Source organism: Carboxylicivirga litoralis (genome assembly GCF_025499605.1).
GTDB lineage: Bacteria > Bacteroidota > Bacteroidia > Bacteroidales > Marinilabiliaceae > Carboxylicivirga > Carboxylicivirga litoralis.
Genome location: NZ_JAFMVC010000006.1, coordinates 1 through 57,671, shown reverse-complemented (window position 1 = coordinate 57,671; position 57,671 = coordinate 1). Strand labels below are relative to the sequence as shown.

The window sequence follows — 57,671 nt, the reverse complement described above, 5'->3', positions numbered from 1 at the left end:
GCTATCCCATCCCTGTCAAATGCTACTGACCAGTTTTGACTGGCAGCCTTGTATTCTGTTTTTTCAAAATTGACCAACTCAACAGCTTCTGTTGAAAAGCCATTAATTGTAAAGATAAGCAGGTATAGTGCTTTTATAAAAAGCGAAGTATGCTGATAAGTTCTTTTTGACTGCATTTTAATTTGAACAATCTTGAATAAATCAAGGTGTTTTAAAAATGTAAAAAACATTTAATGTTAGTTGACTAAAGTTAGTGATTTTTCATTGTACGATTAAAATGAATACAAATGTAGCCTGTTTTTGTTAGTCCATTGCCTCACTAATCGAGTAAATACTACAGAAAGTATAAATAGTAAATGTGAAAAATATAAATTAGTAAAAAGCACAAAAACAGCATTATAGATATTTGTTCTAGGTAAGAGATGAGGTAATTATGAAGGCCACATTTTGCATTTTTTAACAAAGAGAGTTAGTAGTGTGGTAATTTTCTTTACAAACTGCTATGGGTCGGCCTAATTTTGCCGAGTAAACAACTTAAATGTAAGCGTTATGAAAAAAACTCTTTTTGTTATTACCATGTTATTGGTATCAACACTCCTTTTTGCACAGCAGATGCTGACTGTAAAAGGAAAAGTGACTGATGCAAGTAATGTGGGTCTTCCAGGGGTTACAGTTGCCATACAAGGAAGTGCTCAGGGAACCATAACTGATATAGACGGAAATTATATACTACAGGTGTCTTCTGATGCTGTATTAGTCTATAGTTTTATCGGATTTGAAAAACAAGAAATACCGGTCAATAATCAGACGGATATTAATGTGGTTCTTCAGGAATCCATGAAATTAGTGGATGAAGTGGTGGTTGTTGGATACGGTGAAATGAAGGTGAAAGATCTGACATCTTCCATTACCACTGTTAAATCCGACGACCTGGCTAAAACACCATCTGGTCAGCCCATGCAAGCTTTGCAGGGAAAAGTATCTGGTATGCAAATAGTGAGTAGCGGTGCACCCGGTGAAGCACCAACGGTGCGTGTACGTGGTATCGGTTCCTACCCTGGCATTGGTGATACCAATCCTTTATACGTGGTTGACGGGATGTTCTTTGATGATATTACGTTCCTTAATCCATCTGATATTGCTTCCATATCGGTATTAAAAGATGCTTCGGCAGCAGCAATTTATGGTGTTAGAGCAGCCAATGGGGTGATATTGATTGAGACAAAGTCGGGAAGCAAAAATCAAAAAGCTATTATAAGTTATGACGGTTATTATGGTACCCAGGTGGCGCAGAATGTGGTAAAAATGGCTAATGCTGAACAATTTACAGCTATGGCCTATGAATCGGGTTCCGACCCTGATGTTAGCTACATTGAGAATGCCATGCAGCGTTACGGCAGAAGTCGTGTGAATCCCAATGTGCCGGATGTAAACACCGACTGGTATGATGCGATTTTAAGACACGGACAAGTTCAGAACCACAGTATCAATGTTGCAGGAGGTGGTGAGTCAGCTACTTATTCGATTGGTGCCAGCTACTTCGAAGAGCAAGGTATTCTGGATATGAAAAATGAGTTTGAACGATTTAACCTCCGTTCAAAATTGGACTATGAAGCCAACGACTGGTTTACCATCGGAGGTAACGTGTTATTTAGTAACTCAACCAGGTATGCCCCTGATAACTCAGCATGGAGCCGTGCCTACTGGGCTGTGCCGATAATGCCTGTCATTGATGAATTGAATGTGGATGCCTGGCCAACGCCTTATTCGGATGCCACAGTGTTGGGTTACCGTGGTCCTCAAAACCCATTCACAAGTATGGATTTTAGTAATGACCGCACGAAGAACCGAAAAACACTGGCTAACTTCTATGCAAAAATTGATATTCTACCTTCTAAGTTATCGTTTAAAACAACGTATAATGCTAGCATAGAGAGTCAGCTAATCCGCAATGTTAGACTTCCCTACTATATTACTGATAACTATAGAAGAGATGAGGAAGATGCTTCAGTCACTTCAAGAACTAATACCTACTTTAACCAGATTTGGGATAATGTTGTGACTTATACAGATAGTTTTGGCGATCATAATTTAACGGTTATGCTTGGTTCAGAATACCGTGATGAGGCTTATGACCGATTAAATGCACAGGGGCTTGGGTTCCCTTATCAAAATGAAGAATCGTGGTACGTAGGCCAGTCAAGTAATATACCAGTTGAACAGGTTTATGACGAAGCCAGTCGTTATTATGGTCTATCTTATTTCGGACGTATATCCTATAATTTCAAAAACCGCTATTTATTGTATGGAACATACCGTGCCGATGGTACATCTAAGTATCAGGAAAAATGGGGTTATTTTCCAACCGTTGGTGCCGGATGGGTACTGAGCGAAGAAGGTTTTATGCAGGATATTGATTTTCTGGATTATCTGAAGTTAAGAGCCAGCTGGGGACAGTTGGGTAACAACAGTGTGCCAGCCAGCGATGGTGCCAGTACAACAGATAATGTTTACCTGGCCATTGATGATATTTATGAATATGGAACACAGACATCCAGTACATTTGACTATTTAAAGTGGGAAGTAACCGAAGAAACAAACTTTGGTGTGACAACCAATTGGTTAAATAATCGACTTTCAGCTGAGGCAGATTATTACATTCGCGATACTAAAAATGCAGTGATTCCAATCCAGGTGCCATTCGTAGGTGGTAGTGTACGTCGTAACCTTGGAGAGATTCGAAATTCAGGTTTTGAATTGGCTTTAAACTGGAGCGACAAAATTAATAGCGACCTGAGTTATAGTGTTGGCTTTAATATGTCAACATTGAAAAATGAAGTGCGTGATTTATATGGACAGGAATATATTGATGGTGGAAGTGCAGAATTTCGTCAGAGAAGTATTGTTGGTGAATCTATCTTAGCATTCTACGGCTGGGAAACTGATGGAGTGTATAGTTCATGGGATGAAGTAAACAACGATCCAATAGCTGTAGCTAACAACCTGGAACCTGGTGATTATAAATATAAGGACCAGCAGGCCGAAGGTGAAGAAGGGTATGGTGTTATTGATGGTGAAGACCGTGTGGTACTTGGATCATATCTGCCTTCTTTTATGTATGGCGGTAACTTAGGTCTTCAATACAAGAATTTCGAGTTCTCAGCCAGTTTCTATGGACAAACAGGTAATAAAATTCTTAACCGCAAACGCGGTCAGGTTATCTGGACACCTGATTTGAACATGGATGCTGATTTGGCGACCAACCGCACACAGATTTCATTGGATGAAAACAACAATGTAGTTGATGTTGTAAAAGTTGGTAAGTATCCTTCATCTAAAGGATTGCGCAAAGGATGGAACCAGAAAATGAGTGATTATTTTGTGGAAGACGGCGCCTTCTTCAGAATCCAGAACGTTCAATTGGCCTATAACCTCAAAGGACAGGAATGGTTTGGTACGGCTATGCCAAACATGAGAATTTCACTAACTGCCGAAAGACCATTAACGGTATTTAATTACAATGGTTTTAATCCTGAGGTTAGCAATGGTGTCGATTTACAGACTTATCCTATTCCGGCTGTTTATACAATCGGCTTAAACGTTAAATTCTAATTCAAAGAGGCATGACAATGAAGACAATATATAAATTTATAATAGTAGCAAATGTAATCTTTGCACTGGTGATGGTGAGTTCATGTTCTGACAAACTGGATGAGTTACCATTGAATACATCTTTCACAGAAGATGTCGATTACACCATCTCAGAAAACATGATTTTGCCACTGAAAGGCGCTTATGAAGCTGTTTACACCAGAGGATGGGAAGAGTTTCCGCTTATCTCTGTCAGGGGCGATGATGTGAACCACGGTGGTTTAGGTGATCAGCAGGATTATGCTGAAACCGACAAATACAACTACAACAAAGATTTCTGGATGTATAATTCACTATGGCAGGTGTCTTACAATGATATTTTCATGTGTCACTCAGCTATGGAGCAAATTGAAAAATACCAGGAGTTTGCCAGTAATCCGGCGTTGGGCGATCAATATATAGCAGAAGCTAAAGTGTTGCGTGCATTTTTATTGTTCCAGGTGACACGTGTATGGGGCGATGTTTTTATTCCAACCAATTCAGTGCCGACTGACCTTGTAGGTGTTATGCCGACAACCAAGGATGAAATGATGCAACACTTGTCAGATCAAATGGATGAAGCAATTCCTTACTTATTGGATATACACCCTAACAAACGTTCTGATATCAGGGGTGGTGTAACAAAATATACGGCATTGGCTATTCAAGCATTGGCTAACCTTGAGTTGAAAAACTACCAGGGGGTAGCTGATGCCACATCAGAAATCATCAACTCCGGTGAATTTAAATTATCCGGTGATTTTTATAATCTGTTTAAGATTCCGGGTAAACTGGATGATGAGAATATTTTTGAATATCAATACTCTGACTTCGGACAAGCATCAGGAGACCGTACATCATACCTATTTGCCTTTTTTGGTCCACAAGGGGCATTCTATAATCCTAAAGTTGAAGGAGCCGGTGGTGGCTGGGGATTTTACGAGCCAAGTATCAAATGGATTAAGTTCATGTTGGATCGAGGTGAAACTACCCGCCTGCAAACCAGTGTTTTATTTACCCCACGGGGGATAGCTGAGATACAGAAGGATGCGGCTTATGCGACTTTGCCCGAATGGATTTCTAATGTAACACCATCTGGCGATGAAGTGTTGGATTATCCGCGCGCCATGTTTTCAAGTGGTAAGCACTATTTACCATCCGACCAGTTAATCCCGGGTCGTAATGATTATGGTTCAAACAACAATTTCCGTTGCATCCGCTATGCCGAAGTATTATTGATGCATGCTGAGGCATTGACGCGTGGAGCCAGCAGCTCCGTGATGACTGCCGACGAAGCAGTGAATGAGGTACGAGGAAGAGCGGGGTTAACAGATTTAAGTGGTGTAACCAGCGAACAGGTGATGGATGAGAAATTTGCGGAGTTAGCCATGGAATGGGGCACACGTTTTTACGACATGGTTCGCCTGGGGAATTATGCTGAACTAAGTTATGAAGGACGGACATTCACTGAAGACAAGATTTATTTGCCTTATCCGCAAAATCAAGTGGATCAGTTGCCTGTGTTAAAAGATTATCAACGTTAACCAGTATCTTAAATTAAAGAACATGAAGATGATAAAATATTTTTTGATCGGAATTATTAGCGTTGCATTCTTTGCTTCTTGCAACGTTGGCATTGACCCTATTTCACCTGTTGATCCGGGGGCCGATGAATCAGCGCCACAGATAACAGTAAATTTCCCGCCTGAAGGCTATGAGCTTCAGACTAATGAAGCAATTGCATCAATTACCATTGATTTTGAAGTGAGGGATGATATCGAAATAGGTACTGTTAGCCTAAAAGTTGACGGTGCCGAAATAAGCAGCTATTCTGAGTTTATTGATTATCGTGTCTTTCTTGAGAAATATGACTATGATAATGTAACAACCGGCAACCATGTGTTAACGGTGGAAGCAACAGATCTTGATGGAAAAAGCTCAACAGTTAGTGTCAATTTTGTTAAAGCACCTCCTTATGTGCCGGAATACGAAGGTGAAATATTCTATATGCCTTTTAATAATGAGTTCCGAGAAATGAACAGCTTGACATTAGCTAGCAGCTTTGGTACTCCTGGTTTTGGTGATGGTATTCAGGGAGGAACAGCTTATGTAGGGGCAACGGATTCTTATCTTACTTTCCCTTCATCTATTTTGGATGGTGCTGCCGCTGTTAGTGCTACCTTCTGGATGAAGATTGATGATTCAATGGATCGTGCCGGAATATTAACAGTTGCTCCGCCGGCTGATGATAACAATGACCGTACTAAAGGCTTCCGATTCTTCCGTGAGGCTAGTAATGGCGGTGCCACACAGCGCTTTAAGTTAAATGCTGGTGACGGCACTGCAGACTCGTGGTTCGATGGAGCAGAAGCCGCTGATGTGACACCAAATACAGGCGAATGGGTGCACTTTGCTTTCACCATTTCAGATACTGAAGGCGTTGTATATATCAATGGAGAAGTTGTGAAACAAGGAGCCTTTGAGGGCATCGACTGGACGGATTGTAATGTGATATCCATTATGTCTGGTGCGCCTAACTGGACCGGCTGGAGTCACCTTTCAGATGGCAGTTCTATGGATGAACTACGACTCTTCAATACAGCTTTGACTCAGGAAGAGATTCAGACCATTATGCTAAAAGAAAAATCGACACTTTATATGGGTTTCGATGGTAATTATAAAGATGCCATTACAGCTACAAAAGCGACGGTTGTTGGTTCGCCTGTTTTCGATTATGGAAGGGGCGTTGTCCGCGATGCTTATAAAGGAGCTGCAGACACGTATCTTACATTCTCTACCGAAAATGTTGATATTCAAAATGATGAATTCAGTGCCAGCTTTTGGTTAAATATCAATGACGCAACAGATCGGGCAGGTATCCTGGTTATGGGGCCTGAAGATACTGCTAATCCGGATGCTCAGAATGATCGAACAAGCGGTTTTCGATTCTTCCGTGAAGCTAGTAATGATGGCGCCACACAACGTTTTAAACTGAACGTTGGTGATGGTTCTGCTGATACCTGGTTCGATGGTGGTGAGGCAGCTGATGCGGATCCTTCTACAGGTGAGTGGGTGCATTTTGCTTTTACTATTGGTGCAACTGAAGCAAGAGTTTACATTGATGGTGTAGAAGTAAAACAAGGTACGTTTAATGGTATTGATTGGACAGGCTGTGATATTCTTTCAATTATGTCAGGCGCTCCACGATTTACTGGATGGGGGCACAGTTCTGACTTAAGTATGATGGATGAATTATATCTATTTAAAAAGGCTTTAACAGCTGAAGAGGTAATGTTATTAAAAAATGACGGTCTTTAAACTAAGTTGATGGTTTATTGAGTGGATGCTCCCCTGTATTTGACAGGGGAGCATTACTTCAATTTTTTCATAGTTCATATAACAGTATTGTTTCCCATGAATAGTAAATTTATATCCTTACTTCTCACGAGTATCGTTCTCCTTTTGTTAGCATCATCATGTAAAAAAGACACAGATGAAAAGCAAGCGGCAACTTTAAGTGTCACCTATGTTTATGTCGGCGATACAGAATTGTCAATTTCGGGCACCAATCGATCAGTGCCTCTGGATGAGGTCATTCAAATACGATTTGATGCAGCTGTTAACCAGGAATCAGCCCGAGAAAACATCATGCTTTACGATGTTGATAAGCAGTTAGTTCAATTGACTTTTTCTTTTTTTAACGATAATAAACTGATTAAGATAGCGCATCCCTCACTATCTGAAGGAGGCAATTACCAGCTCGTTCTGAAACAGGAATTGAGAGGTGAAAACAATGAGGTATTTGAAGAAAAGAGCTATGAATTTACTACGCTTATTCAGCCACTGTTAGTTGAAACGATAAAATTTGATGGCATTGAGGTTGAGCCTGTCACAAGGATTATGGATATTGACAGAGAAGCGGAATTACAAATTCGCTTTAATGTGGATGTTAAAGCCAGTGATGTACAGGATTATTCATCTCTTCGATTATATGGTAATTCAGAGGATTTTATCATTGCACAAGTGGATAATCAAACGATTTCAATTTCGGCCAATCAAACATATGCAGGGTGGAGCAACTATTTATTCAGCATTTCATCAGATATTGAGAACAAGGTAGGAAGACCTTTCGATGGCCTGGAATTGAATTATTATACAGAGCTTGATTCGACGTTGAAATTTTCTGAGATTAGTGATGAGGCTCTGTTAACTAAAATACAGGAACAAACCTTCAAATACTTTTGGGATTTTGGTCACCCCGTTAGTGGTATGGCTCGAGAACGTAACACATCAGGTGAGACAGTCACTTCTGGTGGTTCAGGATTTGGCGTGATGGCGATCATTGTTGGCATTGAACGTGGATTTATTACACGCCAACAAGGAGTTGAACGATTGACAACAATTGTTGATTTCCTTGCAGAGGCCGATCGTTTTCATGGTGCCTGGTCGCATTGGTTAAATGGTACCACCGGTCAGGCAAAGCCTTTTAGTACCAAAGATAACGGTGGTGATTTGGTTGAGACATCCTTTATGGCAGCTGGCTTGTTAGCTGCGCGCCAATATTTAGATGCATCAAATACTGATGAGATCATATTAATAGAAAAAATCAATAACCTATGGGAAGGTATTGAGTGGGATTGGTACACACAGGGCGGACAAAATGTTTTGTACTGGCACTGGTCGCCTGATTATAATTGGGAAATGAATATGAAAATACAGGGCTACAACGAAGCCCTGATCACCTATATCATGGCCGCTTCATCACCAAGCCATAGCATCCCTGCTGATGTTTATCACCAGGGATGGGCCAAAAATGGGGCGATAGTCAATGGTTCAGAATACTATGGAATAGAACTTCCGGTTGGATACAGTTATGGAGGACCATTGTTTTTCGCACACTATACTTTTTTAGGCATTAATCCTGAAAATCTGTCGGATACCTATGCTGACTATTGGAAACAGAATAGAAATCATTCATTAATCAATCAGGCTCATTGTATTAAAAACCAGAATCATTTTGTTGGTTACAGTGCCGATTGCTGGGGTTTGACGGCCAGCGATAACCACCAAGGCTATTCTGCCCATTCACCAACGAACGATTTAGGGGTGGTTACCCCAACAGCTGCTATCTCATCGCTACCATATACTCCAGAAGAATCAATGAAGGCCATTCGCTTCTTTTATTACATGTTGGGCGATCGTCTTTGGGGTGAATATGGTTTTTACGATGCCTTTAACGCTACAGAAGACTGGACTGCCGATTCATATATTGCCATTGATCAGGGGCCCATCATTATTATGATTGAAAATTATCGTACCGGATTAATATGGGATTTGCTGATGTCATGCCCCGAAGTGCAGGCTGGTTTAACAAAACTTGGATTTACTTATGAATAACATGAAGAATAAAATATTACCGATAGCAATTGCTGTCATAGTTGGAGTGTTTGTGATGGTCGGGTGTCAAACCAAAACCAGACAAACATCAAATGTACCAGAACCAAATAATCAACTTCAGGAAGATTCGCTTCTCAATCTGGTTCAATACCAGACGTTTCAATATTTCTGGGATGGCGCTGAAGCTAATTCGGGAATGGCCTGTGAACGGATTCACCTCGATGGGAAATATCCCCAAAATGATGAACATATTGTAACCCTTGGAGGCTCCGGATTTGGTGTGATGGCGTTATTAGTTGGGATAGAAAGAGGTTTTGTTTCTCGAAGTGAGGTGTTGGCCCGAATGCAGCAGATTGTTGACTTTCTGGGCAAAGCCGATCGTTTTCATGGTGCCTGGCCACATTGGCTCGATGGACAAACAGGAAAAGTCAGGCCTTTCGGTAAAAAGGATAACGGTGGCGACCTGGTAGAAACAGCGTTTATGATACAAGGATTGCTGACAGTAGCTGAATATTTCGAGGGAGGTAATGAAGCCGAACAGCAATTGGTAAAAGACATCCATCAACTTTGGGAAGAAGTTGAGTGGGATTGGTACACCAAAGGAGGTGAAGATGTATTGTACTGGCATTGGTCACCAGAATACGAGTGGGACATGAATTTCCCGGTTGGTGGTTATAACGAATGTTTGATTATGTACGTTTTAGCAGCGTCATCGCCAACACACGGTATTAAGCCCGCTGTATACGATAAAGGATGGGCTAAAAGTGGCGCTATTGCAAATGATACTGTTTATTATGGCCTGTCAACCGTGTTAAACTACTATGAGCATAATAATGATCCTATAGGACCTCTTTTCTGGGCGCACTATTCATACTTGGGTCTTAACCCTAAAGGTTTGAAAGATAAGTATGCCGATTATTGGCAATTAACGACTAACCATGCGCTGATTCATTATAAGTATTGTGTGGATAATCCATACGGATACAAAGGTTATGGTTCGGATCAATGGGGATTAACCTCCAGTTATTCGATGCGTGGCTATGCCGGACATCATCCCGGTAAATCCGATTTGGGCGTCATCTCACCAACTGCAGCCTTATCATCATTTCCCTATACACCTAAAGAATCGATGCAATTCTTGAAATACCTGTATACCGAAGCTGATTCATTAGTAGGTAAATATGGGCCGTACGATGCCTACAGCCATACCGACAACTGGTATTTGCCACGCTATTTGGCAATTGATCAAGGCCCAATTCCTGTCATGATTGAGAACTATCGCTCAGGTCTATTATGGAATTTGTTCATGAAAAATGCAGATGTACAAAAAGGGCTTAAGAAACTTGGGTTTACGATTTCTAAATAGTAATTGAAAAGCACGCCATACAATGAAAAAACACCAGGTATTACTAATACTGTTCTTTCTTGGAGTGAATTTGTTTGCTCAGAAGAGCATAAATGTCGCAACATATAACCTGCGATTAAAAACAGAAAGCGATGGCATAAACCAGTGGCAATTCAGGGTTGACCATTTAAAGTCCTTAATTGAATACCACGAGTTTGATATTTTCGGAACTCAGGAAGGTTTTAAAGAGCAATTGGATGACATTGCTGAAATAGAAGGGCTCAACTATTTTGGTAAAGGTCGTGACGATGGAAAGGAAGCAGGTGAACATGCAGCCATATTTTACCGCTCAGATAAGTTCAAACTACTCGACTCTGGTAATTTCTGGTTAAGTGAAACGCCCGATGTGCCCTCCTTAGGCTGGGATGCTGATTACAAGCGTATTTGTACCTGGGGAAAATTCAAGTCGATAAAAACAAAGGCAAAGTTTTATGTATTTAATGTGCATTTTGATCATCGTGGCAAAATAGCTCAAGTGGAATCTGCACGATTAATATTTAAGAAGATTGGTGAGATTGCAGGGCAATCAATGGTCATATTATGTGGGGATTTTAATCTTGAGCCTGACTCAGAGGGCATAGCTATTATTAAAAAAGAAATGATAGATAGCAGAGAAGTATCTTCAAAAGCACCTTATGGACCTGTTGGAACTTTTAGTGGATTCAACATAAATAGTAAACTAAACCGGAGAATCGATTACATATTCGTTTCAAAGGGAATAGCTGTCAGAAAATATGCTGCCTTAAGCGACATTAAGGATAACAGGTTCCCATCTGATCATCTGCCGGTAGTTGCTAAAGTTGAGTTTGACCGAAAATAGGAAATTAATAAAACTGAAAAACTAATATCATGAGTAAGTCACATTTTTTAATTGTAATAGGTCTGTTAGTAAGTCTTATGGCCTGTACTAACGGTTCACATACCAATAAAGTGACCCAATGGAAAAGCTATAGCGGAGATCCTGACATTGAGCACAAAGTAGATTCTGTATTGAGGCTAATGACCCTTGACGAGAAAATTGGCCAGATGAATCAGTATTCTGGTAATTTCGCTGCTACAGGCGAAGTAAACGATAACAAATCGGGCGAATATCTGAAAAAAGGCATGATAGGCAGTACCTTTAATACTTTTGGTGCTGATCATATACGAATGCTTCAGGAGCAGAACCTTAAGTATTCGCGCCTAAAAATTCCTATTTTATTTGCCGCCGATGTTATTCACGGATTGGAAACGACGTTTCCTATACCATTGGCCGAAGCTTGTTCGTGGGATTTGGATTTAATGGAAAAGAGTGCACGTATTGCGGCTGAGGAAGCAACGGCTTCAGGTATCGCCTGGAACTTTGCACCAATGGTTGATATTGCCCGTGATCCTCGCTGGGGACGCGTTATGGAAGGAGCCGGTGAAGATGTGTATTATGGTTCATTGGTGGCTCGAGCCCGTGTGAGAGGCTTCCAGGGCATCAACTCCTATAAGGATTTTGCAAAGCCTAATACCCTGATGGCTTGTACAAAACATTTTGTGGCCTATGGTGCCGCCCAGGCCGGAAGAGATTACCATAGTGTGGACATCTCAAACCGCACGCTTTACGAGACATATTTACCTCCCTTTAAAGCTACTGTTGATGAGGGTGTCGCTTCTTTTATGACGGCTTTTAACGACCTGAACGGAGTGCCCTGTACTGGTAATAAATATATTTTCACAGATATCTTGCGCGATGCCTGGGGTTTTGGCGGAATGGTGGTGACTGATTATACAGCAATTACAGAAATGATTGACCACGGATATGCCGCCAACTTGAAGCAAGCCGCTAAACTTTCAATTGATGCTGGTATTGATATGGATATGATCAGCGAAGGTTTTGTGACCTATCTGAAAGAGTTGGTTAAAGAGGGCAAGGTGTCTGAAAAGCAGATTGATGTTGCCGTAGCGCGCATCCTGGAAATGAAGTTTTTATTGGGCTTGTTTGACGATCCTTATCGATATTGCAATGCCGAACGTCAGAAAGAAGTCGTGATGCATCCCGATCACCTGAAGGCTGCCAGAGAAGGCGCTCAGCGTTCAATCGTTTTACTAAAGAATGACAATAATATTCTTCCTTTGAAGAAAGATATTGTCAAGCGGGTTGCCCTGATTGGACCTTTTGTAGAAGAACGTGAAAGCTTGAACGGAGAATGGGCCATAAAAGGAGATAGAAATAAATCGGTTACGCTGATGGAAGGTTTGAGAGAGAAATACGCCAATTCAGCTGTTAAATTTACGTATGCACAAGGAACTACCTTACCTGCCATCGATAATGCAACCAGACATATCTCAGAAACACAAATACCGGACAAAAGCGGATTTGCGAATGCAGTCGGTTTAGCTAAAAAGAGTGACATTATCCTTGTTGCCATGGGTGAGAAGTTTCATTGGTCAGGCGAAGCTGCTTGCCGAACGGATATTACCTTACCAGGCAATCAGCGTGAACTGTTGAAAGAACTGAAAAAAACAGGGAAACCTATAGTTTTGGTTTTATTTAATGGTCGTCCCTTAGATTTATCGTGGGAATCCGAGAATGTTGATGTGATTGTGGAAGCGTGGTACCCGGGAACCATGTCAGGATTAGCCGTTGCCGATGTATTGGCTGGCGACTACAATCCTTCGGCAAAGTTAGTATTAACATTCCCAAGAAATGTTGGTCAGATTCCTATTTTTTACAATACTAAAAATACCGGACGTCCTTTTGATGAGAATAGCCCAAAAGATTATAAATCATCCTACATTGATAGTCCAAATTCACCTTTATTCCCATTTGGTTATGGTCTAAGTTACACAACATTTGAATATTCAAATCCGACTATTAGTTCAGTAGAAATGGCTCGAGGAGGCAATGTTATTGTTTCAGCAGATGTGACGAATACAGGAGAAGTGGCCGGAGAAGAAGTGGTTCAGCTTTACATTCATGATAAAGTAGGTTCAGTAACTCGTCCGGTAAAAGAATTGAAAGGCTTCAAAAAGATACATCTGGAAAAAGGAGAAACAAAAACCGTTGAATTCACTATTGATGAAGACCTGCTAAGCATGTATGATATAGATATGAATTGGCTTGCAGAAAGTGGTGATTTTGAAGTGTGGATAGCTACGAGCTCATCTGATGAATCGAATCATCTGGAATTTACATTACTGGATTGAGGAGAAGAATTTTATCCTTTTTCTCGTTCAACTATCACAAAACATGATTGATAGAATATTTTTTAATTCCAATGATGTAAGATCATTAAGCATTAGCTGGTAAAAACACTTTTTATAATTATTAGTATGAAGCATTTACATTACATATTCGCATCTGTGGCTCTGTTACTGGTCACAAGTGTTTCGGCGCAGGAAATAATACCGGAAACTTACTGTAATCCCTTAGATATAGACTACACTTATATGGTCTATAACTCCAGCAAAAATAAATCTTATCGTTCAGGTGCCGATCCTGCCGTGGTTGAATTTCGAGGTGAATATTACATGTTTGTCACGCGTTCCTTTGGCTATTGGCATTCGAAGGATTTGGTAAACTGGGACTTTATTAAACCGGCACAATGGTTTTTTGAAGGTTGCAATGCGCCAACAGCTTTTAACTATAAAGATTCATTGCTTTATTTTGCAGGTGATCCGGCTGGTTACGGCAGCATCCTTTACACCGATGACCCGAAAAGTGGTAAATGGACGCCAACGGCATCTATCAGTAATAACATCCAGGATTCGGAATTATTTATTGATGACGATGGCAAAACCTATTTATATTGGGGATCATCGAATGTACATCCGATCCGTGTAAAAATGCTGAACAAAGATGATCGTTTCCTGGAAACAGGTGTGAAAAAGGAATTGATTAATCTGGTTGAAGAAGAGCATGGCTGGGAACGCTTTGGCGAGAATAATTTTCATCCAACCTTGAAAGAAGGTTATATGGAGGGAGCCTCCATGACCAAGCACAACGGTAAATATTATTTGCAGTACGCAGCGCCGGGTACACAGTTTAACGTGTATGCCGATGGCGTTTATGTGGGCGATACACCGCTTGGGCCATTTACCTATATGAAAAGTAACCCTATGTGCTCTAAGCCGGGTGGATTCACCAACGGTGCCGGACATGGCATTACTGTTAAACAAACCAATGGACAATACTGGCATTTTGCCACCATGGCATTGGCGTCTAACGCACAATGGGAGCGTCGTTTATGTATGTTTCCTACCTCTTTTGACGATGAAGGATTGATGTATTCCATTACTGAATATGGTGATTACCCACGTTTCGGTCCCAGTCACCCCACCAAAGCAGGCCAGCATTGTGGCTGGATGTTGCTTTCCTATAAAGGAAATGTGACGGTGTCATCATCTCTAACACAAATCATGAAATTTACTTCCAATGATGATGAGGTAAGTGTAACAGAATTACCGCTCGAAAAAAACGCAGATAATGCCATTATTTCGAAGGTTTTAACGGACGAAAATCCCAAAACCTATTGGGTGGCCAAAGCCAATGACGACCGGCAGTGGGTACAAGTTGAGATGCTGAAGCCGGGTAAAATTTATGCTTTCCAATTGAACTTTCATGATCATGAGTCGGGCATTTATACACGTACCGAAGGATTGCGTCACCGCTTTACCATTGAGGTGTCGGAAGATGGTGTCAACTGGCAAACAGCAGTCGATCGAAGTAATAGTTATAAAGATGCTCCCAATGCATATATCGTATTAAACAAACCTGTTAAGGCAAAGTATGTACGCTACAACAACGTGAAAGTACCAGGTGCCAACTTTGCGATGTCGGAGTTCCGGGTATTTGGTTTGGGCTCAGGTAAAAAAACGGCAAAAGTTAAAGGTTTCACCATTAAACGTGACAGTGACCGAAGGGACGCCACTTTTACCTGGAATGAGGTGAAAGGCGCACAGGGCTATAATATTCGTTGGGGTATTGCGCCAGACAAATTATATCAATCATGGATGGTATATGATGTGAATGAACTATTGATGCGGTGTCTCGACAGAGATACCCCCTATTACTTCACGATTGAAGCATTTAATGAAAATGGTATTTCGCAAAAATCGAGTGTCGTGAAAGTTGAGTAACGAAACAGGTGGGGAATCCGCTTATTCAATTATTGCATACGAAAAAATATAATATGACAGCATCAGAAAACAGCAACTTGAAATTGAAGCAATCGAAAGTTTGGTTTAGCCCTTTATTGATCTTTGGGCTTTTCATTGCAAGTAGCGTATTTCACTCATGTACAAAACAGGACGCATCAAAACGCCCCAATATTGTTTTTATCATGAGTGATGATCATGCTTATCAGGCTATCAGTGCCTACAGTGATAAATTAATTGAAACACCACGTATTGATCAGATTGCCGATGAAGGGATGCTCTTCACCAATGCCTGTGTTACCAATTCTATTTGTGCTCCGTCAAGAGCGACAATTCTGACCGGTAAGCACACGCATTTACATGGAAAATTTGACAATAACTTTCCGTTTGATACGACCAATGTGACCTTCCCGCAATTGTTTCATCAAGCGGGTTATCAGACGGCCATGTTTGGTAAGTTACATTTTGGCAACAGTCCCAAGGGTTTTGATAAGTTTATGATCTTGCCCGATCAGGGTGATTACTATAATCCCGATTTTATCACCAATGAAGGCGATACAACCATCATGGGTTATGTAACCGATGTGATCACTGATTTAACACTTGATTGGCTGAAAAAAGACCGAGACCAGGACAAGCCCTTTATGTTGATGTACCTTCATAAAGCGCCACACAGGGAATGGTTGCCGGCACCGCGCCATTATAAGGAATTTACTCAAAAAACCTTTCCTGAGCCGGCAACGCTATTCGATGATTATCAGGGACGCGGAAGCGCAGCGAAAGAAGCAGAAATGAATCTTCTGAAGCATATGACGGTTTCTGCCGATAACAAAATTTATCCCGAGGTGGCTAAAGAATTAGGCGTCGAAGAACCTTCGCAATGGGGCTTTCATGTATTTAAAAGTAAATATTCGCGATTTACAGAAGAGCAAAAAGCGGAGTGGGATAAGGTTTACGGTCCGATTAACGAAGACTTTAAAAAGCGTTATCCTTCAATGACTGACGAAGATTTTATGCGATGGAAATACCAGCGTTATATGCAGGATTATCTTGGTTGCATTGCTTCTGTCGATGAAAATGTAGGCCGCGTTTTGGACTATTTAGATCAAAATGGTTTAGGTGAAAACACCATTGTTGTTTATACCTCAGACCAGGGATTCTATTTAGGGGAACATGGGTGGTTCGACAAGCGTTTTATTTATGATGAGTCGTTTAAAACACCGTTGTTGGTTCGTTGGCCGGCTCAGATCAATGCCGGATCCAAATCCGATGAAATGGTGCAGAACCTGGATTTTGCTCAGACCTTTTTGGATGCGGCCGGCATTAAGGCTCCTGACGATATGCAGGGAGAAAGCCTGATGCCCCTGTTAACGGGCGATGAAGCCTCGTGGGATAGGGATGCTGTGTATTACCATTATTACGAGTATCCGGGATTTCATATGGTGAAACGCCACTATGGCATTGTTACAACAGATTATAAATTAGCACATTTCTACTACGATGTGGATGAGTGGGAATTATATGACAGGAAGAATGATCCGATGGAGTTGAATAATGTTTATAACGACCCGGCTTATAAAGATATAGTAGATGAACTTACTCTAAAACTAAGCGAACTTAGAGTGAAGTATAAAGATTCAAAAGAACTCGATCAACATTATATTCAAAAATATAAAGAGAGAGGCATCATAAAATAATAATCACCCAAAGTGAGGTGATCGCACATTGTCATTCGTTATTACCGGGTATAAAAGTCACACAATAAAGTGATCGTTATACCCGGTAATACCTGTTATTGTGAGCCAGTTTTACCTTGTAATACCAATATTATTATGCGAAAGAAATCATTCGGAACAAAGCGGATAGTAAGTTTTTTAGGGCTGTTGCTTTTTGCGCTTTTGGATGGATCGGTATATGCCCAACGCCAAGAATTTACAATTAATTCTTCCTGGCAATTTACTTTGGATTGTGAACCGTCCATGTCAGAAACAGTAAATCTTCCGCATACCTGGAATGCACAAGATGCTTTCACGGATAAAGGGCATTATTATCGCGGAAAAGGTACCTATGAGAAAGAGCTGTTTATTCCGAATGAATGGCAGAATAAACGTTTGTTCATCCGGTTTGAAGGAGCCAATCAATCAACACGGCTGTGGCTTAATAAACAGTTGGTGGGAGAGCATCATGGAGGATACACCGGATTTGTTTTTGAACTAAGCGATTATATCCGCACAGGTGAAGACAATGAGCTGATGATTGAAGTGGATAACCGGCACAATCCGGATATTCCGCCATTGGAAGCCGATTTTAATTTTTACGGTGGTGTCTATCGCGATGTCAGCCTGATAGTTAGCAACTCAGTTCACTTTGATTTGGCAAGTGAAGCAGCCGGTAATTTTTTAATTCAAACGCCTGAGGTGACAGCCGATAAAGCTGAGTTCCAGGTTGAAAGTGTGCTTGTTAATGGCAGCAAAAGTAAACGTGGCGTCCAAATTAAGCTTAATATTTTTAATCCCCAAGGTGAGATACTGAAGACCTTAAGCCAGGAAAGAAAGCTTTCAGCCGGGAGTCAAAACAGCATCCGTTTCAGCGATTTCATCCAAAATCCTGCACTATGGTCACCTGAACATCCGCATTTGTACAAAGCAGAACTTACAGTAACAGATAAGAAAACAGGCCAACAACTTGATGAAATGTCATCATCATTTGGGTGCCGTTGGTTTTCCATCGATGCAGAAGAAGGTTTCTTTCTTAACGGAAAGCCTTTAAAACTCATCGGCGTAAACCGCCACCAGGACTATCCCGTCCTCGGTAATGCCTTACCCAATGCTTTGCACCGAAAAGATTATGAGCTGATAAAAGAAATGGGTAGTAATTTTGTCCGAATTGCACATTATCCCCATGATCCTGATGTTTATCGCCTGTGCGATGAATTGGGTTTGCTGGCCTGGTCGGAGATTCCAATAATTAATGAAATCACCAATAGCACGACTTTCACCAATAATTGTCTGCAAATGCAACGTGAGCATATCATGCAATTTTTCAATCATCCTTCGGTGGTGATGTGGGGCTATATGAATGAGATATTTCTGCGCATGGTGTTTAATCGAAAGCTCACCGATGACGATAAAGAACAGATTATAGCTACAACAGTGGAATTGGCACAACAACTGGACGATGAGACTCGCCGACTCGATCCGGATCGCCTTACTGCCATGGCCTTGCATAATAATCAGGTTTACAATACAACGGGTATAGCTGATATTCCGGATGTGATTGGGTGGAACCTTTATTTTGGTTGGTATGATGCTACGCTTGATGATTTAGGGGCTTTTCTGGATAAGGAACACAAACGCTATCCTAAGCGGCCAATACTTATCACCGAGTATGGGCCGGGGGCTGATACACGCATCCATACTGAAAACCCCAAGCCTTGGGATTATAGTGAGGCTTATCAGTTAAAAAGCCACCAAAGTTATTATCGCCAGGTGATGGAACGACCATTTGTGGCTGGTATGACAGCCTGGAACTTTGCTGATTTTGGCTCTGCCGGGCGACAGGATACGCGACCTCGTATTAATCAAAAAGGATTGCTGAATTTCGATCGCACGGACAAAAACGTATATCACTATTACCAGGCTCTGTTACTTGAAACACCTTTTGTTTATATGGAGCGTCATAACCCAGGGCAGTATTTTTGCGATGCTGATTCGGATGGAAATGGGCAATTGCTACTTCATGTGTTTTCTAACCAGCCAAATGTTGAGTTGCTAGTAGATGATTCCCAGATACTCAATCAAGCGGTAAAGGATGGTATAACTGAGTTTCAACTAACACTGCCAATTGGGCATCATATTTTGAAAGCAAAGGCCGGAGCGGTTTCGGATCAGTATAATTTAGATGTTTATTCGCGTTCAAGTTTGAATCAATTAATAGACAAACAGGCCGTATGTGTCAATGTTGGATCGCATTGTGATTATTACGATCCGCTTACAAAAGAAATATGGGTACATGATCAGTCCTATACCAAAGGAGAATGGGGGCATGTAGGTGGCACCGTTTACCAGCGTAATAAGCAGAAGTTCCAGGGAACAGCGATTAACATTACAGGAACTGATAATGATCCGTTGTTTCAAACCATGCAGGAGGGCTTGTCGGAATATCGCTTTGATGTGGCTGACGGAAGCTATCGGGTAACACTATTACTCACAGAACCCAATCTTAAAGCGTCTAGTTCTTTGATTTATAATTTAACGGATGAAACAGATGAGCTTGCAGCCGACTTACGCATCTTTGATGTGTTGGTTAACGGCCACATGGTACTTTACAACCTTAACATGGCTCGCGATTTCGGAGCTGCTCATGCGGTTGCGATAAGCTTTGAGGCCAAAGTGCAAAATGGTTTGGTTATCGGATTTGAAAATAAGGCCGGTCAGGCTGTCTTATCAGGAATTAAAGTTGAAAAAATACGATAGTGATACAGAAAACTACATTGTGGAAGATTGCTATTTCTTTGCTAATCATGCAAATTATGGTGTAGGGTCGTAGCCGCACGTGCCGGATATTTACAAAGTGAGGTGTTAAAGTATTCATACAATAAATAGATGAAGATGAAGACAATAATAAAATTAAACTTGTTATTAATAGCCTGTTTAATTACTGTTGACCCTGTTTCTGGCCAGGGTTATTTAGCTTTTGAAAAGAGGGTTTTTATTCAAGGTAATGACACTTTAAATTATCGGATTTTATACCCGGAGAATATGAAACCTAACAAGCACTATCCCTTGGTGCTGTTTTTACATGGAGCCGGTGAGCGTGGAAATGATAATCAAAAACAATTGACGCATGGGGCAAGCCTATTCTTGAACAAGAAGATTCAAAAGAAGTATCCGGCCATTGTCGTTTTTCCGCAATGCCCCAATAACATTATGTGGACCCATCGTTTAAAAGAGAAAACCCCGGAAGGTGATTGGATATATGAATTTCCATTGCCTGAGGAGCCAACAAAGCCGGCAGAAATGGTAAACAGTCTGATAGATAGTTTACAGTTGCATGCGTCAGTTGATCAGCGTCACACTTATGTGATGGGTTTGTCGATGGGAGGTATTGGCACTTTGGAGTTTCTGGCCCGATGGCCACAAAAATATACGGCTGCCATTTCTATTTGTGGTGGTCACGATCCGCAGTTGGCTTCTACTTTTTGTCAGGTGCCAATCTGGTTCTTTCATGGTGGTAAGGATGATGTAGTTCCAGCGCGATATTCAAGACTGGTATTTGAGCAACTGAAGTCCTGTAACTCTAAAACCAGATACACCCTTTATCCTGATGCCAATCATAACAGCTGGGATGCTGCTTTTGCTGAGCCAAAACTATTAAAGTGGTTGTTTGGTTTTAAGAAGAAAAACTAAATTGGGCTGGAATGCTGGAGGGCGGTTGAGATAAGAATCTACTGTTTAGATTGGCTTATTCATCATATGCGTTAAAAACAAGTTCGATTAGCTCCTGATATTTATTAAGACATCTATCAAAACCATACAAAATACGGTGCTATTAAATTTAGTCAAACAAATTGGAGATAAGCTTGCCGACATATAGGAGAGTCTGAAAAAGGCTGGTTATAAATAGAAGAATAAAAAAATATAATACTTACCCAGTCGTTGCCTTAAATCTTTAAGAGCTCTTTTTTTGTGCGTTTTAACAGTATTGATCGAAATGCCTAAATCTTCTGCAATTTCAGATTCTTTAAGTCCATGAAGTACACTTAACTCAAAAACTCGCCGTCCTTTTGTTGGCAATTGCTTTATGGCGTTATAAAGGTGTTGATGTACGTTTTCTTCAATTACAATTTCATCAAAGTTATACATTAACAATTCTTTTTGAATAACTTGATGGTGCTCATCTTTTCGTTTAGAATTTCTTATGTGATTAAAAACAGCATTGCGAACCGATGTGTGCATGAAGGATTCAAACGAACCAACTTCGGAAATATATTTCTTCTTTTCCCAGATTTTACGAAATACATCCGAAACAATATCTTCAGCAACAGGCAGATCTTTAATGTACTTCATAGCGATGCCAACCAATTTAGGGTAGTAAGCTTCAAAGACCTTTTTAAAAACCTGTTCGTTACCTTTCGATATTAGGCCAATTTGTTCCTCAGTGATACTTAGCATGACGTGATAAAATTAGATAAATATTTAATACCACAGAAAAAATGACAATTTAAGGTTATAATAATCTTAAAGGTTAGCGAATTTGCCTATCTTAAGGATTAGTGAAAAATCTTTTAAAAAAGTTCAAAATCTTGTCACCTTAAAACTAAAGGATGGTGTGTATCTTATACAACAACACAACCATGAAAGAAGAAATTAATATACAAGAGCTTATTTATAAACAAATAATTGGTGATGCTTCAGAAGAAGAATTAAAGAAGTTAAATCTTTGGCGTCAGAAAGATTTGTCTAATGAGAAGTTGTACCAAAGTGTTATTGATCCTACCCGAATAAAAGCTTCATTTAGTGTTTATGATGCTATTGATGTTAATGAAGCTTTTGAAAGAATATTGAAGCCAAAGCCAACAACAAGAAGATTGGCGCCGATGGTGCTAAAATATGCCGCAGCTATTGCGCTTCCTTTACTTCTGGCACTCTCTGTTTGGATGATATCCGATTTTAACCAGAATGACACCAAAGTCGTAGAAGCAATCGCTCCATTAAGCCAAAAAGCAACCGTTGAATTAAGTGATGGTCGCATAGTTAACCTACAAGAGAATAATACCGTTGAGATTGAGGAACATGGCTCAATTGTAGGTGAAGATTCAGAGAATAAATTGATTTATAAAAATGTGAGTGTTGCGGAGGAAATTTTTCATACGATTAAAACACCTTATGGTGGCGAATATCAACTCGAATTAAGCGACGGTTCAAAGGTGTGGTTAAACTCTGGCTCAGAGTTGCGTTTCCCGGTGAATTTTGTGGGTGATACCCGTGAGGTATACTTAACTGGAGAAGGTTATTTTGAAGTAGCACATAATCCCCAAAAACCATTTAAAGTAAATACGATTAACTCAACCGTTCAAGTTTATGGAACCTCATTTAATGTGATGAGTTATGACAATGATAAAGTACAGCAAATTACTTTAGTTGATGGGAAAATTGGCTTAGAGGCAGGAGATGAAAACTTAATTTTAAAGCCCGGTGAGCAAGCTGAGTTAAATAAAGGTAATTTAAGTGTTGAAGTAAGCCAGGTTGAAACAGAACTTTATACCGGCTGGACAAGCGGTGTTCTTAAATTTAACGATATGCCACTAAGGGAATTATCGAAGAAATTATCGCGCTGGTACGATGTAGAGTTCTTCTTTGCTAACAGTTCAGTTGGTAATATCCATTTTACTGGCAGAGTGAGAAAAGATATTGACTTTAGTTATTTTATGAGTTTAATTGAAAAAACAACCAACGTTTCTATTGTAGTTGATGATAGAACGGTATTGATAAAAGAATTAAAATAAAACCAAAGAATGCCGTTAACATTCTTTGGTTGAGTAATTTAATTGAATGGGTTAGCGCCTGATAAACCTAACCCATAGTATTAAACGTTAATTACAAATTTATGGAAAAAAATCAGAAGTGGCATTCGCTTTTGTACAAGCTTTGTATGCCACGCAAATTGGTGATGATTATGCGGATTAGTTTTATCTTACTATTTGCTGTAATGTTGCAGGTTTCTGCCTCTAGTGTAGCTCAAAAAGTGGTAATTAAGCAAAGCAAAATTACCTACGAGAAGTTATTCGAAGAGATAGAAGCTCAAACAGGTATTGCTACCCTTTTGAGTAATCGCGAATTAAATCTTCAGGACCAAATTGTACTTGAGTCTAAAGATTTTGAATTAGAAGATTTGCTGAAGGTTGCAACGGAAAATACGCAAATTACCTTTGAGATAATTGATGATTATATCATTATCCGTCCTGTGGAACAAGCAGAGCAAGATAATGAAAGTCAGCAAAATCAATCCATTGTTATTAGTGGTGTTGTTACCGACGAGTCAGGAGAAACATTACCTGGTGTTAATGTAATGGTGAAGAATGGTGTGTTGGGAACAATCACCGATATAAACGGTCGTTTTGAATTGAAAACACCCGATCAGGTAAAGGTATTGGTCTTCTCTTTTATTGGGTTTAAAACACAGGAAGTAGAAGTGCAAGGACAAACAACATTGCAGGTGCAGATGATTGCAGATGTACAAGAGTTGGGTGATGTGGTTGTAACCGGTTATCAGGTTATTGATAAACGAGAGTTAACATCTTCCATTGCATCGGTTGAGGCTGATGATCTGGAAATTCTTGGTTCTTTGAGTGTTGACCGCATGTTGGAAGGTAAAGCAACAGGTCTGATGATTACCAATTTAAGTTCTACGCCTGGTGCTGCAGCCAAAGTGCGTGTGCGTGGTGGTAGTACTTTTACTGGAAACCAAAGTCCTTTATGGGTGATTGATGGGGTAATTTATGAAGATCCTGTACCACTTTCGGCCGATGATATTAACAGCTTTGATAACATTAATCTGATTGGTAATGCTCTAACAGGTGTAAATCCATCAGATATTGCCAAAATTGACATCTTAAAGGATGCTTCAGCAACAGCTATTTATGGAACACGAGCTGCCAATGGTGTTATTGTCATTACCACCAAGCGAGGTACAGATAGTGAACCGGTATTTACCTATTCAGGAGGGCTTAGTGTTGTAAGGGCTCCACAGTATTCTGACTTTGAGTTGATGAATTCCAAAGAGCGCATTGACGTTTCACGCGAAATGTATCAGCGTAACATTGGTACGATTGGTACTGAGAAAAATATTGATCGCCTGGGTTATGAAGGCGCACTGATGAATTTATGGGATGGAACCTACTCCTATAACCAATTCCAGGATCAGGTTTCGTACCTGGAGACCTTAAATGCCGATTGGTTTGGTGAATTATATCAAACGGCCATCACACAAAAACACTCGGTGAGTGCATCTGGCGGTAGTAAAAGAAGTCGTTATTACTTTTCAGTAGGATATGACGATCAGCAGGGAACAGAAAAAGGAGTCGATCTTCAAAGGATTACAGCCATGAGTAAGTTAGACCTTGACTTACGCGAAAATCTGCTTGTTTCATTTAAAGTGAGTGGTTCTGTTCAAGAAGCAACGTATAACCATTCATCCGTTAGCGCTTTTGACGAGGCCTATTACACTAGCCGGACAACACCTGTTTATGATGAAGACGGAGAGCTTTTCTATGTAAGCAAAAAGTTAAATGCCTCTAGTGCTGGTATTTCTTATGGTAATTACAATGTTCTTAACGAGATGGAAAACTCGGAGCGTAATATTACCAATAAGGATTTTACAATTTCAGCCAACCTGAATTGGAAATTTTTAGATAATTTCCGCTTTACTGCTTTGGCATCCTACCGTAATACGACTAACCTGACCGAAGAGTGGATTACAGAGAATACATTTTACATAGCTAACCTGCGTACTTATGATGCCTTTGAAGATATGGTTGAAAACACTGTTGATATGTATGCATCGGTACCCTTTGGCGGATTGTATACAGGGGGAATGGTGAGCTCAAACGCTTATAACCTCCGTAGTCAGTTGAATTACAATAAAGTTCTTCAAGATAAGCATGTGTTTAATGTTAACCTTGGACACGAAGTACGTTCTAATCAGTATTGGGGTGCCCAGGGGTTTACGGTTCCTGGTTATGACCATTATTACGGGCGAGGATTTATCACACTAGATAGTCCTGGATATGAATCGACTGATAATGGTATACAATACAATTTTGGTGATTATTACTATGATAACATGATTAACTGGTTAACCAGCAAGGGGCAATCAGTTTATCCAAACATTACTGATCGTTTGTCAAACACTTTGTCTGTCTTTGGTATTTTTAACTATGTTTATGACAACCGTTACATTGTTAATTTTAATGTTCGTAGCGATGGTTCTAACACTTTTGGACAGCATGAGCGTTATAAATTTAAGCCTACCTGGTCGGTATCAGGACGTTGGAATATTCATAATGAAAGATTTTGGAATAACGGGGGTAAAGTGGACGAATTGGCTTTTCGTGCTTCTTATGGTGTAAGAGGAACAATGCCCAATACCACTCCTTACCTGATTATTAGTAATTATAACCGCGAGCTGGCAAGTATTTATGGTACTGAATTTACAGCTGATCTGTCTTCATTTCCAAACGCCAATTTACGCTGGGAAAAAACAGAAACAGTTAACCTGGGGCTGAACTACAGTATGTTTAAAGGTCGTATTAGTGGTGCGTTTGATTATGCCTACTCAAAAAGTACGGATCTGATACAGCAAAAAGGAGTTTCGCTGGTTAACGGTAGTTCAACTCAAGAATACAATATTGGAGCTAAAGATGTTAGCAGTTATGAATTCTCAATTCGTACGGTTAATATTAAACGCAAAGACTTTGGGTGGAGTACTAACTTTAACTTCTCTTACGACAAAGATAGAGTCTTAGAAGGTTTTGAGGATGGAGCCAGCAGTGATGGTTTAACAGCGTCCGATTACTTAAGAGGTTCAATCTATCGAACAGGTTTCCCGACCAATGGATTTTTCTCCTACCAGTTTGATGGACTGGATGAGGAAGGCTTGCCAACATTTGTGGGCTTAAAAGATGAGTATGATACGCCGGAAGAGCAATTAGAAGCAATGTTGGTATATGAGGGTAGCAGAGTGCCGCTTTATTATGGTTCTTTTGGAACGCAAATTAGATATCGTAATTTGAGATTATCAGCGCACTTTAACTATAAGCTGGGTTATAAAACACGCTTATTAAAACTATACAATGGTTCTCAAAACGTACCTTTCTCTTACGAAAATATGAGTAGTGCTTTTAATAATCGTTGGAGACAAGCCGGAGACGAGCAATATACCGATATACCAAGTCTTTCGTCAGACAATTTAGGGTATCCATCATCTGAAGTAGAATTCTACGATTATGTTCTACCTAGTGGTAATAACAATGGATGGTACATGTATGATATGAGTGATGCCCGTGTTGTAAAAGGGGATCATATACGACTTACTTCGCTTACACTATCATATAATATGCCGAAAAACTTAATTGATAAAGCTGGTATTAAAAATATGACTGTGGGAGTACAGGCAAGTAATGTGGCTGTATGGGCTTTCGATAAAAAACTAAAGGGACAGGATCCAGAACAGGTCAATTCAATTGGAATGCCAAGTTTACCGACCTATAGTTTGAGTTTAAATTTGAGTTTTTAAGAGCTGATTATCATGAAGAAATTATTATATATTGCATTTGTTTTACTACCCCTGATAGGGTGTAACGACTTTCTGGACGAAGTCGATCAGGATAAAATCATACCTGAAACAACAGACCATTTTGCAGCACTGTTATTAAAAGAGTTTAATTATTCATCATCGACCATATATCGATATGCCAATTACATGACGGATGATCTTGCCGAACGTGATGGGGCTGATGCCTTCGATACTAAAAAGAAGGGATGGAAGACTTTTTATACCTGGCAGCAAGAGCTAGAAATTAATGAGGAAGGTGATATTTTATCCAGTGCCAATAAAGCTTGGGAAACTATTTATGAGGACATTGCCATTGCCAATTATGTGATTGAACTAATTGAAGATGCTACAGGAGACATCGAAGAGGTAAACTATGTAAAAGGCGAAGCTTATTTTATTCGTGCTTATTCATATTTTAACCTTCTAAATTTATACGGTGTTCCTTATAACGCTTCATCGGACTCAGATTTAGGTGTGCCATTGCGATTGGATACAGGTGTTGAAACAACTTACCGTCGTAACTCAGTAAATGAGTGTTATGCTCAAATTGAAGCTGATATCGAAGAGGCCATGAAATTAATTGATGAAAGTGGCTTAACCAAAACCAAATGGCATCCAAACATAGCCGCTTGTAATTTGTTGATGTCGAGGGTTAAGTTGTACCAGGAAAAATGGAATGAAGCCATTGCATATGCCGATAAGGTGATTGAGAATTATGGCTTAACAGTGATGGATCCTAATACTCCGTTCGTTGTTGCTGATAACAATGAAATACTGTATTCTTTTCAAACAGCAAATATCTCAGGTTGGGGTACCAATTCAGCCAAATATTTTGCTGTAACAGATGAGTTATACGATAGCTTTGATGATGCCGATCGACGCAAAGAAATGTTTTTTGCAAAACTGACAGCTGAAACAAATGAACAATACATCTGGACAAATAAGTACAACACCACGTTTACTGGTATGGGCTGGGCTCACTTCCGCGTGGCTGAGGCCTTCTTAAACAGAGCCGAAGCCTATGCGCAATCTAACAGCGCAGCACTTGCTCTGGCCGATATTCAAACACTGCATTCGTACCGTTATAGTAATACGAGCAGCATCGTTTACCCGGAAAACGATAGTGAAGTATTGTCATTTGTATTGGATGAAAGAAGAAAAGAGCTTTGTTTTGAAGAACATCACCGTTGGTTCGACTTGCGTCGTATGGATGAGCGTCCGGAAATTACACACGTTTATTCGGTGATTGATGAAACAGGCGTATTGCTGCAAACTGAAACATATACTTTGTTCAGCGACGATCCTAATTACACGCTTCCATTGCCTTTAGAGGAACGAGAAAACAATTTGATTATTCGTAATGTAGAGCGTTATGCTAAGTTCCCGGAGATCGATACGGAGATAAATATTTAAGATGACCTTTGTTTAAATGCAGAATCTAATTCTCAGCGTTTAGTCATGACTAAATACAAAATTAAATCAGATGAAACGAGCCTGAAAATTTAAGATAAGAGCTTATACGCAAGTGAACGATTTGAATTGACATGAGCGTTACATCTGACAAATGAAAGTAAAATTTAAAGAGATGAAAAAATTAATTATATACACTGCTTTAATCGGACTCCTGGTTTCAGCCTGTGAGGAGGAAGATAGTTTGACGCCTTCATTGCTCGATGAGAACAGGGTGGAGGTTATGATGGATCAACAGAGTGAATATGGTTCACAACCATTAATTGAAGAATGGTATGAGACCTATAATACTGCTGTCTTATTTGAATATCAGGATACACTTGATTTTATTTATCAGGCTAGTAGTCAGAGTGCTAATAATGTTTGGCTCGATCTTTCTTTTCCTCAAATAAGTACCTTGTTTCTGGATGAAGAAGGTAATTTACCGAGCGAGAATATTGAAGCCTATATGGATTATGTAGAAAAAGGTTTGGTTTTTCTGGATACAACCATTTTTGATTACATCACACCAGGTAGTACCATTGCCGGTATGATGCCTCATAAAATGTTGATTAGTGCTAGTTTAAGTGGGGATGCATCGTCGAGTCATTATTGGACCGAAGGTGATTACGGAGTGCCAGGTTATAAAGATGCCAACAACTTTCATTCAGTATTCAATACTCAGGCCATGGTATTTAATGTAAACCAGGACAACCTGGAGCTTGGGGCTGATAATTATATCAAAGACAATTTCTATTTGTTCCTATGTAAGCTGTATGTTCAAAACGACTTGTATGAGGAGTTTAATGACGAAATTTATAAGTACAGTGAGCCATATTTTAATACGCCTATCATGGATGCGTATATAGATGATTATGGAGAAGATCAAGAAGACTGGACCGAATTAACACCAAATGGCAAAGTTCCATTGTCTTGGTTCCTGTCAAAAGGTTTTGTAGACGCTGAAGGGTTTTATAATTTCAGTTTTAAAACTTACACGGAGTCAACTTATCCTGTGGATGAAAACGGGGATTATATACTTGCCGGACCAGATGACGCTTACGGCTGGAAGCGTGATGCTGATGGGAATTGGATAAAAGCATTAAAAGTAGTTTACTACCATGACTATATTAATGTTGACATCAATGATAACGATGATTTATTCCTTGAGGACAAAGCAGAGTTTATTCGTAGCTATACCAACCAAGTGCTTTATCGTACTTATGATGAGCTGAGCGCTTATCCTGATAATGTGCAAACAAGTTTGAAGTTAACAGCTAATACACTTATTGATTGGGGAATCGACCTGGTGTCCTTTAATCCTGAACTTGAACAGTTTCTTAACGAATAATTAAAGCAAGAGCGTATGTTTAAAAATAAATTATATACAATAGGGGCTACCATTTTATTAGGATTAGTTGCGTTGGTTGCCTGTCAGGAGGATCCTGAGTTTCCGGATCCTGGTTTCGAAATTTCTGATAAGAGGGTTGAACTAAGACGTGATACGATAGATACATATCATGTGGAGTTTCAAATGAGTGTGCCCAATGGCATTGATAAAATTCAGGTGCTGAACGGTAATGATTACAGTTTAATTGAGCAGGTAGATGAATATAATGGACAAACTAAATGCTTGTTCGAGTATGATATTGATCTGACACCATTTGAAAAAGACACTACTCTGAACTACATAATCAGAGCGGTTGATAATTACGAACGTAGTATTAACAAGGGCTTAACGCTGATTGTTAATAAGAAATCAACGCCCACAATACAAGTGGTAGGTGGCGAAAATGTTGCTGTGTCTTTACCTGCATACCTGGCAAAGGCATTGGTGACAACAGGTCTTGCGCCAATTGAAACCATCAGTGTGCGATATGAAGGGAACGAAGTGGAAACCATTACGATACCTGCCGATACTGCAGTATATGAGTATAAGCTGAAGCAGCAGGTGATTGTTGGTACCTTGGAAGAGAATCGTGAATACAGCGTGGAGATAGAGGTGATGGATAAAGGGTTTGAGTATACAACGGCCAGTGGCGAGGTAATTACACGTGAGCCATTGAGTTATACCTCAACTATCACCCTTACCAAAGGAAGCGATGAAAGACAAATTCCATCGATGGTTACTTATAGTGATAGCTATCGTTCAACTCCTTACCGCATTTTGTTTTTCGCCAATGGCGACGCACAGATTGATAGTATAGGTTATCAAACATACAGTACGTTCAGAAGAGAGTGGAATGATCCTCTCGATGCAATGGTCTTGACATACAATGCTCAAAACATGGTTGATACGGTTAAATTCGGTCGTTATGATGATAAACGGGTGTTAACGTATGTAGACGGGACAACAATGCTTGATAAGATTGAATATTGGGAAGATATAAATGCCACACCAGGTGATGTTCAGGCGGATGATATAACCTTAGAGGCATCCAATTTCAGCTACAACGAATTAAACCAAATGGTATCGTATTTCTCTGAATCATCCTCTTATATGGTTAATGACTTGCGTTACATTGATCCATTTGGTATTGGTGAATATGTAGGTATAGAAGAATTCTTTGATGGACCTGAGGTTTCAGCTGATCCTGCAGATCGTGCTTACTTCGATACATTTGCGCCTGTTTATACGCCGGCTTACATACCTGGCTTGCCTGCATGTGTAGAACTTAAGGGTGGTTCAATATTTGAAGAAGCAGTAAAAATACTATGTACTAATAATTACCTGGCGCTAGAGCTCAAAGATGCAGCCGGTGAAATTGACAGGGAATTTACTTACACTGTTGATGAACAGGGACGTATAACCCTCATTACCTGGGAATATGAATACCTTAGTTCTACATATATCAAGTCTTATACATGTAGCTACGATTAATCTTAATGACGAGCTCACTATTTCATAGTACATTGTATTTGGAGGGTGAGTCCTTTCGTTATTTAAGATAACGTAATAATACATTTATCCGGCGCTCAAACTTGAGCGCCGGATATCATTACCTTAAAGCACGATGCAGAATTCGATATGCAACTGTTCATGTTTCGCATATTAATCGCCTCCTTAGTGCTTTGATCCTCATATTTAATTGCAAATTATAGTCATAACAAACCCTTTGAGTAAGAATATAATCGCTTACACTAAGGGCTTACAATACAATTGATGGCAATGTTTTCTAATTTATCTAGCTATAAATTACTATTTGTATTCTGGTGTCTGTCAATATCATTTTATGCAGCGGCCCAGCCTTTATCTATGCCCGATAATATTAAAGTGGGCACACTTGATAATGGGCTTACGTATTACCTGTTACCCAAAGGCGACCCCGGAAAAGTAAAGATAATGATGCTGTCGAAAACTGGAGGGTTGGTAGAACGCCCTGAACAATTAGGCTTTACGCATATGCTCGAACATACCATGTTCAATGGTAGTAAGAATTTCCCGGGCACTACAAGCGTTAAAGAATTGGAGAACATGGGTATGCGTCCGGCAATTGATTACAATGCCTATACCTCTCCATCTAAAACAGAGTATTTTATGACCATACCCGAAAATAATTTTGGGTACCTAAAAAAGTCATTGCTCATTCTCAAAGACTGGATGTTTAACCTGGCTATGGATACTGAGGTACAAGAGAATGAAAAGAAAATAATTATTGAAGAAATTAATCGTGGAGGAACCACTGCATCACCTTTATTAAGTGGCACATCCATGGAAGGACATACTGTTTTAGGAACCAAAGAAGCCATTAAAGCTGTTACCGTTGAGCAATTGCATGCGTTTTATAAAGATAATTATATCCCTCAACAACTGGCACTGATAGTTTACGGGCGAATGGATGAGAAGAAAACAGTAAAACTAATAAAGCAAATTTTTGGTTCTATTCCCCAAACCGATGGAAATGTTAATCAGTATATAGATGTTAATCATCACACTGTTGTCAGCGGAGGTGTTGTAAACAAACGCAATATGGTTTTGGCCATTGCCTACAAAACAAATCCTGTTGTAGAGGATACTTATGCCGGCTTAAAGCAATCGCTTATTAATAATTTATTCTGCCGAATGATGAAAAAACGCCTTGACAAAAGGGGCTCATCCATCAGTCGAGCATCTGTTAATATGGGCAGTATCATCTCGGGCAATATGATTTATAATTTTAGAATGCACAACTCTAATAGTGCAGAATACAAAGATATACTTGCTGATTTTTGTTACGTATTGGCACAGGCACAACAACATGGCTTTTCAACGGATGAAATTAATTACTATGCCAATGAAGTATTACATTGGTATCAGAAGAAGATGAAGGATGAGCACATAGGTGTTGAGCAGGTTATGAGGCACTTTCTTATGGGGGATACGCCTCAATCAGGTAAAGATTATTACCAGCTTGTCTCAAAAATACTTCCTACGCTAACACCTGCCGATTTTTCAGCAACCCTGGAACAGATGCTGAGTTTGCATAAAACGGTGTTGTATGATGGTAATAGCAACGCCTGTGCACCTGACTTTAATAAAGAGTATATTCTCACGAAATTGGCTGATTTAAAGAATGTATCAACTGAGGCCTATCAATTTAGAGCGCCTGCACCACGTAATAATAAGCCGGTGATAGCCAAAATTGAGGTAGAACCAGGCAAGCCGGGAAGGCTGATAGAAAAAGTGTCATTAGCTGAAAACCTTGATTTATTACGTTTCGAAAAGGGCATTGATGTGATCCTTCACCACACAATACAGGAAAAATCAATTGTTAAAGTATTGGGGAAAGACGGCCTTAACTGTGTGCCGGAAAAAGATAGAGCCTATTTCAAAACAACAATCTCCAATTACCTTGAAGGATATGGGACTTATGATTCGAAGCAGGCTCGCTCCCTGGAAAATAGTCTTGGGATATTTAAAAAAATAGGTGCATCCAACTTTGGATTTGAAATGACACTTAAAGGTGGCTCTGATAATTTTGAATCAATGCTTCAGATTTTTAATCTCATGTTAACAAAGCCGCTTTGTCCAGGTAATGAGAGTGTAAGAAGGATAATAGCTTTGTATGCCAATATGCCATCTAAAAGTGACGAAGGCACAAAGTTTAAAAATCAAAAGAGCGTTCAATGGCTTGCATCACATCCTGATACTACGGTTCTGGATAACATAGCCGAACGCCAATTTGAGTATTATAAGGCATTGAGTAATAACTTACACAACTCAATAATTTACATTAGTGGCATGTTACCGGATAATGCCGAAGAATTGGTAACACATTATATCGCTTCAATAACACCTTCTGAAGTAAAAAGAGCGGATTATACCATTCCAAATGTCTTAGCTAAAAATGTTGAAACAAAAGCCGTTAAATGGAATAGTGACCTGGAAAAAGTAGAGTATTTGTTTACGGGTTCGTCAAATAAGGAATTAACGCTAAAAGATGAACTCATTCTGGAAGCCGTCTCTCAATATGCTTTGGTTAAGATGTTGGAAATAATCAAAGATAAGCACGGCTTAGTCTATGCATTGGGAAAAACGGCTGAAATCCAAACCAGTCCGGCAGCATTTTACTCATTAAGCTTGCGCTATATGTTAGATCCCGTTAATGTTGATAAGTCGAGAAAGATTATGACTGATGAGGTTTTAAGCCCAATTAGTAAGGGAATCATTAGTAATGAGGAAGTAAGCAAAATAAAAGCCATGATGCAAAGCCTTTATGTCATGTCATTTTATGAAGAGGACCAAATAGAAAACCGATGGCTGGAGTGGAAGCTTAAATATGGTGAGGCATTCGCCCCCGACAGGCTCCAAAGATTAATAGACAGTATATCAAAAAGGGATATGCAAAACATGATGACAAGAGTTGTTAATATGAATAATCACTTTGTCATCCTACGACAACCAATGCAAAAAAAATGATCGTCTAAAACAGATGCATGCATTAACCTTAATTAACCTTGATTGGGAGAGTGTTAACCAAGATATACAGTCAGCTTTATTTAATTTGTAAATATACCATAAGCCTCTCTGTTCGAATGAGTAAAACTATTGCAGAACGAGCAATTACGAATGTATAGAATAACTTAAAACAACTAATAATTAAATAGTATGAGAAATATTGGATTAGCATTTTTTCTATTCTTATTTACGGGAAGTGTGGCAGTGTCGCAAGGGATAGATTTTCAGCACATATCATATGAGGAGGCATTGCAAGAGGCCCAAAAGCAAGATAAACTCATTTTTATTGATTTTTATACCGACTGGTGCGCTCCATGTAAAGCACTGGCAAAAGGTCCTTTTCTTGATAAAGAGTTAGGCGACTATTACAACCAGAACTTTATTAGCCTTAAGCTCAATGCTGAGAAAGAGGGAGGCAAGGCAGCCAGAAAGTACGGCGTTAAAGCATATCCTACCCTGATGTTTGTTAATGCTAAAGGTAATATGGTTTACAAAACAACTGGTTTGCGTGATGTAGCCAGCTTAATTCAATTAGGCCAGGAAGCCTTAAATTCAGTCAACAATGAGTTGAGCCTGGAGAATTTAAAGGAACAATTTCCATCAAAACAAGATGATGAAAAATTTCTGAAGTTGTATTATCAGAAAATGATTGAATATGGTGCCAGTCCGGTGGAAGGGATTGAGGCCTGGTTGAAAGTACAAACTGAAATCAAAGAAGCTGATGTGGACATGATGGAGTTTTTGATGAAGCATAGAAAATACTTATTATTAGGAGGTAAGGCTGAGCAAATCTTACAAGAGAACTATGATGAATATTGGGATATTGCTACAAAAGCAGAAGAGCAGGTACTTGAGAATTTTAAGTACAATTTGGCTACTAATACTCAAAATTATGCGTATAAAACTAAGAGTCCCGAAACGATGCGCTTGTTTATTACAAGCTGGAAGCAACTGCCTGAGAAAATAAATAGGTTAGGGGGGCAGATGAAAGCTGGTAATTTAACGGATTACGAAATGGAGTATTTGTTATTAGCCAAAGATTATTCTGCTTTTAAAAAGATGGCTGAAGCCTATTTGGATAGCCTAATTTCGGCCAAGTCATTAGAACAAATCAGGTTAGAAGATAAGGCAACTTATGAAGATTACAAGGCTACCAAGTATGCGCCAAGTATTATAGGCAATGCCACACTTAAAAGATTTGAGCAAGGTAAAGAGGCCAGAAGCCAGCAGAAAGCCATTGTAAAAACCGCAAACTATTATTTAAGTCATTGTGAGAAGTCAAAAGAATACAAGCGCTTGTATAAATGGATTGACTATGGTTCGCAACTAATAGCTGGCGATTACCAAATGGATAACCTTAGAGCCTCAGTGCTTCAAAAGCAAGGCAAATTAAAAGAAGCCATCAAGTATAAGGAAGCTGCTTTATCCAAACTATCGAAGAACGACAGAAACAGGGCAACCGTACAGAATCAACTTGATAAAATGAAGCGCGATCAGAACTAATAATAACCTGCTTATTCAGTACTGATAAAGTCTATCAATCAATAAAATAAAGAAGATGAAAAAAATATATAGCATATTAACACTAATGGCATTGCCTGTTCTATTAATGGCACAAGGCATCCATTTTGAGCATGGTACTTTTAATGAAGCATTAGCAAAAGCCAAAAAAGAGAACAAACTGTTGTTCATCGACGGTTATGCGGTGTGGTGTGGCCCTTGTAAAAAAATGGCAAAAACAGTTTTTCTTGAAGAAGAGGTTGGGAAATACTTTGATGAACACTTTGTCGCCATTAAGGTGGATGTGGAGCGAGGTGAAGGTCCCACAATAAAACGAAAATATGGCATTAGTGGCTTGCCTGGTTATGTCATTGTGGATGGAGATGACAATGTTATCTACCGCTTTTCTGGTTCAATGCCAACTGAGCGTTTTCTGGAAAACCTGGAGACAGCTCGTGTTAATAACAGCAATAGCAACAATATAGCAGCGTTAGCGCAACGGTACACACAGGAGTATGAGGATGAGCAGTTTGTTCGTTTATATCTCAACAAATTAAAAGAAAGTAACTCCACTGGTTATACCGATGTGTTGGAGCAGTACCTGAAGATTCAGACAAACATTTCTGAATCAAGTAAGGAAATGGTTGAATTATTAGCCAATCATAATGAACAAATTATCTACGGTGGTAAAGCCGATGAAATTATTCAGCGCAACTATGGTTCCGATGCCTGGAAACTTTATGTAAGAAAAGATATTCGTGAAATATTTCAGAAGTTACCTCGTAAGATGGTGGAGACATCAACCAATTATGCTGTAGCTAAAAAAGATACCGTAATGCTGGAGTTAGTATTGAGTCGTGCTGGTGAGGCAGGAGTTAAGGTCGATGAACAGCAACGAAAAAGAACCTATACTTTCTTCTATTTGCAAACCGGACAAGGTGAAAAATACAAGGCTATGGTGCATGATGATAATGAGGCTTACATCAGTTCGATTGATGTAGATGAACTACGCAGCTATTATCTCGAATGGCAAATAAGGTGTAAAGAGGGCGATAGACGTGCACTATCTCAAAAACCGTTTTCTATGCGACGAAGTCAGGAAATCTCCTCTATGGTATATAGTTATGCCCAATTTGCCAATACAAAAGAAGATAAGGAAACCGTAACACGATGGATGAAGGTGGCTTATGACATTATTCCAGGTGATTCAAAAATTATGAGTCAATATGCTTCAGTGTTGTATCTATATGGTGATAACAAAGAAGAGGCGATTAAAATAATGGAAGAAGCTTATCAGGCTGCTGTAGAATCAGAAAGCAAGAATGAAGATGGAATAAAGGCTGATTTAGCCTTGATGAAAGCGAATAAGCAAATCATCCTAAAATAAGTGAAGGCGATTATGTATTTAAAGAGATTTATAGCAGGAGTACTTCTTCTTGCTTCAATAGTGGCAGGCAAGGCGCATGCTCAGGGAATCGATTTTCAGCATATTTCTTTCGAAGAAGCCCTGGTGTTAGCCAAACAACAGAATAAACTCATCTTTATCGATTTTTACACGGCCTGGTGTGGGCCGTGTAAACAATTAGCCAAAGGACCGTTTATGGATCCTGAAATTGGGAAGTTCTATAATAAGCATTTTATCAACCTTAAACTGGATGCCGAAAAAGAAGGGAAACAAGCAGCAGCTCTTTTTGCCGTACATCGTTATCCAACCTTGTTATTTGTAGATGGTGATTCTAAATTAGTGTACAGGGGAACCGGGTCTACCATGAAAAAGAGTGGAGGGATGATTCCCTTTTCAAAATTAGCACTTGAGGCTACAAAAGATAAAATGTCGCTTGAAGATATGCAGCAGCTCTTTCCGGAAAAGCAAGATGACGAAGCGTTCTTAAAGAGCTACTACAACAGGCTGGTCGAGTATAATATGAATCCGATAGATGTACTTGATGCCTGGCTAACGGTGCAAACGGAGCTGGAGGAATCCAGTGCAGAGATGATCGATATTTTATTGAAACATACCAACCAAATCTATCTGGGTAGCAAAGCTGAGACGGTTTTAAGAGCCAACTACGATCATTACTTAACGATTGTATCAAGGCAAAATAAAATAAGATTAGAACGAATTGAAGGCTTTATTATTAATGCTACACTGAACCGAGCCTATAGTACGAACGATCCCGTATTGATGAGGCGTTATATTGATCATTGTAAAGAGAAAAACATTGGGCCAGCTAAAAGAGGGAAATTAAGCTTTTATGAGATGGAGTATTTGAGGATTGCCAAGGAATACGACGCTTATAAAAGGGCTGCGGAAGCTTATATTGATGGTATAATTGGTGAAAAATCATTGAAGCAGATCAAGCAAGAAGATGTGAATTTATACAATAAATACTTAGAATATAATAAAGAGCAGTCTGGAGCCTATCATGACTTTAAGATTCGATTGCTGAAGCAAGGGAAAATTGCCACCAATAAGGTTGAAGAAATTGTTAAAGTTAGCCGTGTGTATTGGTCACATTGTAATACAAAAGAGGATTTCAGGCACTTAAAAAGCTGGATAAAATATTGTGATAAGCTTATTCCTGAATACTGGGAAGTGAATAACCTGGAGGCTGACATACTTTATAAACAAGGAAAAAGAGACAAGGCTATTGCATTAAAAGAAGTGGCTATCGAGAATGCTCCTTTTAACTATAAAAAGAAGACAAATCTCGAATATCAGCTACAGTTAATGAGACAAGCCAAAGAATTGACGTTGGGAATGTAACTGTAAAGTGAAGCATGCAGTTGTCCGAAGTAATTGATGAATACAGAATTGTGTAGGCTTTTATTTCGGATGATTGTAGCTATCTGTTCGACTAAACCGGATATTCAACAAAAACAAACAACATGCAAAGAGTTTTTATATTACTAATGGGGGCTATTCTCATTAGTACCGCAGCGTTTGCGCAACAATTCGCTGACTTATCTCAACCCGTACCTTTTGATACTACAATAAGAAAAGGTGTATTGCCCAATGGTTTAACGTATTATTTGAAGCGCAACTTAAGTCCTAAAGGTTTAGCCAGTTTTTATATTTATCAGAATGTGGGAGCTTCGCTTGAAACGGAACAGCAGGATGGATTAGCGCACTTTCTGGAGCATATGGCTTTTAATGGTACAAACACGTTTCCAGGAAAATCCATGTTGAACATGCTGGAACACAACGGCGTAAAATTTGGCAAGGATGTTAATGCATACACTACAAAAAATGAAACGGTGTATAACATTAGTCGTGTGCCCAGTCAACGTGCCGGGTTGGTAGACTCATGTCTCCTGATTCTGCGCGATTGGTGTGATGAGCTGTCGCTTGAGGAGAAAGAGATTGATGCTGAAAGAGGTGTGATATCAGAGGAATGGCGCACACGAAGAACAGCAGCTTTCAGAGTGCAGAATAAGATGGCACCAACGATTTATAATGGTAGTATCTATGCTTATCGTGATGTGATAGGGGAATTGGATGTGATTCAAAACTTCGATCCAGAGGAGCTTCGAAATTTTTATCATGAATGGTATAGAACAGATTTGCAGGCCATTGCCATTGTAGGCGACATTGATGTGGACGCCATTGAGCAACGTGTTATAGAGTTGTTTTCGGCTATACCAGCCATTGAGAATCCAAAAGAAAGAGGAGCGGTTGTTATTCCTGATAACCAGGAGGCAATGTGCGTTCATATCAGCGAAAAAGAATATAAAAACGTTAATATCAATCTGAAAATAAGGCATAAAAGCACACAGGATAATACGCTTGAAGGACTGCGCGAATCCTACATCAACCGCTTCTTTAATGCTTTAATGAAGGCCCGCTACAAAGAGCTCTTACTGAGTGCTAAAGCTCCTTTTCTTAATGCTGGCGCCAGTTATGGTGCGCTGGAAAGAGGTTATAAAGCTTTTAATTTTTATGTGTCAGCGAATGTAGGAGAAGAAACAGAGGCATTTAAAGGGGCTTACACCGAGCTACAGCGTGTGGTGCAACATGGTTTCACTGAATCAGAACTGGAGCGTTTAAAAGCCAATACACTGGTTGCCCTTAAAAATAGCTACCATAAACGTAACAGCATTAACTCTGACGCTTATTGTAAGGCGATAAAAAGAGCATACCTGGAAGATGCCATTATCGCGGATGCCAAATTCAAATACCAGTTTGGGAAAGAGATGATACCAGGTATAACGGTTGAGGAAGTATCGGCTGTTGCATCCAGGTATCTAACTGATATCAACCGATCGTATGTCGTAATTGGTCCTGAGAAAGAAGGTAAAGCTTTTATTAGCCAGGAGGAGATTGAGGCCATTATGGATGAGGTGGAGAATAGCACCATTCAGCCATATGTTGATATGACACCAACGGATGCACCATTGATGAGTGTGACGCCCGTTCCTGGTGAAATAGTAGAAGAAAAGGATATTGAGGAGTTTGGAGCACAAGAGTGGACACTGTCAAATGGCGCAAAAGTAGTCTTTAAACAAGTGAAGAATAACTCTAAAAAGGTTATACTAAAAGCGATCAGTAAAGGTGGTAGTTCATTATATGATACTAACGATTTGCCTTCGTTCAAAGCCGCATCTGCTTTTGTGTCGGGTTTCGGTATTGGAGCCTATAACCCAAGCCAGTTTAAGAAAATAACAGCCGGTAAAACAGCGGCCTGTAGTTATCAGATTGGTGTTTACAACGAATCCATTGCTGCCAATTCGATGGTGCAGGATTTGGAAACCATGTTTCAGTTAGTATTTATGCGTTTTGAGGAGCCGCGTTTTGATCGCCTGGCTTTTGATAAATTAATGGAACGCAATTATTACAACGTTGAAAACGAAGCTAAAACGGCAAAATCCATCATGAGGGATACATTGGGAACTTTGTCCGCTAACGGCAACCCACGCATCTTAAAGTTTGACAAAGCGTTTTTGGATCAGATTAATTTCGAACGAATGAAAGAGATCTATTTTGAACGTCTATCTAACGCGGCAGATTTCACATTTTTCATTATTGGCGATGTGGAGGCTGAATCACTTAAGCCATTGGTGGAGGAATATATCGGTGCCATTAATACAACTGGTAAAGTTGAAAAGTGGGTCGATCATGGTGACTATTTTCCCAAAGGAAAAAATGAACACCGCATTTATTTGCCTATGACTGAGCCTAAAGCTACAGTTGTTATAAAGATGAGTTCTGATGCCAATTATTCGAGAGAAACAACTATTTACCACAATATATTGGGTTCCATTCTTAACCTTCGCTTTACCGAAAACATTCGTGAAAAGGAGGGCGGAACCTATGGTGTCAAGGTACGCCCTACCGGCTCACGTATTCCTGAAATGAAACTGGGATTAAACATACAGTTTGATTGCGATCCGGCTAAGGCAGATTATTTAAAAGAGTTGGTCTATAAAGAGCTAACGGAAGTTCGGAAAACAGTACTTCAGTCAGATTTAGATAAGGTGGTTCTGAATATGAAAAAGAATAACCGCAAAGCTCTGATGAATAATAATTACTGGTTATCTGTATTGACTAAGTTTTACGAAACGGGTGAAAACAGAATGTCGGCCGATTACTTTGATAATGTCATTAATAACGTGACAACAAAAGATATTCAGAAAGCGGCTAATAAATTCCTTAAAAAAGCTGATGTTTTAGACGTTATATTTTTGCCGGAAACAAAATAACAAGACACGCTATTTTTTGGAATTAACAATGCACCATGCTATTAATTTATAGCATGGTGCTTTTTTTGAGCTAATCGGTATATGCCCATTAGCTTGTTGTAACCTTCTATCTAACTAATAGGCAATCCCCCTAATTCTTAAATTGTTATAACCCTCCACAAACTGGAGAGTGTCCAAAAACAAAATCATCAGAGCTAAAAACTTACGATTTGTAAGCAAAATGTAAATCAACTCTTCCCTTTGCTCTTGAGAGCAAGGGGAAGTACACCGCCAAAGGCGGTGGGATGGGGATTTCAATATGCTCAAGTTGCAATTCGTAATTTCAAATAAAGACTAGTTTGGTTTTTGGACACTCTCAATCCGTTAGGTCATTGAATATTGCGCTATGGCGCATGGGGTACTGAGTTCGATTTAAATTTCTGAGGCGATAGCAATATTCAGGTGTATATTAAACTGTCAATAATTCTTCCCTTTGCTTTTGAAAGCAAGGGGAAGTGCCATGCCGCAGGTGTGGCGATGTGGATGGGTTTACTTCACTCTCCTCCTTTTTAAGCTACTCTTTATTATTAATTATTAAAACCATTGGTGTCCGGTTAATAATTATATTTTTCAATGTATGCCATTGTTTATATGCAACTCCGCTGGAGTTGTGATTAAGAGGCTTATTTTTATATTCTACAGAGGTTCAACTTCTCTGAAGTTGATAGCTTATCCTCATAGGGGATAAATATTTATAAATCTGTTTATTAGTATGATTAACAACTCCAGAGGAGTTGCATCTTTTAGATTTTCTTCAATTAACCGGACAATAATGATATTAACCTGAGTTTAAAATTTTACGTCGAATTCAGGTTATTAAACAATACTAAAGGTAAAAGGTAGAGTTGTAGCCCGAAGGCGAAGCAAATGACACCAGAAGCGCATGAAATTTCACCGGAACATTAAAATATGAGCCGGGAGCTGCTTCATATGGCACGAAATGGCGGAAAAAATGCACGAGGGCTGTGCAAAATGACACGGGAACGGGTCATTAGCACACGAGGACTTCGAAAATTGACACGAGGGTATAAAAATATCCCGCGGGAGCTGGTCAAAACTTCCGCGGGATAGTAAAATCAAGGGGTTTGGATTTTTTTACTTATAGTCGTTTACATATTTAGCTTTGCGATCAGGGTTACGCCAAAATACATATTGCCCTACTTCGCGAATAGCACTGACACGTTCGCTCAACAGCGTGTAAACTTTGTCGCGGCGTATTTTGATGGCACTGCTTTCGTCTTTTGAGCCGTTAGCATTAGCCAGTAATTCTGCCATATTGTGCGATAGTGTTCTGGCTTTGGTGTTTAGTTCAGTATTGTAATTAATAACAGCTAATGGTTGCGGGTATTTCTCTGCCAAAACAGCTAAGTCCATCAAATCCTGCAGCATATCGGCATGACCACTGCCTTCGCGTATTCGCATCACTTTCTTTTTTACATCTGGCTGATGGCGGTAGGCAAAACTAAAATGATGTAATAATTCATTTCTAAGCTCATAGGCCTCTGGTGATTTGTCGAGCCATTCTTTTTGTGCCTCCTGGCGGGCACGGTATTCGCTCATCCATTCAGCTTGGGTGTAACGTAAAGCACCAGGCAGGCTCTGCAGATCCTCAACAAAGGTCCAGTCTAATCCGGCCTTCACCAATTCATCTTTATCTTTCTCAGCTTCCACACATAGTGTTTCAGCAGCAGCGGCAGCCGTATCAACCGGCATGTCGGGTAGTTTAACAGCTTCTAAGGGCATGGCCTCAATTGGTTCTTGCCAGTTTTCGAAATCTTGTTTAAAACTCATTAAAATAATTGTTTTAAATCCTATATTGCAAAGCTCCGCCGGCCTCCTCTTCCAATGCCCGATGCCAATCTTGCAAGGTTGATGACCAGCCGGCGGTTTACCTCTCAATATTTTCATATTAAAGCTAATAGTATTTAACATTAAGTTAACATGACGAGTATCATGTTGGAGCTCATTCTTTGTTGAATGGCTCAATTTATCTGATTAACGCAGTGAAACTATTGATAAATGACAATGTGGAGTCGTGCTACGGTATACGAAATAAAGCTCAGTCATAAGAACTTGTATTAGTGAATCAACCAGTGGGTAAGCTCAAAAATATACCGGATGCTGCTGGTACCTCTGCAAACGTATTAGACACATTATTTTATCAAGCAGTAGTTAATGTGCTAATCCGTAAATTTTTACTATGTTTATGATGTGTGCCGCAAAAAGAAAATATACTATATATTAAAACGTAATACGATTTAGTAAGCTACGGCCATAAGGTAGATATAAAGCATAGGGCTTTATATTGAATAGTTGTAACCCATGTAAACCAAACTGCAACAATGAATAAACTTATAATTCTCTTGTCTTTAATTTTGGTTAGTTCATGCAATTTGAAAAATGATTCAAACAGAAGCGTGCACTTAGCCTCGCAAGAAGTAAAGACTGACTCTATCATTAAACATACCAACATTGAACACAACAAATCTGAGGCAGAGAAAATTAAGCAAAAAGACGATAGTTTAGTTGTCGATGGTTCCATTGGGCTTATTGTCCTTGAGAATTATACTACTGGAAAGTGGATTATTAAAAATGAAGACAATTCAATGTTTGAATCATTTGATTTTGAGCAAGAAGAATCACAAGATTACTATAATAAACTAGATTCAGTAACATCACACTTTGACTTATTTGCTTACAAACCAGATTATGGCCTGTTAATCATTAAAAGCAACATAGACAAAGACAATTATTTAATAGAAACACGCTCATATAAAACAAAGCTGATTTCAAAATCAAATACAAACTTTAAATTTTACACTTGGACAGAATTTCTATTATCGGACCAATACGTTTCGATATCTGAACACAATCTAAAATTTTATGATTTGCCTATCGATTCGTCAGAATTTAAAATTTATGAAGCAAGTAATGCAAATGAATTGTTTGCAATATCAGCAACCGAAATAAAAACTGACTGGATAAAAATAAAACGAGAATCCTTAGTTAATGATACTATTAAACCCAACGATGGCTGGACAAGGTGGTGTAAGGACGGTAAACTGATAATTGATTTTTGGTTTCTCTTATAGTAAACGTAAAGAAAAACACGGGTTACAAACCGCAATAGTGCATAAGGGAGGTAGAGTAATTTGGTTGGTTTAATATTTTAATTTTGTGTCAAAACGCAAATTTGGCTCAGTACATATTGACAGGTAAGAGCTTCGAAATCACTTGCGTTTCTTATACTCACCGTTAGGCTTTATTTGAACCCAAACTACTAAAACTTGCTGAAAGCTTTAAATTAGCTATTTTTGATACTATCAAATGATACTATCAAAAAGAGCATATTATGAAACCGCCATATAGCATAACAGGAAAGATATTAAAATTAGTTGCTACGATTTCAGAAAAGATTGGAGAAGTTAATTCAGCTCATTTAAACAAGCCACCAACAGAATTAAGAAAGAAAAATAGGATTAAGACAATCCACTCATCTCTTGAAATTGAAGGAAATACTTTGACACTTGAGCAAATTACTGCAATTGTGGAGAACAAACGTGTAGTTGGTCCCAAAAAAGATATTCTTGAAGTAAAAAATGCCATCGAAGTTTATGAATACATTGACAAATTGGACCCATATAGTTTTGATTCATTTTGTGAAGCGCATGGTATACTAATGAATGGACTTATAGACTCAGCAGGTAAACTCAGAAATAAATCGGTTGGAATTGTTAAAGGAGAGGAAGTTGCTCATGTTGCTCCTTCTAGTGAAATGCTTAAGCCTTTAATGCTTGACCTATTTGACTATGTAAAAAATGACGATGACTTAGTTTTAATCAAAAGCTGTGTATTTCATTATGAGATGGAATTTATTCATCCTTTCATAGACGGAAATGGAAGAATGGGAAGGTTATGGCAGACGTTGATTTTAAAGGACGCTTATCCAGTATTTGAATATCTTCCAATAGAGTCTTTAATAAAAGAACAACAAGAACAATATTATGAATCGCTTGGAAAGTCTGATAACAGTGGAGAATCAACAGTATTTATTGAGTTCATGCTTAATATAATACTTGAATCACTAGAGGATTTACTAAATATTCAAAATGTGAGTTTAACAAATACTGACAGGTTAAACCTTTTTAAGTCAATTATAAAGAACGACTATTTTACTCGTAAGGAATATTTAAAAAATTTTAGAGAAATATCTTCAGCTACTGCTAGCAGAGATTTAAAGTTTGCTGTAGACAATAAAATAATTGAGAAAATTGGAGACAAAAACACAACAAGATATAGGTACAAATAAAAAACAAAGCCTACGCCGCCATAGCGCATAGCAGAGTTGGTGGTATTTTGGTCGTGCAGATTAGCTTCGCTGATTTCCGCTTCGCTCCAATTCTCGCCTCGCTGGTCTCGTCCTCTCGGAAGGACAATGTCAACGTAAATCTGCTACAGCGCCATGCGGCCAATCCGTTAGGCGTAAGTTTATAATTTCGTACTTTCAAATAAATTTGCTTCAATGAATAAGAAAATAAAAGATGCCAGAGGATAACAAATTATTGTACTACATAAATAAATGGACCAGTATATCAGAAGCGGATGAAGCTAAAATTCTATCTGCTTTTGAACCCATATCAATAAAGAAAAGGAAAGACCTTTTAGTCTCAGGACAGGTTTGTAACTATTTGTATTTTATTACCACCGGTTGTCTGCGCTCATCTTACATTGATTCTAAAGGTGCAGAGCATGTATACCAAATACGAATGGATAACAATTGGATTGGAGATATTGACAGTTATTTTACGCGGCAAAATTCCAAATACACTATAGAAGCATTAGAAGATTCAAATCTGCTACGCATTTCGGTTGACCGTTTGGAGCAATTATTTGTTGAAATACCCAACCTTGAAAGGTATTTCCGTATTCTTTTTCAAAAAGCATATATAAATGCACTAAACAGGTTAAGTGCAACCATGTGGGAAACGGCCATAGACAGGTACAATGAGATGCTTAAAGAACACCCGGAGATATTTCAACGAGTACCACTCGTTCATATAGCCTCATACCTGGGCATTACTCCTGAAAGCCTCAGCAGGATTAGAAGACAGGTGTAATTCAGTTACTCTAAGAGCTGTTGCCTTAACATACATCAGTTTTATTTCTTACCATAGGTCAAGTGTTTGAGCACTCTCTACGACCTACTTTTGTATTGTAAACATTAATTATTAGCAATTAAAAGTGTTGCGATATGAAAAGCATTAAAAATGCCAGATTATAAAACTGCATAAAAATGAATAGGAAGGTATTTCTAAAAACATTAACAATGGCACTGCCAGCAACATTAGGAGTAATGAAATTAAATGCATTAAACACAATACTGGAGAATTGGGAAGATACACCAAAAATGCCTGTACTTTTTCTTGGTCATGGTAGCCCAATGAATGCAATTTCTGAAAATGAATTCGTTCAAGGTTTTAGAAAAGTATCTTCCGAAATTGAAACACCAAAGGCTATCGTGGTTATTTCTGCGCATTGGGAAACACAAGGCACACAGGTGACGGCCATGGAAAGTCCACAAACCATCCATGATTTTGGAGGATTCCCAAAAGAACTGTACGAAATTCAATATCCGGCACCAGGGTTACCAAAATTGGCGAATGAGATTAAAAATATGGCGAGTGGTACGAATATTATTTTGGATGAGAAGTGGGGGCTAGACCATGGAGCATGGTCTGTAATCAGGCACATGTATCCTAAGGCAAATATACCTGTCATACAAATGAGTCTTGACTACAACAAAACTCCAAAGCAACATTATCAACTGGCTATGGAGCTTTCAGAATTGCGAAACAAAGGCGTTTTGATTGTAGGTAGTGGCAATTTGGTGCACAACCTGAGAAAGGTGAATTGGCAAAAATTGAATGACAATTATGGATACGATTGGGCGATTGAAGCTAATGAAAAAATGAAGCAATTCATTTTGAACGGTAATCACGAGGCTTTAATAAATTACTCAAAACAAGGTAGGCCTTTTAAATTATCGATACCCACTCCCGAACATTATCTGCCCTTGCTTTACAGCCTTGCCCTTCAGGATAAAAAGGATGAAATAGACATTTTTAATGATGAACCCGTGGCAGGTTCATTAACAATGACTTCAGTGAAAATTGGATAAATAAATTACAAAAAGAATATGAGGGAAAAAGTAAAAGAAATTAACGACGACTGCTATAAATAACGAATGCCAACACGCCACAAATAGCGCATAGCAGCGTGCGTAGTATTATGGTCGTGCAGATTAGCTTTGTTGATTTCCGCTTCAATCGTCTTGTCCTCCCGGGCGGAGAAATATTTTCAGGGGAGGCTACAATAGCAGATAATGGATGAAGTGCCTAGATAAAATTCTTGTCCAGAAAGTCTTTAAATGCCTTCTTGTATTGCTCGCTCACCGGGATATATTCTTTGCCAAACACAATGCGGCTGCGGTCGATGGTGTCAATCTTATCCAGGTTGACAATAAAGGAACGATGCACGCGCATAAACTTCTCTGCCGGTAACTTCGCCTCCATCGATTTTAAGGAGTGAAGCGATAGAATGGGTTTGTCCTGGTGCTGAAGAAACACTTTCACATAGTCTTTTAAGCCTTCGATGTATAAGATGTCGTTAAAATTGATGCGACGAATCTTATAGTCCGATTTCAGGAACAGAAAGGCATTATTGCTTTCAATGGTTTCCTGTTGCTCATAATGGATGAGCTTTTGCGCTTTTTGCGCAGCTTTTAGAAACTCATCGTAGCCAAATGGTTTTAGCAGGTAATCAATGGCTTCCAGCTTAAAACCTTCTAAGGCATATTTTTCAAAGGCCGTGGTGAAAATTAATTTAGGTGGATTAGCCAGGATGCGTGCAAACTCAATGCCTGTGAGGTCGGGCATTTGAATATCAACAAACATCAAATCGGCTTCGTTCTGATTCAGAAATTCCATGGCATCAATGGGATTGTCGAAGCTGCCGGCTAACTCCAGGAAGGGTGTTTTTTCGATATAGCCCGATAGCAGCTGCAGGGCAAGCGGCTCGTCATCTATAGCAATGGTTCTGATCATAACGATTCGTTTAGTTCGATGCTCAATTCCACCTTAAATTCAGTGTTGGTATTGTCTATCGTTAGGCGGTGTTTATCAGGATACAACAATTGCAGGCGTTTTCTGACATTCTCCAGTCCGATGCCTGAGTGTTTCTCCGTTAACTTGGTTTCAGGTGTTTTGCTGATACTGTTAACACAGCTAAATTGAAGCACCTTATTATCCACTTCCATTTTTATATGGATAAATGAATTCTCGCGATAACTGATGCCGTGCTTAAACGCATTTTCGATAAACGGAATAAACAGCAACGGCGGTATTTCAACCGTCAGATGCTCCTCGGGCAAGTCAATCTTAAATTCCACCTTAGGCGAAACACGCAGGCGCATCAAGTCGATGTAATGATTCAGGAAGACCACTTCCTGTTTCAGTTCGGTTAGCCCGTTTTCTGAATCGTACAGCAGGTAACGCATCAGTTTCGATAGTTTTAATACCGATTTCTGACCTTCGGGTGCACTAATGCCGATCAGTGCGTAGATATTGTTCAGCGTGTTAAAAAAGAAGTGAGGACTCACCTGGTTTTTCAAAAAGGCTAATTCGGAGTTCAGCTTTTCTTTTTCCAGTTCCTTTTGCTTCTTCTCCGAGGCCACATGTTTTTCTATCACCTTTAGCCCAAAGGCAAAGCTGCTCACTATGGTCGATGTCAAGATGTAATAATAAACCTGAAGCTGGCGTAAAGGCGGTTTGGGCAAGATGTTTTCTTTCGCCAGACGGTCCATGGCCTCTGCAAATTTGCGTTCCTTTTCGGGGTCGTGTAGAAACCATTCGTTCAGGTAATACATCACCACGTAGAACACGGCAATGGTTGTGATGGCACCGAGGAAATAAACGATTTTACGTTTTTTGAAAAACAATTCAGGCACCAAAAGCAGGTAATTAATGTAGAAGATGACACCGTAAATTGCCGCATTCAGATAAAAGCCCCAGGCAATAAAATTCTGATTGCCCCAGTATCGGTTGATAATAAGCTGTGGTAAAATAACCAATACCAGCCAGGCTAATACATGTAGGGTAAACGTTAAAGAACGGTTTTTTGACAGTTTCATCATCTACAAAAATGCTTTTGGTCTAAAATAATGAATTATTATAAATTACTCATGACGTATGGCATCAATCGGATTCAGATTGGCTGCCTTGCGTGCCGGGTACCAGCCAAAGAATACGCCGATGGCCGAGCAGACAAGGAACGACAATAAAATTGCATTTTCCATGATAATAAACGGCAGGCTGAGCACATTGGTGGCTAGCGCCGAAACCAGTAAACCAAACAGGATACCAATGATGCCACCAATGATACTTAAAATGACTGCTTCAATCAGGAACTGCATTAATATATCGGTGCCACAGCCGCCTACCGACATGCGCAAACCAATCTCTTTGGTGCGTTCGGTAACGGATACAAACATGATGTTCATAATGCCGATGCCGCCTACTAATAAGGAGATGCCGGCGATAGCACCCAATAGCATCGTCATGTTATTACTGACGGAGGTAAACATCGAAACCATTTCGGCTTGCGAACGCACCTCAAAATCATCATCTGTACCATCTTTTAATTTGTGCTGACTTCTTATTATGGTTTCAATCTCTTCAATAGCCGCATCAGAGCTATCTTCGCTAATGGCCGATGCGTAGATGGCTTGTATGTGTGTAATGGCCAGCAGACGACGCTGAACAGAGGTGTAAGGTGCCAGTATGAGGTCATCCTGGTCCATGCCCATACCGTTTTGCCCTTTTTCTTTCAACACGCCAATAACTTTGAGCGGAATGCCTGAATAGCGAATAGTTTGTCCAACGGGGTCGACTTCAGTGCCAAAGATGTTTTCAACAACCGTTTGGCCAACAATACATACCTTACTCAGACTATTGATTTCCTGCTCGGTAAAAATACGCCCATCTTCCAGTTCATATTTTCGAATGTCCAGGTATTCGCCATTGACACCATAGATAGTGGTTGGCCAGTTTTTGTTACCCCTGATGGCTTGTCCGCTTGTTGACACCTGGGGCGATATCATACTCAGGTTCCTGGCTTGTTTGCGCAGGGCTGCCACATCTTTTAGTGTTAATGATTTAGCGTTGGAATTGCCCATCATCACACCACCACGCCGCATTGAACCAGGCATCGCAAATATCATGTTGGAGCCCATCTGTGATATTTCGCTTTGGATGCTCTGTTTTGAACCTTCTCCAATGGAAAGCATACCAATGACAGAGCCCACACCTATGATGATGCCCAACATGGTTAATACGGCTCTGAATTTATTGCGGTTCAGGGCGTTGATGGCTATTTTAGTCAGATTTATATAGTTCATTACCTGTTGTTTAAAAGTCAATATCTGTTTCCACAGGCAGCTCTGCAATCAGCTGCGTAGCATTGTGTCGCTTGTCCACCGTCATCTCTGTTTTTATCAATCCATCTCTGAAAACGATATTGCGTTTCATAAACCGGGCAATATCTTCCTCGTGCGTTACAAAAGCGATGGTTTTGCCGTCGTCATTCAGCTTTTGAAAGAGTTCCATTATCTCATAGGATGTTCTGGTATCGAGGTTACCGGTAGCCTCATCGGCCAGGATAATAACCGGGTCGTTCACCAGTGAGCGGGCAATCGCCACGCGTTGCTGCTGGCCACCCGACAGCTGATTGGGCATGTGATGATAACGGTCGGCCAGTCCCACCTGCTCCAGGGCATGCATGGCTCGTTCGCGGCGCTCTTTGGACTTTACTTTTGAATTGTAATACAAGGGCAACTCCACATTTTCGAGGGCTGTTGTGCGCGGCAGCAGGTTATACGACTGAAATATAAAACCCAGTTTGGTATTACGTAGCTGGGCCAGTTGTTTTTTGTTCATCTCAGCCATGTTAACGCCATCGAGCAAATAAGTGCCATCGGTTGGCTTATCAAGACAACCTAAGATGTTGAGCATAGTTGATTTGCCCGAACCACTGGTGCCCATGATGGCCGCAAAATCACCTTCCTTGATTTGCATGTTGATTTTACGAAGCGCATGCACTGTCACCTCTCCAACATGGTAATCTTTTTTCAGGTCTTTGACTTCTATTATGGTTTTTTGCATAATCGTAGTGTAATAGTTTGTTGGTTTTTAGCCAGTAGTCCAAAAAGCTGATAGCTACTAGCTATCAGCTTTAGTGTTTACTATTTTTTGCGTTGAGGTGGTTTTGGCATAAATGGGTTACCGCCGCTCGCCTGAACTTCTTTATTGGCGTTTTTCTGTTCCATCTTTAAAATAACCACATCGCCTTCCTGTAAACCATCCAGCACTTCTACATTAATATCATCATCCATGCCTAGCTTAACCGGCACGGGCTGAAGAATGGCATCGCGTTTCACCCAAATCATTTTATTGTTGTCCTGTGCTGGTGCATCCATTGGAGGAAAATCGTCTTTTGGTGCTCCATCAGGCATTTCGGGCCTGGCCGAATCTTGCATATAGCTCATTAATAATTGAGGGTCGGGATTGAAACGAGCGGCTTTACTAGGTGCTAGCAGAATGTCCTTTTTCTCGACTACAAAAATGTTGGTTTCGGCGGTCATACCCGGCATCAGCTTGTAATCGGGGTTTGGTGCAGAAATAATAATGGTGTAAGTCACCACATTATTGGTCACCGTTGGCTCCAGGCGTACTTCCGTAACTTCGCCTTCAAATACCTCGTTAGGATAAGCATCCACTGTAAATTCCACACGATGGCCTTTTTTTACCAAGCCTATATCGGCTTCATCCACATTGGCTTCCACACGCATTTGTGTCAGGTCGTTGGCAATGGTAAACAGTGTTGGCGTGTTAAAACTGGCCTGAACCGTTTGACCTGCTTCCACCGCGCGGTTTAATACAATGCCGTTAATGGGCGAATAGATAAGTGCAAAATCCAGGTTGATCAAATTCCTTTTGTGCTGCGCCACGGCGCTTTTGTAGCTGGCTTTTGCTTTATTAAGGTTATAAACCGTTTGGTCGTAGTCGGCTTGCGAAATCAGTTCTTTTTTGAACAAAGGCGCCAGTCGCTCGTAATTGGCTTGCTGGTACTCCAGTTCGGCCTTGGCATTGTCAACCGATGCCTGTGTTTGCTCTACAGCTGCCGCCAGGTTGGTGGTATCCAGTTTGGCCATCAGTTGACCTTCCTTTACATAGGAGTTAAAATCAACAAATATTTCTTCGATGATGCCAGATACCTGTGTACCTACTTCAACAGTAGTAATGGCTTCAAGTGTTCCGGTTGCCGTAACGGTGCTGCTGATGGTTCCCTTTTTTACAATTCCTGTTTCAATGTCAATCTGATCAGGTGAGATGGTTTCAGGTTTAAACAGCAAAAAGGCGGAACTTGATGCGATAAGAACCAGTGCGATTATGATAATTGTCTTTCGTTTCATATGATCAATATTTTTTTCTTGTTGTTGAAGCTTATAATGTAATGGCCTGGCCCATGTAAAAATCTAGTATTTTATAGTTGAACAGAAGCTTGTACTTCGACTGCAGGAAGCTGCTTTCAGCTTGCGTCATATTGTTCTTTTCGAATATGAAATCAACCGAATTCATCAATCCGTTTTTGTATTTTTCTTCGGCCAGACTGTAGGATTCTTCATTGGCCTGGTACTGCTCCAGACTTGCTTCGTATTCCAATTGCGAGATGCGCACATCCACACATATCTGTTCAATATTCATTCGGAGGTTATTCTGCGTGTCCTGCTCCTGCAGTTCCGCGCTCTGGTAGTTAATGCGGGCTTTGGCCACATTCGTCTTTACCTGTTTATTCTGAAAGATAGGAATGGATAAGGTTAGACCCACATTGGGTGTAAATCGGTCGTTGAGCTGATTAGCATAGGTTTGATCCAAAGTATTGTAATAACCGGTTGATAAGCCGGCGTTGGCCGATAAGGTTGGGAAGTATGATGCCTTCGATATTTTCTCGTTTAGTGCCGCACTCTCCTTTTGCAGTTCAGCATTTTTCAAAGCCGGACGTATTTGTGCCGATATGGCATATACTTCTGCCGGGTTGGGACTTAGTTGTTGGTTTACTTCTTCATTTAGCTTCGGATAAGTGATTTCAAAATCAGGTGTTACCGGAAGCAGCATCATCTGCATCAGGTTCACTTTGGCAATGGCCAATTGGCTTTGCGCATTGATGAGGTTCAGCTTCTCGGTGGCCATCTGCGATTTTACCTGCAAGTAATCTGAACGTGAAATCAACCCCGATGTTAAGCGCTCCTGCGCGAAGTTGGCTTGTTCTTCGGTTGCGTTAAGTTGCTGCTGCGAATTATCTACATTTTCGGTGTAAAAGATGACTTGCAGATAGGCATCCAGAATGTTCAATGTGACGGTTTCCTTAACAGCCTCTGAGTTATAAACACCCGCTTCCATGTCCAGTTTAGCCTGCTTAATCAGGTTATTAAGTCGGCCATAGTTATAAAGCGTCACATTGGAGTTAACACCGTAGTTATTGTTTTGCGAATTGCTGAACTCACTCTCACCGGTTGTGGCATCTTCCGTGTTTTGCCACGATACATTGTAGCTAACCGATGCATTTAATGAAGGCAGTTGTTGGCCTTTAGCTTGTTCAATGTTGTATTTGTTCGATAGGTTGGTCAGCATAGTCTGGCGCACCTGAATGTTTTGCGACAGTGCATAGTCGATGCATTGCTCCAATGTCCACGAGTGGACCTGTGTGGAATCCTGGCCGAAAAGTAGGTTAATATTAACAATGACAGCCAGCAATATTAATTGTAGTCGTTTCATATCATTATATCATTTCAAGAATGAAATTACATTAAGGGCTTATGCTTGAAAAGTATAATAGATGTATCAGGTGTTTTTACCGATAAACTCCCTTTTTTTAGCGATTCAATTTTGACGAATAATATGTTTTGAGAAGAATCTAGATATTGCAATAACCCATGAATTCGAAGCCTCAGCCAAAGCGAATGTTACAACCCATCTATTTGCTTATTTCAAATAATACATCGACTGGCATATCTGGTTCGGAACTACAAAGCCTAACTTAGTCTTTATTTATATCCACTTTAAATTGCTGAGAACCAACGCCTCATTCTTTATTTTTTAGTACTTTTCAAGTGCTTAAATTGACTCGCAATACCTGAATGAGTTGGTATAAGTGGGAAACATCTTAGGTAGTAACGGATAAATCACATATTATGAAGAGAAGAGATTTTTTACGAACAGGCGTAGGAGCCACGCTGTTGAGCGGAGCTTTACCATTATTTGGAGGTTTAGAGAGTGTTAATGGAATGCCGGCAACATCGGAATATGATTTGGCGGCTGTACGTGGAGGTAATGGTGCTGATATGTTTGACCGTGCCATTGAAGCCATTGGTGGAATGAGTAAATATGTGAAGAGCGGACAAAAGGTATTGGTGAAGCCAAATATTGGGTGGGATGCACCACCAGAGAGAGCAGCTAATACTAATCCGGAGGTAGTAGCCCGCATTGTAAAACGGTGTAAGGAGGCAGGCGCTTCTGAAGTATATGTGTTTGATAATACCTGTAACAAATGGGATCGCTGTTACCGCAATAGTGGAATAGAAGAGGCTGTTAAAGCTGAAGGCGGTAAGATGGTGCCGGGTAATACCGAGTCGTTTTATAAAGAAGTGGAGATACCTAATGGCGTTAGTTTAAAGAAAGCCAAAGTACATCAACTGGTACTGGAGTCGGATGTGTTTATTAATGTGCCGGTGATGAAACACCACAGTAGTACACGCATTTCATTAGCTATGAAAAACCTGATGGGAGTGGTTTGGGATCGTCGTTTCTACCACTCGAACGACCTGCACCAATGTATTGCTGATTTCTGTACGTTTAAAAAACCCGATTTAAATATTATTGATGGTTATAACATGATGACCAAAAACGGGCCTCGTGGCGTGTCGGTGGCTGATGTTACTAACTTAAAAGCCATGATTGCCTCATCTGATATTGTGGCGGCTGATGCAGCTGCTACCAAAATGTTTGGTCTTCAACCTTCTGAAATCGGGCATATTAAGATTGCTCACGACATGAAGTTGGGTAATATGAATTTGGAAGAGTTAAGCATTAGCAAGCAAAAAATGGCATAAGTAGTGCCGCTGGCCGCACAATAAAAGATTTCAATAATTTACCAGATTGAATCATATAGGATATGAATTATAAGCATTTGAAAAAGACAAGGGTGATTTTTTCACTCTTGTTTTTTATACTCACTATTTCACTGTTTCTGGATATTTATGAGAACTATGCCAACGAAACAGTACACGAAACCTTGTTCCTGCAGTTTATGCCATCATTGATGAAATTTATCAGCACACTGGCTATTGGATCTGTGGGCTTTATAATTGTGATAGCGCTCACAGCTTTTATGGGGCGATTGTATTGCAGTGCCATTTGTCCTCTGGGTATATTACAAGATGTATTTGCCTGGATAGCGAAAAAGCGTTCGTCAAGAAAATTCTTTTACAAGAAGAAAAAAGCTTATCCTATTTTACGCTATACTTTATTGGGATTAACGGTGTTGGGTATTCTGTTATCGTTCTCAACTATAGTTACTCTGCTTGATCCCTACAGTAACTTTGGGCGTATAATAACCTATCTGGTTCGCCCTGTTGTGGTGGCTGCCAACAACGGTTTATCTATGCTGTTGCACAAAGTTGATGTTTATACATTAAGCCCGGTTAAGTTGGTGTCAGCGCCCTGGTTTATATTGTTGTTTACAGCAGCTGTTTTAATGACGATTGCTTACATGTCCTATAAGCGTGGTCGTTTGTTTTGTAATACCATTTGTCCGGTGGGTACTTTCCTTGGTTTATTTTCAAAAATATCATTCCTGAAAATACAATTTGATGAGTCGAATTGCACCAAATGTGGAAAGTGCATCGGTGAATGTAAAAGTGAGTGCATCGATATTAAAAACTTCTCGGTTGATTATTCGCGCTGTGTCGATTGTTTTAACTGTGTGGCAGTATGTAACGATTCGGCTCTTAAGCTGACATCGAAAAAGCCACAAGGCCAGCCCGAAAGCAATGATACTGGTCGCCGCAGTGCCATTGCAACCGGAGTAGCTTTGTTGGTTGGTCAGAAAATATTAGCAGAAACAAAGCCTGGGGCAAAGGATACATCAAAGCTCTTAGTGAATGAAAAAGAACATCCGGTCGCTCCTCCGGGAGCCATCAGTATTAAACGCTTTAATGAAATATGCACAGCTTGTGGTTTATGTATAGCGGCTTGCCCTACGCAAGTGCTGCAGCCGGCAGTATCACAATATGGACTTAAAGGCTTTATGCAGCCACATATGGATTATGTGGATGGTGGTTATTGTAACTTCGATTGTCGAGGTTGTGGACAGGTATGTCCAACAGGTGCTATTTTGCCAATTGAAATTGAAGAAAAGCAGCTAACGCAGTTGGGTAAAGCCGTTTTTGTAAAAGAAAATTGTGTGGTGTATACCGATGGTACCGATTGTGGAGCATGTTCAGAGCATTGCCCTACAAAAGCGGTTAACATGGTGCCTTATGAAGGTAACCTGTTAATTCCTGAAGTTAACCAGGATATTTGTATCGGTTGTGGTGCCTGTGAACATCCTTGTCCTTTGGATGCGCCTTTTAAAGCCATTTATGTTGAAGGTAATGCTGTTCATCAGGCCGCTGAAAAGCCGCAAGAAGAAGAGCAAACAACAGCTCCTGTTGAAGAGGATTTTCCTTTTTAATTTAAATCGAACTCATTACCCCATGCGCCATAGCGCAATATCCAATGACCTAACGGATTTCCCCCCTTGGCGAAGGGGGACAGTTTGTGGAGGTTTATAACAATTTAAGAATTTGGGGGATTGCCTTTTGGTTAGATAGAAGGTTTAAAAAGAAAACCATAAGATTACCGCAGAGTTAAAGATGGGTATGGAGTAATACCGTTTACTAATCAATGAGGGTGTCCAAAAATCAAAAAAGGAATACGGTCACTGAGCGGAGTCGAAGTGATTATGCATTGAAAATCAACTTTATTTAAATTTCATCTCGAC

At 39.8% G+C, this 57,671-nt stretch carries 36 protein-coding genes (1 of these 36 running past the window's edge); 27 read left to right on the top strand and 9 right to left on the bottom strand.

The features are described 5' to 3' along the window. Positions 1 to 176, bottom strand: the 5' end (the start) of a protein-coding gene (locus tag J1N10_RS07780) for a sigma factor-like helix-turn-helix DNA-binding protein (protein ID WP_262326129.1). It extends 2,668 nt beyond the left edge of the window; the window shows 176 of its 2,844 coding nt (coding positions 1-176); the start codon lies at positions 174 to 176; its stop codon lies off the left edge, out of view. 373 nt (positions 177 to 549) lie between these two features. On the opposite strand from J1N10_RS07780, the gene J1N10_RS07775 reads away from it, so the two are divergent. From J1N10_RS07775 to J1N10_RS07725, 11 genes are all read left to right on the top strand, one after another. After that, a complete protein-coding gene (locus tag J1N10_RS07775; protein WP_262326128.1) occupies positions 550 to 3,612 on the top strand; it encodes a SusC/RagA family TonB-linked outer membrane protein in 3,063 nt (1,020 codons plus the stop codon). A gap of 17 nt (positions 3,613 to 3,629) precedes the next feature. Then, on the top strand, positions 3,630 to 5,174 hold the full coding sequence (locus J1N10_RS07770; protein ID WP_262326127.1) for a RagB/SusD family nutrient uptake outer membrane protein: 1,545 nt from the start codon (positions 3,630 to 3,632) through the stop codon (positions 5,172 to 5,174). A 22-nt stretch (positions 5,175 to 5,196) separates the two neighbouring features. After that, entirely contained in the window at positions 5,197 to 6,948 is a 1,752-nt protein-coding gene (locus J1N10_RS07765) for a LamG domain-containing protein (protein ID WP_262326126.1), read from the top strand. 96 nt (positions 6,949 to 7,044) lie between these two features. Beyond that, a complete protein-coding gene (locus J1N10_RS07760; protein ID WP_262326125.1) occupies positions 7,045 to 9,027 on the top strand; it encodes a glucoamylase family protein in 1,983 nt (660 codons plus the stop codon). Continuing rightward, on the top strand, positions 9,020 to 10,393 hold the full coding sequence (locus tag J1N10_RS07755; RefSeq protein ID WP_262326124.1) for a glucoamylase family protein: 1,374 nt from the start codon (positions 9,020 to 9,022) through the stop codon (positions 10,391 to 10,393). Before J1N10_RS07760 ends, J1N10_RS07755 begins: the two co-directional genes overlap by 8 nt. 22 nt (positions 10,394 to 10,415) lie before the next feature. Further along, positions 10,416 to 11,252 carry an endonuclease/exonuclease/phosphatase family protein gene (locus J1N10_RS07750; protein ID WP_262326123.1) on the top strand — a complete coding sequence of 279 codons (837 nt, stop codon included), beginning with the start codon at positions 10,416 to 10,418 and terminating at the stop codon, positions 11,250 to 11,252. A gap of 29 nt (positions 11,253 to 11,281) precedes the next feature. Beyond that, positions 11,282 to 13,606: a beta-glucosidase BglX gene (gene bglX, locus J1N10_RS07745; RefSeq protein WP_262326122.1), complete on the top strand. Its 2,325-nt coding sequence runs from the start codon at positions 11,282 to 11,284 to the stop codon at positions 13,604 to 13,606. A gap of 126 nt (positions 13,607 to 13,732) precedes the next feature. Continuing rightward, a complete protein-coding gene (locus J1N10_RS07740) occupies positions 13,733 to 15,538 on the top strand; it encodes a family 43 glycosylhydrolase (RefSeq protein WP_262326121.1) in 1,806 nt (601 codons plus the stop codon). A 53-nt stretch (positions 15,539 to 15,591) separates the two neighbouring features. Then, a complete protein-coding gene (locus J1N10_RS07735; RefSeq protein ID WP_262326120.1) occupies positions 15,592 to 17,253 on the top strand; it encodes a sulfatase family protein in 1,662 nt (553 codons plus the stop codon). Positions 17,254 to 17,388: 135 nt separating this feature from the next. After that, a complete protein-coding gene (locus tag J1N10_RS07730; protein WP_262326119.1) occupies positions 17,389 to 20,031 on the top strand; it encodes a glycoside hydrolase family 2 TIM barrel-domain containing protein in 2,643 nt (880 codons plus the stop codon). Between the two features lie 135 nt (positions 20,032 to 20,166). Continuing rightward, positions 20,167 to 20,964: a carboxylesterase family protein gene (locus tag J1N10_RS07725; RefSeq protein WP_262326118.1), complete on the top strand. Its 798-nt coding sequence runs from the start codon at positions 20,167 to 20,169 to the stop codon at positions 20,962 to 20,964. A gap of 207 nt (positions 20,965 to 21,171) precedes the next feature. Here the strand turns inward: J1N10_RS07725 and J1N10_RS07720 are convergent, their stop codons facing one another. After that, positions 21,172 to 21,729, bottom strand: a complete 558-nt coding sequence (locus J1N10_RS07720; protein ID WP_262326117.1) for an RNA polymerase sigma-70 factor — start codon at positions 21,727 to 21,729, stop codon at positions 21,172 to 21,174. Between the two features lie 182 nt (positions 21,730 to 21,911). Between J1N10_RS07720 and J1N10_RS07715 the strand changes: the two genes are divergently transcribed. From J1N10_RS07715 to J1N10_RS07670, 10 genes are all read left to right on the top strand, one after another. Further along, a complete protein-coding gene (locus J1N10_RS07715; RefSeq protein WP_262326116.1) occupies positions 21,912 to 23,063 on the top strand; it encodes a FecR family protein in 1,152 nt (383 codons plus the stop codon). A gap of 101 nt (positions 23,064 to 23,164) precedes the next feature. Then, the gene (locus tag J1N10_RS07710; protein ID WP_262326115.1) at positions 23,165 to 26,851 is read left to right on the top strand and encodes a SusC/RagA family TonB-linked outer membrane protein; all 3,687 of its coding nucleotides are present in this window, start codon (positions 23,165 to 23,167) and stop codon (positions 26,849 to 26,851) included. Between the two features lie 12 nt (positions 26,852 to 26,863). Then, positions 26,864 to 28,303, top strand: a complete 1,440-nt coding sequence (locus tag J1N10_RS07705) for a RagB/SusD family nutrient uptake outer membrane protein (RefSeq protein ID WP_262326114.1) — start codon at positions 26,864 to 26,866, stop codon at positions 28,301 to 28,303. A 172-nt stretch (positions 28,304 to 28,475) separates the two neighbouring features. Further along, positions 28,476 to 29,690: a hypothetical protein gene (locus J1N10_RS07700; RefSeq protein ID WP_262326113.1), complete on the top strand. Its 1,215-nt coding sequence runs from the start codon at positions 28,476 to 28,478 to the stop codon at positions 29,688 to 29,690. 15 nt (positions 29,691 to 29,705) lie between these two features. Continuing rightward, positions 29,706 to 31,220, top strand: a complete 1,515-nt coding sequence (locus J1N10_RS07695) for a hypothetical protein (protein WP_262326112.1) — start codon at positions 29,706 to 29,708, stop codon at positions 31,218 to 31,220. Positions 31,221 to 31,595: 375 nt separating this feature from the next. Continuing rightward, a complete protein-coding gene (locus J1N10_RS07690) occupies positions 31,596 to 34,238 on the top strand; it encodes a M16 family metallopeptidase (RefSeq protein WP_262326111.1) in 2,643 nt (880 codons plus the stop codon). Positions 34,239 to 34,427: 189 nt separating this feature from the next. Next, the gene (locus J1N10_RS07685; RefSeq protein WP_262326110.1) at positions 34,428 to 35,780 is read left to right on the top strand and encodes a thioredoxin family protein; all 1,353 of its coding nucleotides are present in this window, start codon (positions 34,428 to 34,430) and stop codon (positions 35,778 to 35,780) included. 55 nt (positions 35,781 to 35,835) lie between these two features. Continuing rightward, positions 35,836 to 37,164 (top strand): thioredoxin family protein, encoded by a 1,329-nt coding sequence (locus J1N10_RS07680; protein ID WP_262326109.1) that lies wholly within the window; start codon positions 35,836 to 35,838, stop codon positions 37,162 to 37,164. A gap of 12 nt (positions 37,165 to 37,176) precedes the next feature. Then, positions 37,177 to 38,544 carry a thioredoxin family protein gene (locus J1N10_RS07675; protein WP_262326108.1) on the top strand — a complete coding sequence of 456 codons (1,368 nt, stop codon included), beginning with the start codon at positions 37,177 to 37,179 and terminating at the stop codon, positions 38,542 to 38,544. 122 nt (positions 38,545 to 38,666) lie between these two features. Beyond that, a complete protein-coding gene (locus J1N10_RS07670) occupies positions 38,667 to 41,477 on the top strand; it encodes a M16 family metallopeptidase (RefSeq protein ID WP_262326107.1) in 2,811 nt (936 codons plus the stop codon). Between the two features lie 1,134 nt (positions 41,478 to 42,611). Here the strand turns inward: J1N10_RS07670 and J1N10_RS07665 are convergent. Further along, positions 42,612 to 43,307: a hypothetical protein gene (locus J1N10_RS07665; RefSeq protein ID WP_262326106.1), complete on the bottom strand. Its 696-nt coding sequence runs from the start codon at positions 43,305 to 43,307 to the stop codon at positions 42,612 to 42,614. A gap of 551 nt (positions 43,308 to 43,858) precedes the next feature. On the opposite strand from J1N10_RS07665, the gene J1N10_RS07660 reads away from it, so the two are divergent. The 4 genes from J1N10_RS07660 to ygiD all read left to right on the top strand — a co-directional run bounded on the left by J1N10_RS07660 (position 43,859) and on the right by ygiD (position 47,694). Then, positions 43,859 to 44,608 (top strand): hypothetical protein, encoded by a 750-nt coding sequence (locus tag J1N10_RS07660; protein WP_262326105.1) that lies wholly within the window; start codon positions 43,859 to 43,861, stop codon positions 44,606 to 44,608. A gap of 260 nt (positions 44,609 to 44,868) precedes the next feature. Further along, positions 44,869 to 45,825: a Fic family protein gene (locus J1N10_RS07655; RefSeq protein WP_262326104.1), complete on the top strand. Its 957-nt coding sequence runs from the start codon at positions 44,869 to 44,871 to the stop codon at positions 45,823 to 45,825. A 232-nt stretch (positions 45,826 to 46,057) separates the two neighbouring features. Next, the gene (locus tag J1N10_RS07650) at positions 46,058 to 46,633 is read left to right on the top strand and encodes a Crp/Fnr family transcriptional regulator (protein ID WP_262326103.1); all 576 of its coding nucleotides are present in this window, start codon (positions 46,058 to 46,060) and stop codon (positions 46,631 to 46,633) included. Between the two features lie 176 nt (positions 46,634 to 46,809). Then, a complete protein-coding gene (gene ygiD, locus J1N10_RS07645) occupies positions 46,810 to 47,694 on the top strand; it encodes a 4,5-DOPA-extradiol-dioxygenase (RefSeq protein ID WP_262326102.1) in 885 nt (294 codons plus the stop codon). Positions 47,695 to 47,911: 217 nt separating this feature from the next. On the opposite strand, the gene J1N10_RS07640 is transcribed toward ygiD, so the two are convergent. The 6 genes from J1N10_RS07640 to J1N10_RS07615 all read right to left on the bottom strand — a co-directional run bounded on the left by J1N10_RS07640 (position 47,912) and on the right by J1N10_RS07615 (position 54,406). Continuing rightward, positions 47,912 to 48,619 carry a LytR/AlgR family response regulator transcription factor gene (locus tag J1N10_RS07640; protein WP_262326101.1) on the bottom strand — a complete coding sequence of 236 codons (708 nt, stop codon included), beginning with the start codon at positions 48,617 to 48,619 and terminating at the stop codon, positions 47,912 to 47,914. Beyond that, on the bottom strand, positions 48,616 to 49,707 hold the full coding sequence (locus tag J1N10_RS07635) for a sensor histidine kinase (protein WP_262326100.1): 1,092 nt from the start codon (positions 49,705 to 49,707) through the stop codon (positions 48,616 to 48,618). Before J1N10_RS07635 ends, J1N10_RS07640 begins: the two co-directional genes overlap by 4 nt. Before the next feature lie 42 nt (positions 49,708 to 49,749). After that, a complete protein-coding gene (locus J1N10_RS07630) occupies positions 49,750 to 50,970 on the bottom strand; it encodes an ABC transporter permease (RefSeq protein WP_262326099.1) in 1,221 nt (406 codons plus the stop codon). A gap of 10 nt (positions 50,971 to 50,980) precedes the next feature. Continuing rightward, the gene (locus J1N10_RS07625; protein WP_316044919.1) at positions 50,981 to 51,733 is read right to left on the bottom strand and encodes an ABC transporter ATP-binding protein; all 753 of its coding nucleotides are present in this window, start codon (positions 51,731 to 51,733) and stop codon (positions 50,981 to 50,983) included. Positions 51,734 to 51,813: 80 nt separating this feature from the next. Beyond that, positions 51,814 to 53,043: an efflux RND transporter periplasmic adaptor subunit gene (locus J1N10_RS07620; protein WP_262326098.1), complete on the bottom strand. Its 1,230-nt coding sequence runs from the start codon at positions 53,041 to 53,043 to the stop codon at positions 51,814 to 51,816. A 31-nt stretch (positions 53,044 to 53,074) separates the two neighbouring features. Beyond that, positions 53,075 to 54,406: a TolC family protein gene (locus tag J1N10_RS07615; protein ID WP_262326097.1), complete on the bottom strand. Its 1,332-nt coding sequence runs from the start codon at positions 54,404 to 54,406 to the stop codon at positions 53,075 to 53,077. 416 nt (positions 54,407 to 54,822) lie between these two features. On the opposite strand from J1N10_RS07615, the gene J1N10_RS07610 reads away from it, so the two are divergent. Together J1N10_RS07610 and J1N10_RS07605 are read left to right on the top strand one after the other, a co-directional pair. Next, positions 54,823 to 55,740 (top strand): DUF362 domain-containing protein, encoded by a 918-nt coding sequence (locus J1N10_RS07610; RefSeq protein ID WP_262326096.1) that lies wholly within the window; start codon positions 54,823 to 54,825, stop codon positions 55,738 to 55,740. A gap of 62 nt (positions 55,741 to 55,802) precedes the next feature. Beyond that, on the top strand, positions 55,803 to 57,362 hold the full coding sequence (locus J1N10_RS07605; protein ID WP_262326095.1) for a 4Fe-4S dicluster domain-containing protein: 1,560 nt from the start codon (positions 55,803 to 55,805) through the stop codon (positions 57,360 to 57,362). Positions 57,363 to 57,671 lie beyond the last annotated feature (309 nt).

Coding starts and splice junctions, on each gene's coding strand:
- J1N10_RS07635 (WP_262326100.1), bottom strand. CDS start 49,707: ATGATGAAACTGTCAAAAAACCGTTCTTTAACGTTTACCCTACATGTA.
- J1N10_RS07700 (WP_262326113.1), top strand. CDS start 28,476: ATGAAAAAATTAATTATATACACTGCTTTAATCGGACTCCTGGTTTCA.
- J1N10_RS07710 (WP_262326115.1), top strand. CDS start 23,165: ATGGAAAAAAATCAGAAGTGGCATTCGCTTTTGTACAAGCTTTGTATG.
- J1N10_RS07625 (WP_316044919.1), bottom strand. CDS start 51,733: ATGCAAAAAACCATAATAGAAGTCAAAGACCTGAAAAAAGATTACCAT.
- J1N10_RS07630 (WP_262326099.1), bottom strand. CDS start 50,970: ATGAACTATATAAATCTGACTAAAATAGCCATCAACGCCCTGAACCGC.
- J1N10_RS07640 (WP_262326101.1), bottom strand. CDS start 48,619: ATGATCAGAACCATTGCTATAGATGACGAGCCGCTTGCCCTGCAGCTG.
- J1N10_RS07775 (WP_262326128.1), top strand. CDS start 550: ATGAAAAAAACTCTTTTTGTTATTACCATGTTATTGGTATCAACACTC.
- J1N10_RS07675 (WP_262326108.1), top strand. CDS start 37,177: ATGTATTTAAAGAGATTTATAGCAGGAGTACTTCTTCTTGCTTCAATA.
- ygiD (WP_262326102.1), top strand. CDS start 46,810: ATGAATAGGAAGGTATTTCTAAAAACATTAACAATGGCACTGCCAGCA.
- J1N10_RS07610 (WP_262326096.1), top strand. CDS start 54,823: ATGAAGAGAAGAGATTTTTTACGAACAGGCGTAGGAGCCACGCTGTTG.
- J1N10_RS07770 (WP_262326127.1), top strand. CDS start 3,630: ATGAAGACAATATATAAATTTATAATAGTAGCAAATGTAATCTTTGCA.
- J1N10_RS07605 (WP_262326095.1), top strand. CDS start 55,803: ATGAATTATAAGCATTTGAAAAAGACAAGGGTGATTTTTTCACTCTTG.
- J1N10_RS07765 (WP_262326126.1), top strand. CDS start 5,197: ATGAAGATGATAAAATATTTTTTGATCGGAATTATTAGCGTTGCATTC.
- J1N10_RS07740 (WP_262326121.1), top strand. CDS start 13,733: ATGAAGCATTTACATTACATATTCGCATCTGTGGCTCTGTTACTGGTC.
- J1N10_RS07685 (WP_262326110.1), top strand. CDS start 34,428: ATGAGAAATATTGGATTAGCATTTTTTCTATTCTTATTTACGGGAAGT.
- J1N10_RS07705 (WP_262326114.1), top strand. CDS start 26,864: ATGAAGAAATTATTATATATTGCATTTGTTTTACTACCCCTGATAGGG.
- J1N10_RS07730 (WP_262326119.1), top strand. CDS start 17,389: ATGCGAAAGAAATCATTCGGAACAAAGCGGATAGTAAGTTTTTTAGGG.
- J1N10_RS07620 (WP_262326098.1), bottom strand. CDS start 53,043: ATGAAACGAAAGACAATTATCATAATCGCACTGGTTCTTATCGCATCA.
- J1N10_RS07650 (WP_262326103.1), top strand. CDS start 46,058: ATGCCAGAGGATAACAAATTATTGTACTACATAAATAAATGGACCAGT.
- J1N10_RS07660 (WP_262326105.1), top strand. CDS start 43,859: ATGAATAAACTTATAATTCTCTTGTCTTTAATTTTGGTTAGTTCATGC.
- J1N10_RS07690 (WP_262326111.1), top strand. CDS start 31,596: ATGCCCGATAATATTAAAGTGGGCACACTTGATAATGGGCTTACGTAT.
- J1N10_RS07615 (WP_262326097.1), bottom strand. CDS start 54,406: ATGAAACGACTACAATTAATATTGCTGGCTGTCATTGTTAATATTAAC.
- J1N10_RS07750 (WP_262326123.1), top strand. CDS start 10,416: ATGAAAAAACACCAGGTATTACTAATACTGTTCTTTCTTGGAGTGAAT.
- J1N10_RS07715 (WP_262326116.1), top strand. CDS start 21,912: ATGAAAGAAGAAATTAATATACAAGAGCTTATTTATAAACAAATAATT.
- J1N10_RS07760 (WP_262326125.1), top strand. CDS start 7,045: ATGAATAGTAAATTTATATCCTTACTTCTCACGAGTATCGTTCTCCTT.
- J1N10_RS07670 (WP_262326107.1), top strand. CDS start 38,667: ATGCAAAGAGTTTTTATATTACTAATGGGGGCTATTCTCATTAGTACC.
- J1N10_RS07695 (WP_262326112.1), top strand. CDS start 29,706: ATGTTTAAAAATAAATTATATACAATAGGGGCTACCATTTTATTAGGA.
- J1N10_RS07665 (WP_262326106.1), bottom strand. CDS start 43,307: ATGAGTTTTAAACAAGATTTCGAAAACTGGCAAGAACCAATTGAGGCC.
- J1N10_RS07755 (WP_262326124.1), top strand. CDS start 9,020: ATGAATAACATGAAGAATAAAATATTACCGATAGCAATTGCTGTCATA.
- bglX (WP_262326122.1), top strand. CDS start 11,282: ATGAGTAAGTCACATTTTTTAATTGTAATAGGTCTGTTAGTAAGTCTT.
- J1N10_RS07655 (WP_262326104.1), top strand. CDS start 44,869: ATGAAACCGCCATATAGCATAACAGGAAAGATATTAAAATTAGTTGCT.
- J1N10_RS07680 (WP_262326109.1), top strand. CDS start 35,836: ATGAAAAAAATATATAGCATATTAACACTAATGGCATTGCCTGTTCTA.
- J1N10_RS07720 (WP_262326117.1), bottom strand. CDS start 21,729: ATGCTAAGTATCACTGAGGAACAAATTGGCCTAATATCGAAAGGTAAC.
- J1N10_RS07725 (WP_262326118.1), top strand. CDS start 20,167: ATGAAGACAATAATAAAATTAAACTTGTTATTAATAGCCTGTTTAATT.
- J1N10_RS07735 (WP_262326120.1), top strand. CDS start 15,592: ATGACAGCATCAGAAAACAGCAACTTGAAATTGAAGCAATCGAAAGTT.